Here is a 57,671-nt window from a genome sequence, read left to right as displayed (position 1 = left end):
TCCCTGTGGGAGCGGGCTTGCCCGCGAACACCGGCAAAGCCGGTGCCATCCACCGCGTTGCCTGCTTCGCGGGCACGCCCGCTCCCACAATGTTTGCGCAAGTCTGCAGGCTAGCGGGCTTTCTTCTCGAGAATTCTCGCCCCGGTGCCTTCCTTCGCCAGCACATCCTCGGGGTTGCGCAGTGGGCAATCTTCCAGTGACAGGCAGCCGCAGCCAATGCAGTTGTCCAGGCTGTCGCGCAGCGCCTCCAGCGTGCGGATGCGGGCGTTCAGGTCTTCGCGCCAGGCCGTGGACATCTCGCCCCATTGCGCCGCGGTCAGCTTGCTGTTTGGCGCATAACGGCTGAAGGCCTGCTTGATTTCCTCCAGCGGAATACCGGTGCGTTGTGCCACCTTGATGATCGCCAGCGTACGCAGCACCAGCGAGGGAAAACGGCGCTGGTTGCCGGCTGTGCGGACACTGGCGATCAGCCCCTTGGACTCGTAGAAGTGCAGCGCAGACACTGCCACGCCGCTGCGTTTGGCCACTTCGCCTACCGTGAGCATCCGCGTGTTGTCCGCTGCCATGCCTGTTGACCTCAAGTTAAGTTGAGCTCTTATAGTCCTGCCCGATCTTCCCCGCAACCGCTTTCCTGATGATCGGAGCACTGGATGAACAAAAGGACGTTACTGGCCTGCGCCGGCGCTGTGGCAGGTGTGCTGGCCACTGCCTATGCGCTGGTAGGTAGTGGTTCGGCGCCACCCGCCACGGCGGCGTGGCCTGCAACCAAGGTGGCGCTGGCCACCGCCGAACAGGTGCAGGTGGCGCGGCAGAACTTTGCCTCGGGGGAGCTTGAGGCTGTCAACCAGGTGCAGGTGGCGGCGGAGGTGGCAGGGCGCATTACCGGCATCGCATTCGAGTCGGGGCAGGCGGTAACGGCCGGGCAGGTGCTGGTGCAACTCAATGACGCGCCGGAGCAGGCCCAGCGCGTGCAGTTGCGGGCCAAGCTGCGTAACGCCGAGGTGGTGTTGCAGCGCAGCCGCAAACTGCTGGCAATGCATGCCGTTTCGCAGGAACTGTTCGACAACGCGGCCACCTCCGTGGATGTGGCCCGTGGCGAGTTGCAGCACGTCGAGGCGCTGATTGCGCAGAAGGCCATCCGTGCGCCGTTTGCCGGCAAGCTTGGCATCCGTCGGGTACATCAGGGCCAGTACCTGGGCGCTGGCGAGACCATCGTCAGCCTGGCAGACACCCGCCAGTTGCACGTCAACTTTTCCCTGGGCGAGCAGGCCGCCCCCGACGTGCATGTCGGGCAGGTGCTGGCACTGGGTGTGGATGCCGTGCGCAGCCAAGGTTTCCAGGCCCAGGTAGTGGCGGTCGACCCGGTTATCAGCAAGGCGCGCCTGGTGCAGGTGCAGGCAGCGCTGCCGAACCCGAACGGGCAGTTGCAGCCGGGCATGTACGCCAGCGTGCGCCTGGATGCTGCGCAGCCGTCGACCGTGCTGGCCGTGCCGGAAACCGCAATCACCTACACCGCCTATGGGCAGACGGTGTTCGTTGCGACCCAGGATGCGCAACATGGCACCCGGGTCGGCCGAGTGCGGGTTACCACCGGTGAGCGCTGGCAGGGGCGAGTGGAGGTGACCTCCGGGTTGGCGCCAGGTGACCGGGTGGTGGTGTCCGGCCAGCTCAAGCTGAGCGATGGCATGCCGGTGGAGCCGGTGGCGCAGGACAGCCTGCAGGCCAACCTGGGAGGGCGGCAGCCGTGAAGTTTACCGACCTCTTCGTGCGCCGCCCGGTGCTGGCACTGGTGGTCAGCAGCCTGATCATCCTGTTGGGGCTGTTTGCCATGGGCAAGCTGCCGATCCGCCAGTACCCGTTGCTGGAAAGCTCCACCATCACCATCAGCACCGAGTACCCCGGCGCCTCCGCCGAGCTGATGCAAGGCTTTGTGACCCAGCCGATTACCCAGGCGGTGTCGTCGGTGGAGGGCATCGACTACCTGTCTTCGTCGTCGCAGCAGGGGCGCAGCCTGATCACCCTGCGCATGGTGCTGAACCGCGATTCGACCCAGGCGTTGGCCGAGACCATGGCCAAGGTCAACCAGGTGCGCTATCGCCTGCCGGAAAAGGCCTACGACCCAGTGGTGGAACTGTCGGCAGGTGACTCCACGGCTGTGGCCTACGTGGGTTTTGCCAGCGATACCCTGTCGATACCCGAGCTGAGCGATTACCTGTCGCGGGTGGTGGAGCCGCAGTTCTCCGGCATCGATGGCGTAGCCAAGGTGCAGTCGTTTGGCGGGCAGCGCCTGGCGATGCGCCTGTGGCTGGACAACGAGCGCATGGCCGGGCGCGGGGTGACGGCAGCCGACGTGGCGCAGGCGGTGCGTGCCAACAACTACCAGGCAACACCGGGCCAGGTGCGTGGGCAGTATGTGCTGGCCGATATCCAGGTGGACACCGACCTTACCCGGGTCGAGGACTTTCGCGAGCTGATCATCCGTAACGCGGGCACCGACCTGGTGCGCCTGCGCGATGTCGGCACCGTCGAGCTGAGTGCGGCGGCCACCCAGACCAGTGCCACCATGGACGGCAAGCCGGCCGTGCACCTTGGCTTGTTCCCCACGCCGGCCGGCAACCCGCTGGTGATTGTCGAGGGTATTCGCCAACTGCTGCCGCAGATTCAGCAGACCCTGCCACCGGGTGTGCATGTGGCGTTGGCCTACGAGACCGCACGGTTCATCGACGCCTCCATCCACGAGGTGCTGCGCACCCTGGTAGAAGCGATGCTGATCGTGGTGCTGGTGATCTGGCTGTGCCTGGGCTCGCTGCGCAGTGTGTTGATTGCAGTGGTGGCCATCCCGTTGTCGATGCTCGGCGCCGCAGGCTTGATGCTGTTGTTCGGCTTCAGCCTCAACCTGCTGACCTTGCTGGCGATGGTGTTGGCTATCGGCCTGGTGGTAGACGATGCCATCGTGGTGGTGGAGAACGTGCACCGCCATATCGAAGAGGGCAAGTCGCCGGTTGCTGCGGCACTGGCCGGGGCGAGGGAAATTGCCGGGCCGGTGATTGCCATGACCCTCACCCTGGCGGCGGTGTATGCGCCGATCGGGCTGATGGGCGGGCTGACCGGGACACTGTTCCGCGAATTCGCCCTGACCCTTGCGGGGGCGGTAATCGTGTCTGGCGTGGTGGCGCTTACCTTGTCGCCGGTGATGTGCTCGCTGTTGCTGCAACCCGGTCAGCAGCACGGCGCAATGGCCAACCTGGCGGACCGTGTGTTCGCGGCGCTGACCGGGGCTTACGGGCGGGTGTTGGCCTACACCCTGTCTCATCGCTGGATCAGTGGCGGCGTGGCACTGCTTGTGTGCCTGAGCCTGCCCTGGCTGTACCTGCTGCCACAGCGCGAACTGGCACCCCCCGAGGACCAGGCGGCGGTGCTCACGGCCATCAAGTCGCCGCAGCATGCCAGCCTGGACTATGCGGAACGCTTTGCGCTGAAGCTCGACCAGGTGATGAAGTCCATTGCCGAAACCACCGACACCTGGATCATCAACGGCACCGACGGCCCGGCCGCCAGCTTCGGCGGTATCAACCTCAGTGCCTGGCAGGCCCGCGAGCGCTCGGCTGCGCAGGTGCAGGCGCAACTTCAGCAGGCGGTAGCGGACATCGAAGGCAGCAGTATTTTTGCCTTCCAGGTGGCCTCGCTGCCGGGCTCCAGCGGTGGTTTGCCGGTGCAGATGGTGCTGCGCAGTGCCCAGGATTACCCTGGGCTCTACCAGACCATGGAAGTGCTCAAGCAGCGTGTCCGCGACAGTGGCCTGTTCGCCGTGGTGGACAGTGACCTGGACTACAACAACCCGGTGGTGAAGGTGCGCATCGACCGGGCCAAGGCAGCCAGCCTGGGCATCAGCATGCAGGCCATTGGCGAGTCGCTGGGCGTGCTGGTGGGCGAGCAGTACCTTAATCGCTTCGCCCTGTTCGGGCGTTCCTACGACGTTATCCCGCAGAGCATTCAGGACCAGCGCCTGACGCCGGCAGCGCTGAACCGCCAGTATGTGCGCGCCGAGGACGACAGCCTGGTGCCGCTGGCCACGGTGGTGCACCTGGACCTCGAGGTTGCGCCCAATCGCCTGCTGCAATTTGATCAGCAGAATGCCAGTACCTTGCAGGCGATCCCGGCGCCGGGTGTGTCGATGGGCAATGCCGTGGCATTTCTCGAGCAACTGGCCAGTGAGTTGCCACCTGGCTTCAGCCACGACTGGCAATCGGAATCACGCCAGTACGTGCAGGAAGGTTTTGCCCTGATGTGGGCGTTTCTTGCCGCACTGGTGGTGATTTACCTGGTGCTGGCGGCGCAGTACGAAAGCCTGGTGGACCCGCTGATCATCCTGGTGACCGTGCCGCTGTCTATCTGTGGTGCGCTACTGCCGCTGGCACTGGGCTGGGCCACGCTGAACATCTACACGCAGATCGGCCTGGTGACATTGATCGGGCTGATCAGCAAGCACGGCATCCTGATGGTGGAGTTCGCCAACGAGATCCAGGTACGCGACAACCTGAACCGCGCCGAGGCTATCGTGCGCGCTGCGCAGATACGTTTGCGGCCGGTGCTGATGACCACGGCGGCGATGACTTTCGGCGTGCTGCCGCTGCTGTTCGCCAGCGGTGCCGGGGCTAACAGCCGTTTCGGGTTGGGGGTGGTGATTGTGTGCGGGATGTTGGTGGGGACGTTGTTTACCCTGTTTGTGCTGCCTACGGTGTATGGGTGGCTGGCGCGGGATCACAGGGTGGTGACGGTGCGCAGCAAGCAATTGATCGAGGCCGAACAGCAATTGCGGTTGCAGTAGGCGCAGCAGGTTGGCGCAAGACCTGAATGCAAGTACAAGTCCCTGTGGGAGCGGGCTTGCCCGCGAACACCGGCGAAGCCGGTGCCATACACCGCGTTGCATTTTTCGCGGGCGAGCCCGCTCCCACAGGGGGCGTGGGTCAGGCGGGCGAGCGATCCCGGCGCATCTGGGTCACCAGGGTAAAGCGGTCATCCGGGTGCACCGTTTCGGAAACGGCCATCAAATCACCATTCTCCTCGCGGTAATGGCGGATGATCTTCAACCCCGGTGAGCCCGCTTCGGCCTTCAGCGCGCGGGCCATTTCCGCAGTCAGCAGCACTGCACGCACCTGCTGATCGACCACCGCGATCGCCCGGCCATAGTGCTGCTCGATCAAGCCTGCGATCAGTTGGTCGGGGTGCTCGCGCGCCCGTTCGATCACCTCGGCATAGTCGCGCTGTGCGTACACATCGGTCCAGCACAGTGGCGCCGCATTGTGCGCGCGATCAACGCGAATGCTCGACACGCAGAAGTAATGCTCCCCCGGTACCAGCCCCAACCGCGCCGCCTCGCTCAGGTCGGCGACAAAGTGGCGCACGTCCTGGATTTCCCGCTGCTGGGTTTCGGCCAGGTGGGCAAGGTCGGCCACGCTGGCCAGCGACTGCGAATAACCGCCGCGCGGGCTGCTGGCCTCGACCCGGGTACCCACACGCTTGCGCCGCGATACCAGCCCCTGATTGAGCAACTGGTCGATCGCCGCGCGCACCGTGTGCCGGCTGACACTGTACAGGTCGCACAGCTCGAACTCGGTCGGCAGCAGGCTGCCAACCGGGTAACGGCCGCTGGCGATGCCTTCCATCAAGTCCTTTGCCACGGTGGTGTAGCGGGTCGGGTTCATACCTTTGGTCTGTCTCGCAAATTTCATCGGTTGACAGTGTAACAGCGACAGGGCAAGAATTATGTACGGACATAAATAATATGTCCGGTCAAAAAATAACATTTCAGGATCCCTGCCCATGTCCACCACCGTTTTCGATTCCACCCTGTTCCGCGACATGTTCGGCACCGCCGAAATGCGTGCGGTGTTCTCCGACAAATCGCTGATCGAGCGTTACATCGAAGTGGAAGTGGCCTTGGCCAAGGCCGAAGCCCGCTGCGGCGTGATCCCTGCCGAAGCCGCCGTGCAAATTGCCAAGCTGTCGCGTTACGAGGCGCTGGACCTGGCGCTGATGCAGCACGAGACGGAAATCGTCGGTTACCCGATCCTGCCTCTGGTCGAGCAGCTGTCAAAGCTGTGTGGCGAAGCTGGCCGCTATGTGCACTGGGGGGCGACTACCCAGGACATCATGGACACCGCCGTGGTATTGCAGGTGCGCGCTGCATTGGGCATCGTCGAGCGGGACATCCAGGCCGTGCGTGGCCTGCTGGCCGAACTGGCGCTGCGCTACCGCGATACGCCGATGGCTGGCCGCACCCACCTGCAGCACGCGCTGCCGATCACCTTCGGCTACAAGTGCGCGGTGTGGCTGAGCATGTTCGACCGCCATGCCGAGCGCCTGGTGGAGCTGCGCCCGCGAGTGGAAGTGGGGCAGTTCGCCGGTGCTGCCGGTACCCTGGCCTCGCTGGGCGACAAGGGCCTGGAAGTGCAAGCCGCGCTGATGGCCGAACTGGGCTTGGGCGTACCGCAAGCCACCTGGCACGTGGCCCGTGACGGCCTGGCCGAAACCCTGAACTTCCTCGGCCTGGTCAGCGCCTCGTTGGGCAAGGTGGCGTTGGACATCATGATGATGATGACCAGCGAGCTGGGCGAAGCCTACGAGCCGTTCGTCAAGGGCCGTGGCGCCAGCAGCACCATGCCGCAGAAGCGCAACCCGATTTCCTGCGAGCTGATGTACGCCGCCGCCAAGGGCGTGCGCCAGCAGGCCGGGCTGATGCTCGACGCCATGATCCAGGACTTCGAGCGCTCCACCGGCCCGTGGCAGGCCGAATGGATTGCCATTCCTGAAGCCTTCGCCCTGACCGGCGCCTCGCTGGCCCAGGCGCGCTTCATGCTGGCTGGCCTGGACGTGCGCACCGAGCGCATGCGCAAGAACCTCGACATGACCCAGGGCCTGATCGTCGCCGAAGCCGTGATGATGGGACTGGCCCCGGCGCTGGGCCGCCAGGTGGCGCACGATGTGGTGTATGCCGCCTGCCGCATGGCCAACGACCAGGGCATCAGCCTGCTCGAGGCGCTCAAGGACCAAGGCCAAGCCTGCGCCCACGTCGAACTGGCCACGCTGGAAAAGCTGTGCGACCCGACCAACTACCTGGGGCTGGCCCCTCAGATGGTCGACCAGGCGCTGGCTCGCCCGGGTGCCGTCGCCCGCTGATCCGCCCGGGGCCCGGTCACGATCGGGCTCCGCCCTCTGCTTTTTGACAAGAACAATGAGAATACAGCCATGTCTTCCACTGCTAAAAAGCCGCTGTACAAGGACCTGACCTTTCAGGTCATTGCCGCGATGCTGCTGGGTATCGCCTTCGGTTTCCTCGCCCCCGAACTTGCTGCCAAGTTCAAGGTCCTCGGCGACATCTTTCTCAAGCTGATCAAGACCGCCGTTGCCCCGCTGGTGTTCTTCACCGTGGTGCACGGCATCGCCTCGGCTGGCGACATCAAACGGGTCGGCAAGGTGGGCTGGCGTGCACTGGTGTACTTCGAGCTGCTGTCGACCTTCGCCCTGGCGCTGGGCCTGCTGTGGGGCAACCTGATCAGCATCGGTTCGGGCATGCACGGCGCTCACGCCAGCAGCGCCGCATCGGCGGCTGCCAGTGCTGCCGTTGCCAAAGGCCATGCACCGGCCTCGACCATGGACTTCATCTACAACATCTTCCCCGACAACTTCGTCGGTGCGTTTGCCGGTGGGCAACTGTTGCAGGTGTTGGTGATCGCCGTGTTGTTCGGCTTTGCCTTGCTGGCGCTGAAGCACGAGCGCCGGGCGGTGGTTGAAGATGGCCTGAACCGTGTGTCGGAATGCTTCTTCGAGTTCATCAACCTGATCATGAAGTTCGCCCCGCTGGGTGCATTCGGTTCGGTGGCCTACGCGGTGGGCAGCAATGGTTCGGCGGTGCTGATGTCGCTGGCCAACCTGGTGCTCATGTTCTATGTGGCGGTGGCCTTCTTCCTGTTCGTGGTGCTGGGTGCTGTGTGCCGGTTGTCGGGGTTCAGCCTGTGGCGCTTCCTGAAGTACATAAAGGACGAGATTTTCATCGTGCTGGGCACCGCTTCGTCCGAGAGCGCACTGCCGCGTTTGCTGCAAAAGCTCGAACGCTTCGGCTGCTCGAAGCAGAGCGTGGGCCTGGTGCTCCCGACCGGTTATGCCTTCAACCTGGATGGCACCTCGATCTACATGTCGATGTGCGTACTGTTCATTGCCAACGCCTACGGTGTGCCGCTGGGGTGGGAGCAGCAGTTGGGCATCCTGGCGATCATGCTGGTGACCTCCAAGGGCGCGGCGGCGGTGTCGGGCGGCAGCTTCGTGGTATTTGCCGCCACGGTGACTGCCATTGGTGTGCTGCCGGTGGAAGGGCTGGCGCTGCTGTTTGGCGTGTACCGCTTCATGTCGATGGCCATGGCTACCTGCAATACCATCGGTAATAGCGTGGCGACGGTGGTGGTTGCCAAGTGGGCGGGGGAGTTTACCGAGCAGAGTGCGCGTGAAGAGTATTCGCGGGTGCTGGGCCGTGCGCCTGGGGCAGCGCTTTGAGCCCTTGGGGCCGCTTTGCGGCCCATCGCCGGCAAGCCAGCTCCCACAGTGACCGCGCAAAGCTTGAGGTCTACACCGTACCTGTGGGAGCCCGGCTTGCCGGCGATGGGCTGCGCAGCAGCCCCAAGGGCTGCCACGGTGGTTTGACTGGCTGGCCGCATAAACCTGTAGTTTCGGTATCAAGTCTGCTGCCGGGTCCGAAGCAGCAATGCTGCGACCGCACACCCGATAAGCGCCAGGCACGCCAGGTAAAACGCATCGCTGTAGGCCATCAGATATGCCTCTCGCCGAATCGTCCCCGCCAAGCCCTCCAGCATCTGTTGCTGGTGCGGCAACCAGCTCTGCACTGTCTGGCTGAGCCGTTCCTGCACACCAGGCTCGAATACCGTCACCTGCTCATGAATGCGCTCACTGTGAAAGCGCTCACGGGTCGCCACCAGTTGCGTCAACCCGGCCGTGCCAATGGCACCGCCCAGGTTACGCAGCATGGAGAACACTGCCGAAGCCGAGCCAGCTTCGCGTTTGTCCAGCCCGGCCACCGCCAGCACCGACAGCGCCACCATGATGAACGGCTGGCCAATGCCACGCACCACCGTGGACGGGATGATCACGTTGTCGGCACTGTCAGCGCTAAGGCTCGCACCCAGCCAGCAACCCAGCGCCATGATCAGGAAGCCGCTGGCAACCATGAACTTGGCACTGGTCCAGCCCATCAGGCGTGGCATCAGTGGCGCCAGCAGCAGCTGCACAACGCCATAGGCAATCAACGACACCCCCACGTCGTGCGCGCTGAAACCCTGCAGTTGCGACAGGTAGTTGGGCACCAGGAACACCAGGCCGAACGTGGCCGCGCCGAAGACGAACATCGCCACGCTGGCGACGCCGAAGTTGTAGCGCCCGAGCAAACGCAGGTTGATGAACGCGCGCGGGCCATACAGCTGAGTCTTCACGAACACCACCAAGGCGATGCCGGCAACCACGCTCATGCCGACGATGAACGGCGAGCCGAACCAGTCCAGCCGGCCACCTTCTTCCAGCACGATCTGCAGGCCACCCAGGCCCACCACCATGGCCGCGATACCCAGCCAGTCACCCTTGCGCAACAGCTCCAGTTTCATCGGCCTGGCCTCGATCGACCAGGCGATGGCGACCAGCAGTGCAATGCCGGGGAACAGTTGCAGGTAGAAGATCCAGCGCCATGAATAAGCATCGGTCAGCCAGCCGCCAATCGAGGGCCCGGCCGCCTGCGCCACGCTGTTGGCCAGGCTGAACAGCGCCATGCCCATGGCCATCTTGCTGGCTGGCAGCTCGGTGATGATCAGCTGGAATGACAGCGGGATCAGCACCGCGCCCGCTGCGCCCTGGATAACCCGGATGGCGATCATCGCCTCCAGGCTCGGGGCCCAGGAACAGGCCACCGAGGCCAGCAGGAAAATCAGCGAACCGGTCCACATCACCCGGCGCAGCGAGAACACTTCCACCAGCCAGGCAGTCAGTGGAATCATCACGATTTCCGCCACCAGGTAGGCGGTGGAAATCCACGAGCCTTCTTCAAAGCTGGCGCCCAGCGAGCCGCGGATTTCCGGCAGGGCAGCGCTGGTGACGTGCACGTTCATGCCGGCCATGAAACAGCCGAACAGGCCACCCAGCACCGCCACCCAGGCGCGCAGTGGTACCGGTTGTTCAGTGGGCATCGGCAACCTCGGCAGGGCGGGTGTCGACGGTGGTTACCACCGACATGCCGGGCAGCACGTGCGGGCCATCCAGCGGTTTGTCGAGCAGGATGCGCACCGGGAAGCGCTGGACGATCTTGGTGAAGTTGCCGGTGGCGTTGTCGGATGGCAGCAGTGCAAAGACATTGCCCGAAGCCGGCGAAAAGCTGGCTACCCGGCCATGCAGCGGTTGACCGGCGAAGGTGTCGACACGGATTTCTACCGGTTGCCCCGGCTGCATGTGGGCCAGCTGGGTTTCCTTGTAGTTGGCCACCACGTAGGCCTGCTGCACAGGCACCACCGCCAGCAGCGGCTGGCCAGGCACAACGTACTGGCCGGCGCGCACACGGCGCTGGCCGACCACGCCGTCGAGGGGGGCGCGGATCACGGTATCGTGTTGATCCTGCCCGGCCAGTACCTGGCGTGCCTGTGCGTGGGCCAAGGCCGCTTCCTGTTGCTTCAGTTCGGCGTCAGCCTGAGTGGCTTGAGCGTTGGCCATGGCCAGTTGCGAGCGCTGTTCGCGCAAGGCAGCCTGGGTACCTTGCACGGCAGCCTCAGCCTGGGATGCAGCGGCACTGGCGCTTTCCAGGCGCTGGACTGTTGCGCCATCGTCACGCACCAGGGCGCGGTAGCGTTGCATGTCCAGCACGCTGCGCTGGCGTTCGGCAATGGCACTGTGCAGCGCTGCCTGTGCCTGGACGATGGCTTGTTTGCGCTGGTTGATGCGTTCGGCCGCCACCTGCTGGCTGGCCTGGGCGGCGGCCAGTGCTGCCCGGGCTTCGGCCACGCGGGCCTGGGCCTGGTCGAGCCGCGCCTGGTAGTCGCGGTCTTGCAGGCGCACCAGCACATCGCCGGCGGTTACCGGTTGGTCGTCATCGACCTCTACCTTCGCCACGTAGCCAGCCACGCGTGGGCTCAAGGCCACCCAGTCGGCGCGGATGTAGGCGTCCTCGGTGGATTCCAGGTAGCGGCCGGTGGTGAGCCAGTAGCTGGTGAAGGCCAGCAAGGTGATGGCGGCGGCGCTGGCGCCGGTGATGCAGGCCAGGCGGCGACGGGATCTGGCCCTGGCCTGCTGTGCGGTTTCGGCTGGGGCGGTTTGTTCTACGGCGACGTTCATGTCCGATTTCCATACTTGATTTTTGGGGCTGCTGCGCAGCCTTCGCGGGCAAGCCCGCTCCCACAGAGATGGCGTTGTCTTCAGGCGTTGCGCAGTTTTTGTGGGAGCGGGCTTGCCCGCGAAGGGCCGCAGAGCGGCCCCGTTTGTAGTGACCTGGAGCTACCAACGCCCACCCAGCGCGCGGAACAGGTTGACCTGCGCCTGTGCCAGCCGCCCTCGGGCTTCTACATGGCTGGCCCGCAGGCGAATCAGTTCGCGCTCGCTGTCGAGCAAGGCCAGCCCGTCAACCGTGCCGGCGCGATAATTGCCCTGGGCCAGCGCATACCCCTGCTGGCTGTGTGCCAGGGCCGCGTCCAGCGCCCGCAGACGCTGCCGTTCGCCGTCGTAACGTGCCAGCGCCTGGCGCACGTCCGTCAGTGCGCTCAGTGCCACGCCGTGGTAATGGGCCACCTGCGCCTGCTGCAACGCCTTGGCTTTAGCAACCCGAGCGCGGTTGGCCTTGACGTTGGGGAACTCCCAGCGGATCAGCGGGCCGATGCCGAACACCACCGCATTGCTGTCGACCAGGTTGGCAAGGTGATGGTCCGAGGACGTCAGCGAAGCGCCGAAGCTGACCTTCGGGTACAGGTCTGCCTGGACGATGTCGATTTCCAGCGTGGCGGCCTGCAGTTCACGCTCGGCCTGGCGCACATCCGGGCGGCGTTCAAGCAACTGCCAGCCGTCGCCAGCCGGCAAGGGTGCCGACAGTGCAGGGATCGACGCGCAGGTGTTCGCCTCGGCCACAGCGGCCTGACCGCTGAGCATGCCCAGTTCGTACAGCGCCATTTGCCGTCGGGCTTCCAGCATCGGTAACCGTGCCCGCACCTGTTCCCGCAACCCGAGCAGGCGTTCGCTGTCCAGGGCGGTGGCAACGCCGGCCTGGCGCTGGCGTGTGCTGAGTTGCACGCTGTGATCGAGCGATTGCAGTGACTGGCGTGCCGCATCCAGGCGGGCGGTGTAGACACACTGGTCGATATAGGCACGGCTGGTTTGCGCCACCACGTGCAGGCGCACCAGATCCCGTGCGGCCTGGGTGGCATCAGCCTGTACCCGGGCACGCTCGATGGCGGCACGCACCTGGCCCCAGATATCTACCTGGTAGGCCAATTCGATACCGGGGTTGAATTGCCACTGGGACGGCGCATGGCTGTCGGTGGCTTCAGCCAGGGTCTGGTCATCGGCGCTTTTGCCGTAGGTAGCGGCAAACCCCATTGAAGTGGACGGCCAGCGCCTGGCATCGAACTCGCCGATGCCAGCGAGCATGGCCTGCACATTCGCACCGGCCTGCGCCAGGTCCTGGTTGTGTGCCAGGGCTTGTTGCACCCAGCGGTTGAGCTGTGGGTCCTGGAACAGTGCCCACCAGCGTTCGACAAGCGGTTGCTTGCTGGTGCCGGCCGGCAAGCTGGCTAGCGGGTCTGCCTGTAGTGCGGCGGGTGGCTCGATTGGCGCAGGTTGCCGGGCGCAAGCTGTGAGCAGGCTCAGGATGCCGATGGCGGCACCAAGCCGGGCAGGGAAGGGGAATGATTGCAGTAAAGGCATCACGCACGTCGCTTGAAGTGGAGTGATGCGAGGTTAACGAGGGCGAGGCGGGCCTCGCTGCCGCAAGCGGGACAACCCTGCGCGCAATCGGGACAAGCTGAGCTTCAGTATCCGCGGGCGGCGATTTCCTGCCAGTCGCTGGGGGCGTAGCCGAGTATGCGTTTGAACATGGCAGCAAAGGCGCTGGCGCTCTGGTAGCCATGCTCCAGTGCGACGTTCAGGATCGGTTGGCCCTGTGCCAGGCATTGCTGGCTGAGCATCACCCGGGCCCGGGCGCGCCATTCACCATACGACATGCCCACCTCGCGCTGAAACAGCCGCGCCACACTGCGGGCACTCATGTTCAACTGCGCGCCGCATTGTTCCAGGGTCAGGTCCTGGGCCGGGGCCTGCAGGAAGCGCTCGCACCAGGCCCGCAGCCGCGCCTGTTGCGGCAACGGCACAAAGGCATCGATGCGCCTGGCGGTGGCCAGTTCGCACTGGATCAGCGCCCGCACGTGCTGGCCGTCACGCAGGTCAAACAAGCGGGAGGCAGCCAGGATCAGTTCGTGCAGCAGGCCGGACACCACGATCACCTGGCAGCGCTCGACGCGTGCCTCAAGCAGCAAGGTACGCATGCACACCGCGCCCTCCATGCGGATGGCATGGTTGACCCCGGCGGGCATCCACAAGGCATGCCCGCCGGGGATCACCCAGCTACCGCCCTCGCTGCTGACCCGCATCACGCCGCTGGCGGCGTAGATCAGCTGGTCTTCGGCGTGGCAGTGGCTGGCGACCTCATCGCCGTGCCGGTAGTCCATTTCCAGTGCTTGCATGCAGGGCATCCTCGGTATTGGATCCGATTATACGGTGGTTGAGTGATGCCCAGTTGCGAAGGGTTGCACGATAATGGCTTTGGGTGGCTTTTTTTGGCTTGATGTAAGCTTGTAAAGACCAAAAATTGTTATTGCTCAGGATTTAATGAGCTTTAGTGCCGATATTTATTTAGATCCAGATGTCATTGACCGCAGTGCGCTCGCCCCCTTCATGGCCCGTATTCAGAACACCTCGCGGCTCGATCATCATCAGTTTCGCCTCGCCCTGGGCTGCCGTCCGATGCTCGATGCCACGGGGCACCACGTACAGCTCCCCCGGATGCACATGCACGCAGCCATCCGGCAGGTCGATGCGCAGGGTGCCTTCGAGCACCAGAAAGGCTTCGTCGGTTTCCGGGTGTGCGTGCCAGATGAATTCGCCTTCGATGCGCACGACCTTGAACTGGTAGTCGTTCATTTCGGCAACCACCCTTGGGCTCCATTGCTGTTCAATCAGCGACGCCTTGTGTGCCAGGTTCACGGGGGTGGTGGGGTGGGGGTGACGGGACTCAGGCATGACAATTTCCTCGGTGAGTGGAGTGGTCAGCCTATCCTCCTCGGCAAGCCTGGTTCTTGTACGATCCTGCAAGTCAGCGTTCGGACGTGTGGGGGGATCTCAGCGGGCAGCGCGCAAACGCTCCAGCCATCGTAAGGGCGGTACACCATAGCAGCGGCTGAAATGCCGGTTCATATGGCTCTGGTCGTGGAAGCCCGCGGCCAGCGCGGCATCCACCAGGCTGAACCCGTCGAGGATCAGGCTGCGGAACCGGTCCAGGCGTCGCAGGGTGACAAAGCGATAGGGACTGGTGCCGTAGAGGGTGCGAAAGTCCCGCGACAGGCTCCAGCGCTCGCGGCCGCTGGCCTGTTCCAGCATGTCCAGCGTTATGTTGGTATGCAGGTGCTCCATGATGAATGCCCGGGCGCGCTCGGCGGCGTGGTAATCCAGGCGTTTGCGCCCACGGGGCTTGCCGGCGACTGCTTGCAGGGCCATGGCCAGGTCGTACAGGGCGTCCTGCTCCTCCAGCGGCTCCAGCGAATGCTCTACAGCCTGCACAAAGGCTTCGCTGGCGTGGTACAGGCGCGGGTCGCTGGACAGGCCGCCGGCAACGAAGGGCAGGGGTTGGCCACCCAGCACGTTCTGGATCAGTGCCGGGTCGACGTAGGCCATGCGGTAGCGAAACCCTGCCTCGGTACCGGCCATGCCGTCATGCAGTTCGTCAGGGTGCAGTACCAAGGTATTGCCAGGCACGCCGTGGCGTAGCGCCCCCTTGTAATGGAAGCTTTGAACGCCCGCGAGGGTGCGGCCGATGGAGTAGGTGTCGTGCCGGTGCGGGTCATAGCCGTGGCTGCCGAACCAGGCTTCGATGCGCTCGATCCCGCCCGGCTGGGCGCTGCGAATGACCCAGTCGGACGGTGGCTTGGGGGAGGTTTTGCGGTCCATCGCGGTATGTATTCCTGATCACGCCTTGGTGGGCAAGCTCATGTGCAGTAACGGGAATGGCCGGCCTTCGCCATCCAGTGGTGAGCGGCCTGTCTGGATGAAACCGTAATGCTGGTAGAAGCCCACAGCTTGCGGGTTTTGCTCGTTGACGTCGACGCTCATTGCAGTGCGCGATTGGTGGCCGAAGTCCAGCAGCGCGCGGCCGATGCCTTGCCCATGAAGGTCGGGGTCGACGAAGAGCATTTCCACATGATGTTCGTTGAAGCCGATGAAGCCCTGCGGCTGGTCATCCGTGTCGACTGCTACCCACAACTCGACGGCCGGGAAGTAGATATCGCGCAGTTGTGGCAGCAACGCGTCGATGTCGGCGGGTTGCAGAAAGTGGTGCGTCGCGCGCACGGCGCGCAGCCAGATGTCGAGCAGCTGCGGGTGGTCGGCAGCGATGCCTTGGCGAATGATCATGAGGTCATCCTGAATGTATTGATGGCGGGTGGGCGCGCCAGTGAGTGGCGGCCATGCAAGGGTCGGCATCATGAATGACCGCTTCGCGAATCAACGCCTGGGCGGTGCACGGCAGGGAGGCCGGAAGGGAAGAGGCGGGAAGAGTACCCGGATTGTGTTGTGTGGGGCAACGCAGCCTGAGTCTGGCTTTGGAAAATAGGTTGCCAGTACCGGCCCCTTCGCGGGTGAACCCGCTCCCACAGGTACAGCGCTGCCCTCAAACTGGGCGCGGTGCCTGTGGGAGCGGGTTCACCCGCGAAAGGGCCGACGCCAACGGTACAAGCCCGCACCTTTGACGCGACCAGGATTACTGCCAATGCTGCAACCGTACCCGCAAAACAAGCATGGTCCCGGGAGCGCCAATGAACCGAAACGAACTGCGCAAAGCCGATATCAACCTGATGGTGGTGTTCGAAGCCCTCATGCAAGAGCGCAATCTCACCCGTGCGGCAGAAAAACTGTTCATCGCCCAACCCACGGTCAGCGCCGCACTGGCCAGGTTGCGGGCGATGTTCAACGACCCGTTGCTGATCCGCGTGGGCAACCGCATGCAACCTTCGGCCAGGGCAGAAGAGGTGATCAAGCACCTCACCCCGGCGCTGGATGCGATGTCCATTGCCCTCAGCCTGTCCCACGATTTTGACCCGGCCACCAGCAACATGACGTTCCGTATCGGTTTGTCCGACGACGTGGAGTCGGGCTTGCTGCCGCCACTGCTGCGGGCCCTGCGCGTAGAGGCGCCGAATGTGGTGGTGGTTGTGCAGCATGTGGATTACTGGCGCATTCCAGACTTGCTGGCAGCGGGCGATGTAACGGTGGGCATCAGCCAGACCAAGGGGCTGCCGGCCAACGCCAAACGCAAGGTGCTGCGTACCCTGCAGGGCAGGGTAGTACGGGCCGACAAGTCAGCAACGCCCTTGACGCTGGATGAGTTCTGCTCCCGCCCGCACGTTCAGGTATCGCCTACTGCCAATACGCAGGGCGTGGTCGATGAGTGGCTGAAAGAGGTCGGCCGCGAACGCAAGGTGGTGCTGTCGGTGCCGCAGTTCAGTTCGTTGCCCGCGATTCTGGCAGGTACCGACCTGCTCGCCTGCTGCCCGGATTACGCCGCGCAAGGCATGGAGCGCTGGGGCAACCTGCAGGCCGAGACGCTGCCATTCGAGGCGCCTGCGCTGGAACTGGCCATGGTCTGGTTGAGTACCACCGACAGCGACCCTGCCGAACGCTGGTTGCGTAGCCGCCTGGAGCAGTACATGGGCGGGGAGCGCGAAGTGGCTGTCGGGCTCTAGCTGCGACTGCCTGCAGGATCAGGCAAGCATTGCACGGGATCACGCTACTGCTCGGCGCATGTCGACCGGGAGAATGGTCCTCACCACATGCAGGAGGGTCGAAACATGCTCGTCAATGCTTACGGCGCACACGCTGGTAACCAGCCTTTGCAACCACTGCGCATCACTCGCCGCGCGCCAGGCGCTCACGATGTCCAGATCGATATCGCGTTCTGCGGCATCTGCCATTCCGACCTGCACCAGGTGCGCTCGGAGTGGGAAGGCACTCAGTACCCGTGTGTGCCCGGCCATGAAATCGTCGGTCGGGTGACGGCGGTAGGGGCGCACGTTGCCACCTTCAAACCGGGCGACCTGGTCGGTATCGGTTGTATCGTCGACAGTTGCAAGCACTGCGCCGACTGCGACGAGGGCCTGGAAAACTACTGCGACGGCATGGTCGGTACTTACAACTTCCCGACCGCCGACGCCCCTGGCTGGACGCAGGGTGGCTATTCACAGGCAATCGTCGTGCATGAGCGCTATGTGCTGCGCATCCGCCATCCGGAGGCACAACTGGCTGCTGTTGCCCCGTTGCTGTGTGCGGGCATTACCACTTATTCACCGCTGCGCCACTGGCAGGCCGGCCCGGGCAAGAAAGTGGGCGTGGTCGGCATTGGTGGCCTGGGCCACATGGGCATCAAGCTGGCGCACGCCATGGGCGCGCATGTGGTGGCGTTCACAACGTCGCCGGGCAAGCGCGACGCGGCGCTGCAACTGGGGGCCGATGAAGTGGTGGTATCGCGCAACCCGCAAGAAATGGCCGCTCACCTCAAAAGCTTCGATTTCATCCTGAACACCGTCGCTGCGCCCCATGACCTGGATGCCTTCATGGTGTTGCTCAAGCGTGATGGTGCCATGACGCTTGTCGGCGCACCGGCCACACCGCACGCCGCGCCCAACGTATTCAACCTGATCATGAAGCGCCGCACGCTGGCCGGCTCGATGATTGGCGGCATCGCGCAAACCCAGGAGATGCTCGACTTCTGTGCCGAGCACGGCATCGTTGCCGATATCGAGCTGATACAGGCCGGGGAAATCAACGAGGCCTACGAGCGCATGCTACGGGGGGAGGTGAAGTACCGCTTCGTGATCGACAACGCCAGCCTGGATGCACCACGGTAAGGTGGAACAGCCGTTGGCCCTTGCGCGGTTCAGCAAGGTCCTGGCCTTGCGTGAGCGCTTGCGTCATCACCTGGTGCATCAGTGGGTGCGCGGGTTGCTCTGGAGCTTGTCGCACAAATAGTCCAAGGCCCGCTGAAAGACCGGGTGGCAATCGCTGTGGGGCAGGTTGTCGAGGGTGGCCCAGAAGAATGTGAACAGGTGGCCATGATCATCCTGGGTCTGGTGGGACCACTGCTCGGGCAGGGCATCCTCCACCTGGCACAGGTGAAACGACCACACCTGGCCAAGATGCTCTGCATCCCAGCAGCCCAGGTCTTGAACAACCTGGGCGTTGGCGATGCCGGACTCTTCACTCAGTTCACGCAGGGCGGCCGTGGCGGGTGTTTCACCCTTTTCGATGGTGCCTTTCACCAGTTGCACACCGGCCAGCGGGTGGCGGAACAGCAGGATTTTTCGAGGCAGCGTGGATGAAAGGACTACGGGGCAGGCCTTGTTGGAGCGCATGGGTGATTTCCATATCAGCTAATAGATTCCTGTGGGAGCGGGCGCGCCCGCGAAACATGCGACGCAGTGGATGGCACCGGCTCTGCCGGTGTTCGCGGGCTTGCCCGCTCCCACAGAGATTGCACGAGCTTGAAGATTTTGAATAAGGCAGTTGCTCCCACAGGGACAGCGGTGCGCTCACGGGCTTTGCTTTCTGCGCGACAGCGGGGACTACAAGATTTTTTGATCTCCTGCCGGGAATGCCCTGCGCAACAAGGCAATGGCCTCATCCACCGAGCACCCTTGTACCGCTGGCGGCTCAGGGCGCTCACAAAACTCGCGCCAGATGAACAGCGTCAATTCGGCACCATCAGTCTGCGGCTGCGCGACTTCCGTCCAGCCGAACGCTTGCAGCACCCGGTATCGCTCATCTGCCCAGAACAGCGCTTCGACCCAAGGGTAGACAGGGATGAAATGAAAGTGAATGGCGTACCCCGCGTCGTGGCCGTACCGGCCAATGTACAAACGCGCCGGTTGCAATTGCGCCTCCATCACCTGCTGCGTATGCGCCATGAGGATACCCAGTTCGGCCTGGGCCTCCGTAGGCAGGGCTGCCAGTGAGTTGACCGGTGCGCGTGCGCTGAGCATCAGGTAACCGGGCAGCGCGCTGTTCATGCGGTGGTTCAGCACCCAGTGTCGGGTCTGGTGGATGATGAAGCGGGGAGGGATCTCTGTCTTCGCCTGCATTCGCGCCTTCCTATGGCAAAGCGGGCAGGTTACCCCAGGGCCGGTAACCTGTCGCGATGCCATGAGGCGTTTACTGAGGCACGCTGCGCTTGCGCGTTTTATTCGTTGGGCGCTTGCCAGTTTTGAGTTGCCATCGGTCGGCGTTGGCGAGCAGGCGCTCTTGAACGGCTGGCGGGTAGTCGCTCAGGGTTGTTACCGGTGGCACGGGTTTGCCAGGCATGCCGGCCTCGCGGATCACCTTTGGCCAGCGTGGCCGCCAGCACAGCAGCAGGCTGAGCCAGTGGCCGGTACCGACGATGACGAAGGCGGGCCAGACCATGAGCAGGACGACCTTGAACAGCCAGCTGCTTTTGCGGAAGAAGCGGCCAAGGCCCTCAAACTGGGCGCTGAAGGCCTGGACGGGTGAGGGTAGCTGGGTGCTCAGGCGAGGGCGGGGGACTGCGTGTGGGCCTTCTTCCATGTAGCGGCGGATGAACTCCCATTCATCACGGAGTTCGCTGCCGCCTTGGCCTTGTTTGCCGAGTAGGGCCATTTCCATGTGCGGCAGGCCCGTGCGGCTGGGGTGCCAGACAAGGCCGAGTCGCATACCGAGGCTAAGAGAGTCATCCTCTGGGTTGATGGCTGTGCTTCCGGTTGTTTTCCATGGGAAAGTTACGATGCCGCCACAGTAGCTGGGTCGGTGGAGGTGGACCTGTTGAGTTTTTCGATTGAAGCGAATGAGTAGGTGACGGCTTGTCAGCATTTCCAGCCGGCTGAGCTTTATCCCGTACTTTGAATAGAAATACATTGCTGACCCTGAAGCCAGGGCCAGTGCAATAGCCAATATGACTGTCAAAAACGAGCTGGACTCTGGCTGGGTGAAGTCAAGCCAAATAGATCCGCCGGATATGATAGTGCCGAATGCTATGCCGGGGAGCACTCCACCTAGCGTGACTAATGTAATGAGGCCGCGTTTCTCTTCCGACCCGCCACAGCGCATATCCATGAATGTTTCATTGAATGCATAAACAGGGCCGCGTACGAGAGGGCTTTCGCTGACGCAATGGAAGTGTATTTCTTCGTCCAGGTCAGCCTCATGAAAGTCATTCCTTGTGCGCTTCTCTGCGGGCGTCATCTCGGCTTCATACGCTTTCCGAGCAGTCTCTGACTCAGTTGCCATTTGCCAGAAACCCCATTCAATCAGATACATTATAGAACCTCCCTGAAAGCTGAATGCAGGGCGCTCAGCTCATCGTGCTCCAGGTAAGGCTTGGAGTTTTTTTCGATCCGAAAGCTGCAGCGTTTGCACCATTTTTCTAAGGCATCATCTTCAAAAAAATAAATTATGAGTGTGAGTGCGAGACCCACCCAAAAGGCGCCGAGTACCAAGCGCGCAAGTAGCAGGCGAGCTGCTTGTGCTCCCAGTTTTTTTGCAAGCTCTCCCATGGAGGTGGTCAGCATCTTCACAATTTTGCTTTTAGCACTGTGAGAAAGATGATCAAACAAGGGTTTTGCTAACGCAATTGCTGTTCCTACTTCTGCCAGGGAGAGTGTGATGGTTGCCAGTGCGCGCGTTGCGTATGCTAATGCCAGCGTTCTGCTTTTGTTCGTGCCCTGTCCGGTAGGTTCGTGTTGGCGGTATTTAAAGTTTCCGGCTGCGTCGGCAAAGTCCCACCACGCTAATACCAGTCCCCCAGTGCCAGCCAGACCAGCCCCCCACAACCTCAACCTTCCCAATGTCGCTGCTGCCCCTTTCCCGGTCACACTCTTCGCGCCATATCGGGTTGCTACCTGATCCACATAGCTGGCTCCGACTTCAAAGCCCGCCGCAGCCGTGGTCATCGCGGCTGCCAAGAGTTCGGTCTTCACCCGCGTATCACTGTCAGGAAGCTCGCGGGCCTTGAACGCCATCAGCATGCCTTCCAGCAGGCAGACCAGACCGGCGGCACGCACTTTGTAGAAGTCACTCTTCTTACCGTCTGCCTGCATCAAGCCTTCAGCCCAGGCCTGATCCAGATAGCGTGCAACCTGGCCACCGCTGCGTTGTGGATCAATGGCGTGCCCGCTACGCGCAGCTTCGCCCAGACGAATGTCGATCGCAGTCTCATGCACCGACGCAAACAACGTCAGCCGCAGGCCATGGTGCAGCGCCCGGTCGGCACTGTTGGGTGCTCCGGTACGCAGTACCTGTCGCCCAAGCGCCACATACCACGCATGCAGGCCGATACTGGCGGTGTTGTTACGCTTTTGCAGTTCCTCGTACAGCGAGTTGATACGCCCGAAGGCATTTGCGGCGATGTGCGCTTGCCGGGCGAGCGCTTCGCGCAGCATGAAGGATGATTCTGCGGGTGGTTCGGCCTTGGCGGCCTCAATCAGCGCCGCAAGCTCTTCCTGGATATCGTCCTGGTTGTAGCTGATGCCGCGTAGCGCCAGGTTGCCCCGGTCGGCCACGTCACTGCGCCACCAGTGGTCCAGCACTTTCGTGCCCCAGTCACTCAACTCCATGCCGATCACGCACTGGCCGGTCTGCTCGGCAAAGGCCAGGCCGCTGATCAGGTCGGCGTTGTCGTAGCGGTCCAGCGCTTGCAGCAAGCGTTCGCTGATCACCCAGCGGGCATGGTCCTTGGCGCGGTCTTCGGCGGCTTGCTGAGCGTGTTGCATGGCCTGCTCGAAACCGTCGAGCTGATCGTGCATGGCCTGGCGGTCGACCAGGTGGCCGTACTTCTGGTCGAACTTCTTGCTGAACTCCCCGGCCTCTTGCCGGACTTGTACCTTGACGCGGACGTCGCGCTCGAACTGCGCCAGGTGGGGCTTCATGCGTTCGTCGTGTGCATCAGCCTGTTGCCTGGCCCGTTCGGAAAACGCGTAGATTTCCGCATGTACGTAAGGTTGGTTGCGTACGTTTTCAGCCATGACTTCGCGCTTGACGATCTGCTCGGCCATCATCTGCGGGTAGAGCTTCTCGATCTCCAGAAACGACTGCGCGACCAGCAGTTTGCGCTCGTTGTCCACGCCGGGTTCCACGGTGCGTTCCAGCCACAGGGTCTTCACATCATCGACCGCGGCATTGCGCCAGGCATTGAGCTCCTGGGTAATGCCGATGGCGTCTTCGATCACGATGGCGGCGCCACGGGGTTTGGTCTGGTTTAGCAGCGGTGCCAGGGCTTGCCGCGAGGCGTGGGGCGAGACGATCTGGTCGTTGTTGAAGGGTTGCAGGTCCAGCAGCGCTTGCAGATCGGCATCGTTCTCGGCCTTGAAGTCGGCTACCCAACTCAGTTGATCGTGCTTGAGGACGTGGGGCTGCGGCGGGGCCTCGGAAGGCTGGATGAAACGGGCGATATCGATGGCGGGCAGGCTGTTGCGGTACTCGTCCTCAAGCAGGCGGTAGTTGTCGAGCATCCGCGGGGTGAGCGGAGAAGGGCTGAACAGCGGTCGCAGTTCCTGGATATCGTCGAGGTCGTAGAGGGTGATGGTCCAGCCGAAGCTGCGGATGATGTCGTCCAGGTTGCCGGCGAGGGGGGCGGGCTCCCAGGGCGCGTCGGCGCTGATGTATTGCAGCGAGCCGTTGGGTGCGACGCGGTACTGGCTGTGCCACTCGTAGGCCGCTGCGCTGTGGCGCTTGATCAGCAGGTAGAGAAAGCCTTCGCGCAGCGGGCGGATGGCGTAGCTGGAGTGGGTCATCTCGCCGACGTCCTGGAAGGGGCTGAGATAGCCCGGCAGTTTGGGCAGGCGAGCGCGTTGCGCCGGGTTGCCGCCGACGGCGGCGTAGCGCAGGGGCAGCAACTCGAAGCGGCGGGTGCAGTCGGCGACGGGGCTGTTGCGCAGGGCGGGGCGGTAGCCGGTGGTGATGCGCCGGCACAGTTCGAGGGTTTCGTTCAGTGAGTCCATGGGTGTGCTCCAGCGAGCAGGGATGATCATCAAATGCATGCAACGCGCTGCATTCGACCCGAATCCGGACCCTAGCGAGGAATCACTTCTTGCAGGAGCTTTGCGCTTCCGATACATACGTAGGAAGTTTCTGAAAACGCAGCAGCATTGACTTCGTTGGGTGTTTTCACCGGCTGTCACGTCAACGAAGCGGTTTTCGTTACGCCACGGCAAGGCAGTTTGAGAGCCCACCTGATTGGTTTTTATTGGCGGCGTGGTCGCGAAAGGGCCGTCAGGCGGCCCAAACGCATTCGGGGCAATTACTTCAGAACGCCCCTTGCAACGTCACCATGAAGTTACGCGGTTCGCCATAGAAGTTGCCCCACGCCGGCGCGCCGATGGTGGCGTAGTACTTCTTGTCGAACAGGTTGTTGCCATTGAGGGCCACGGTCCAGTTCTGGTCCAGGCGGTACTGCACGCGGCCGTTCCACACGGTATAGCCGGCCTGCTCGACACGGGTACCGCGGGTAGTGCGGAAGTTTTCGCTCTGGCTGTTCAGGCCGGCGCCAAGCGTCCAGCGTTCAAGTGCGCCGCCCAGTTGGTAGTCACCCCACACCTTGAGCATGTGCCGCGGGATGAAGCTGGAGGTAAAGGTCAGCTCGGTCGGGTCGGTGTCTTCGATGGTTTTCAGGTATTTGGTCTGGGTGTAGGTGTAGCCCGCCAGCAGTTGCAGCCGCTCGATGGGCGAGCCGCTGATTTCGGCTTCGAAACCCTGCGCGCGGACCTTGCCGCTGTCGGTGTAGCAATAGCCGTCGCCTGACGGGCAGGTTTCGATGTAATCGGTTTCTGCGCGGTGATTCTCGATCGTGCGGAACAGGTTGAACGACGTATTCAATGCACCCTCAAGCAGTTCGCCCTTGATGCCGATCTCGTAGTTGGCACCGGTCCTGGGCTGAAGGGGCTGCCTCTGGGCGTTCACTTTGTCGCTCTGCGGTTGGAAAATGTCGGCGTAGCTGGCGTAGGCGGTCCACTGGTCATTCAGGTCGTACAGCACGGCGGCGAACGGTGTGACCTGGCCGTTTTCCTGGCTGCGGTTGTTTACCCAGTATTCATAGCGCTGGGTGTAGGAGTCGCTCTTGTTACGGTACCAGCTCACCCGTGCACCCAGCACCAGGGTCAGTGGTTCTGCCAGTTTCAGGCGCAGGTTGGCGTAGGTGCCGTACTGGGTGGTGGTGGAGTCGGTTGGAATGCTACCGCCACGCAGGGGGCTGACCAGGTAATCAGCCTTCGCCGGGTGAGGGAAGTCTGCCGAGGGGTCGAGCGGATTCTGGCTGCCGCTCAGCGCCATCAGTGCAAAGTAGTCATGGGTTTTCTGGCGGCTGGCGTTGGCACCGATGATCAGTTCGTGCTGCAAGCCGAAGGCTTCGAACTTGCCGTCGACGTAGCTATCGAAGCCGTAGTCGTCCTGGTCGTAGTCGAAGCGCCCGGCATAGCGGCCCATGCTGGCGCTGGTGGCGCCGACCGGTACCGAACCTTCGGAGTAACCGTATTCGATGTTCTGATTGTTGTGGGTGTAGACCGAGGCAAAATTCAGTGTCCAGTCTTCGTTGAAACGGTGCTTGAGATCGGCAAAGCCGGTAATGCGCTGGCTTTGCAGGTCGTTCCAGCTGGCACCCAGGCAAGTGGAGCGGGACAGCTTCAGGTCGCTGCCATCGGCGTAGCGGGGCAGGCCGTGGTAGCACGGCGTGGCATCCACATCCTCGTACGCCAGGCCAAAGCCCAGGGTCGTGTCGGCGCTGACGTCCCAGTCGATGGCACCGTACAGCACCTGGTCCTGGCGCTTGGCGGTGTCGTAGAAGTACTGGCGGTCTTGCAGTGCTGCCACGGCGCGGCCACGCACGGTGCCCGACTCGTTCAGCGGGCCGCCCACATCCACCTGGCCGCGGTAGTTGTCCCAGCTGCCGGCAGACAGGGTGACGATAGTAGCGGCCTTTTCCTGGCCACGCTTGCGTACGAAGTTGACCCCCCCGGCGGAGGAGCCAGAGCCCTTCATCATGCCGGCCGCCCCCTTGAGGATTTCGACGCGGTCATAGAAGGCCATGTCGCTGGAAAAGCTGTTGGCCTGCACGTAGTTGCCGCCCACGTCCAGGGGGACGCCGTCATACTGATACTGGCCGTCGAGGTTGAAGCCACGGGAGTAGAAGTACTTGCCGCCCATGGGTGAGTCGTAAATGGTGATGCCCGGGGTCTTGTCCAGCACCTGTTCAAGCGTGTTGAGGTTCTGGTCGTCGAGCATCTTGCGGGTCATGACGGTGACCGACTGCGGGGTTTCCTTCAGCGTGTGCACACCCTTGCCAATGGTCACGGCGCGGGCGGTGTAAGACTGCGTACCCTCGCTGGTCGCGTCCAGCCGGTTGGCGTCGATGTTCAGTGGCCCCAGTTCCATCGCTGTGCCGTTGCCTGAAGGCACCAGCACGTAACCGCCATTACCCTGGCGTTGTGCCTGCAAGCCGCTATTGCCCAGCAGGCGCACCAGCCCTTCCTCGACGCTGTAGCTGCCCTCCAGGCCTGCGCTGTTGAGGTTGCGGGTTTGCTGGGTGTCGAACGAAATGGTCACACCCGCCTGCACGCCAAACTGGGTGATGGCGTTGCCCAGCGGGCCAGCGGCGACGTGGTAGGCAGTCTGGCTCTGGGCCATGGCCTGGGCAGGCGTCAGCAGCAGGGCTGGCGCGCTGGCCAGGGATATGCCGAACAACACCAGGCGCACAGCCTGGCTCAGCTTGGTTGCAGGGGGGAGGTGCAGGTGGGGCATTACGTGATCCTTCCGAGTCATGGCAGAGAGCCGCTGTCGTCGCGGCTTGTGTCAGGGACGGACGAGAATCGAAATCAGCAAGATTTCACTGAAAGTTTTTTCACCTGTTGCTCAGGCAGGTTCCACGCTGACCCAGTAGCGGCTCATGTAGCGCACGTTCACGGGCAGGGTTTTCGGCAGGTTGGCCAAGGCGATGTCGGTGTCATCAATGCGGAATGCCCCGGAAATGCTCATGGCCCGGATCGACGGGGCACAACGCAACACGCCTGGCCGATAGCGCCCCAGCTCTTCGATGAAGTCGCCCAGGCGCCAGTCGTTCACGCTCAGCATGCCTTGTAGCCAGGCCGTGGAGTCGGCTGGCAGGGCATGGGCGACGGTGAAATCTTGCGGGTCAAAGCTCGCTTGCTGGCCGGCCTGCAACTGCAGCACGCGGTCCGGGTAGCGCTGTGGACGCAGCTCGACGCTGGCTTGCAGTACCCCCACGCGTGTCTGCTGCGCAAGCTTGCGGACGCTGAACTCGGTACTGCGTGCAAGCACGCTGCCGTCATCGGTGTGCACGATGAGCGGGCGCTGCTGAAGATCGCCGAGCGGGCGCACCAGGATTTCACCCTGGTACAGCCGGATCGTCCGCACTTTCGCATCAAAGCGCACATCCAGCGCGGTACCGACGTTCATTTCCAGTTGCGAGCCATCCTCCAGTTGCACGGCGCGCCGCTCGCCGGTACCGGTACGTTGTTGCGCCATCAGGGCGCGATAGGGCACCTGCCCGGCTGCCAGCCAGCCACCGCCGCCCATGGCCAGCAGCAGGCTCAACACTTTCAGCACATCGCGCCGCTGCGCCTGAGCCGCGCCCAGGCTGGACAGCGCTGCCTGTGGCGGCACCATGGCCCATTGTTGCTGGAGCTTTTCAACGCGGGCCCAGGCCGCGGCATGCTGTGGGCTGGCCTGCAACCATTGCTGCCAGGCGTGGGTACGGGCTGGGTTGCTGTCGCCATCGTTGAGCTGCACGTACCAAGTGGCAGCGGCTTCCAGCGTCTTGATGTCCATACCGTTCAGCCTTCGACAGCCAGCAGGCAGCGGGTCATGGCCTTGATCAGGTGGTTCTTCACCGTGGTGACCGACACGCCGAAGCGCTCGGCCGCGGCGCCGTAGGTCAGGCCTTCCAGCTGCACGGCAAGGAAGATGGCGCGGGTCTTGGTGCCGAGTTCGTCCAACAGGTTGTCCACGGCCACCAGCATTTCGATGATCGACAGGCGTATTTCCGGCGATACCTCCACCGGCTCCGGGCGCAGGGCCAGGGCTTGCAGGTAGGCCTGTTCGATGGTGCGGCGGCGAACCTTGTCGATCAACAGCGAGCGGGCGATGGCGCTGAGGTAGCTGCGTGGCTCGCGGATGGGCAGCTGGTTGCGCGCGGTCATCACCCGCAGGAAGGTGTCGTGTGCCAGGTCGGAGGCATCGGCGGCATTGCCCAGGCGGGCGCGCAGCCAGCCTTTCAGCCAGCTGTTGTTTTCGCTGTACAGCTGGTGCAGGGCCTGGGGATCGAGCGTCGACATGGCGTCAAGACCGCAATATTAATGGGAATTGATCGCATTTTCTCTACAAAGCCAGGCCGAATGCAAGGCTTGTGTGGGAGCGGGCATGCCCGCGAAGAAACCACCGCGGAGTGTGGCACCGGCTCTGCCGGTGTTCGCGGGCGCGCCCGCTCCCACAGGGGCTTGTGCGCGCCTTGAAAGATGAGTTTAGAAACCTGCCTCCAGGCCCAGCAGGTCCTGCACGGTCTGGCGCCGACGGATCATGCGCAGTGCGCCGTTCTCGATCAAAAACTCCGGCAGCAACGGCCGGCTGTTGTAGTTCGACGACATCGACGCGCCATAGGCCCCGGCATCGTGAATCACCAGCAAATCGCCCACCTGTGCCTGGGGCAGTTCTTGCGGGGTCAGCTCCTGGTCATCCTGGGTGAACACGTCACCCGATTCACACAATGGCCCGGCCACTACGGTCGGTTGCCGTGGGCGGTCCACCGGCTGGCCGTTGGCGTCGAGCAGGGTCATGCCGTGGTAGGCGCCGTACATGGCCGGGCGCATCAGGTCGTTGAAGCCGGCGTCGATCATGACGAAGGTATTGCGGCCCACCTGCTTCACAGCACGCACTTCGGCCACCAGGTAGCCCGATTCCGCGACCAGGAAGCGCCCGGGCTCGATTTCCATGCGCACCGGGTGGCCGAGCATCGCTTCGATTTCCTTGCGCGCCACAGCCCAGGTCTGGGCGTAACGTTGCAGGTCGACCGGCTTATCGGTGCTGCGGTACGGGGTGGACAGCCCGCCGCCGATGGAAAACACCTCGATATCCACGCCCAGGCGGCCGATCAGCTCGATCATCGAGCGGGCCACCTGCTCCAGGTGCTGGTAATCCACCCCGGAGCCGATGTGCATGTGCACGCCCACCAGGTGCAGGCCATGGGCCTTGATCACCGCCAGCGCTTCGTCCAGCTCTTCATGCCAGATGCCGTGCTTGCTGTTTTCGCCGCCGGTATTGGTCTTGCGGCTGTGGCCATGGCCGAAGCCCGGGTTGATGCGAATCCACACGCGGTGACCGGGCGAGCGTTCACCCAGTTGGCGCAGCATGTCGATGGAGCCGGCGTTGACTTCGATCTTTTCTGCCACCACCCGCTCCAGGGTTGGCCGGTCCAGCGCGTCGCAGGTCAATACCACGCCGGCCGGGTCGCCCTCGACGCTGGCACCTGCTGCAAAGGCCCGCTCCATCTCGCCCAGCGACACCGCGTCCAGCACCAGGCCGTGGGCGCGCATCAGGCGCAGCACATGCAGGTTGGGGTTGGCTTTCTGGGCGAAGCGCACGGTGTCGAACACCTTCAATTGCTCGACACGTTCGGCGATGGTGCTGGCGTCATACGCCCACAGCGGCGAGCCGTGCTGGCGTACAGCCTCGGCCAGGAGGGAGAAGGGTGCGGTCATGGTGGCACTACTCATTTAAAGAAGACCACGAGCATGCGCTAACGCAGGAATTCAGAAAAATAGCTATTTTTCTGTAAGTCATTCATATCTGATATACCCACAGTCGACTCATCAGGTGCCCCCGTGAAACTGTCCGTCCGCCATATCGAAGTGTTCCGCGCCATCATGGCCGCTGGCAGCGTCACCGGTGCGGCACGCCTGCTGTTCACCTCGCAGCCCACGGTCAGCCGTGAGCTGGCGCGGCTGGAACAGGTAACCGGGTTGAACCTGTTCGAGCGCGAGGGCGGGCGCCTGGTGGCGACAGCCCAGGCGCTGCTGTTGATCGAAGAGGTCGAGCGCGCCTACGTGGGGCTGGAGCGGATCGACCGCTTTGCCCAGGCCATTCGCAATTTCGAGCAGGGCCGGCTGGCAATCACCTGCCTGCCACTGTTTTCCCAGACCCTGCTGCCCAAGGCCTGCCAGCGCTTCCATCAACAGCACCGGGGCGTGAGCGTGAGCATCCTGGCACAGGAGTCGCCGTTGCTGGAGGAGTCACTGGTGGCCCAGCAGCATGACCTTGGCCTGACCGAGGTCGAACAGATACCGCGCGGCGCCTATGGCGAACTGTTGTTCAGCGCCAACATGGTGTGCGTGTTGCCCGAGCATCACCCGTTGCAGGCCAGGGCCGAACTGGAGCTGAGCGACTTTCACGAGGTGGACTTCATCAACCTGGCCAGCCTGGACACCTACCGCCAGCGCCTGGACCAGCACTTTCGCGCGGCGGGGGTGAACCGCCGCACGGTGATCGAAACCACCAGTGCCGCCTCGGTGTGCGCCATGGTCAGGCAAGGGTTGGGGGTGGCGATCATCAACCCGCTGAGCGGGCTGGAGGCGGCGCAGGGCGGGTTACCGATCCGCAGGTTGCGGGTGTCGGTGCCGTACCAGGTGATGCTGATCAGGCCGGATCACAGGCCTGCTTCGGCGGCAGTGGAGCCGTTTTGTGAGGCGCTGCGGGCGCAGGCTAAAGAGATGCAACAAGCGCTGGCCTGATCACTGTGGGAGCGGGCAAGCCCGCGAAGCAGGCGACGCGGTGGATGGCACCGGCTTTGCCGGTGTTCGCGGGCATGCCCGCTCCCACAGAGACCGCGCTGGTGTTCAGTCAATCACAGCTCGCAAACGAAGGTGCCAGTCCCGGCCAGGATGTTCTCCAGGGTTTCCTTCACTTCATCCAGGTCGCTCAGGTCGCTGGTCAGGTTGATCTCCAGCACCTCGTCGCCCTTCAGTGCATCGCGGTCGCCGGCCGCCACTTCGATCAGCAGGCGCTTGGCGCCCAGGGTCACTTTCAGGCCGTCCAGGGTCGATGGCTCGTCATCCAGGGTCAGGTCGACGGTGTCTTCGTCCGGGTAGCGGGTAAGCAGAAACATCTGACCCTTGTCGCTGTGGCAGCACAGGGTCGCCATGTTGTCTTCCTCGTCATCGCAAGGGGTGGCGAAGAGCAGGGCGGTGTTGATTTGCATAAGCAGGCTCGGATCAAAGGAAACGGAAGGGAATTCTGACAGTCTTGGCTACATGCATAAACGTAAAGTTACCGCCCCTTGACCGAAATTGTCGCAGCGCTGCAAGCCTTGATGACCGATCAGTCGTTAAGCTTCGCCCAGCCCTGGGCGTGCCTGCGCACGTTCAACGTCTGGTTTTTACCGTCCGCCTTGCCACGGGTTGGCTATCGTTGATCCGTACACGGCGCACGCAGCGACGCTTCAACTATTACAAAGCCCAAGCGGAGTACCACAGATGGCGTTCTTCACCGCAGCCAGCAAAGCCGACTTCCAGCATCAACTGCAAGCGGCCCTGGCGCAGCACATCAGCGAACAGTCCCTGCCACAAGTGACGCTGTTCGCCGAGCAGTTCTTCGGCATCATCTCTCTGGACGAACTCACCCAACGCAGGCTTTCCGACCTGGCCGGCTGCACCCTGTCAGCCTGGCGCATCATCGAGCGTTTCGACCCCGAATACCCGCAAGTGCGCGTGTACAACCCCGATTACGAACGCAATGGCTGGCAGTCGACCCACACGGTGGTCGAAGTGCTGCACCACGACCTGCCGTTCCTGGTCGACTCGGTGCGCACCGAGCTCAACCGCCGTGGCTACAGCATCCACACCCTGCAAACCACTGTGCTCAGCGTGCGCCGTGGCGCCAAGGGCGAGTTGCTGGAACTGCTGCCCAAGGGTACCCAGGGCGAGGGTGTGTGCCACGAGTCGCTGATGTACCTGGAGATCGACCGCTGCGCCAATGCCGCCGAGCTGACCGTGCTGGCCCGCGAGATCGAGCAGGTGCTGGCTGAGGTGCGGGTAGCCGTCGCCGACTTCGAACCGATGAAAGCCAAGCTGCGCGAAGTGGTGGCGCAGGTGGAACAGACCGCCTTCGGTCCTGCCCAGAACGAGAAGGGCGAGGTCAAGGCCTTCCTCGAATGGCTGCTGGACAACCACTTCACCTTCCTGGGCTATGAAGAGTTCACCGTCAAGGGCGACGCCGATGGCGGCCAGATGGTCTACGACGAGCAGTCGTTCCTTGGCCTGCCGCGCCGTCTGCGCGTGGGCCTTACGGCCGAAGAGCTGCGCATCGAAGACTATGCCGTGGCCTACCTCAACGAGCCGCTGCTGCTGTCGTTCGCCAAGGCCGCGCTGCCCAGCCGCGTGCACCGCCCGGCCTACCCGGACTACGTGTCGATCCGCCAGCTGGACGCCGACGGCAAGGTCATCAAGGAGCACCGCTTCATGGGCCTGTACACCTCGTCGGTGTATGGCGAAAGCGTGCATGCCATCCCCTATATCCGCGTGAAAGTGGCCGAAGTCGAGCGCCGCTCGGGCTTCGACCCCAAGGCTCACCTGGGCAAGGAACTGGCCCAGGTACTGGAGGTGCTGCCACGCGACGACCTGTTCCAGACGCCAATCGACGAGCTGTTCACCACCGTCATGGCCATCGTGCAGATCCAGGAGCGCAACAAGATTCGCGTGTTCCTGCGCAAGGACCCGTACGGCCGCTTCTGCTACTGCCTGGCCTACGTACCGCGGGAAATCTATTCCACCGAAGTGCGGCAGAAGATCCAGCAGGTACTGATGGAGCGCCTGAAGGCCAGCGACTGTGAGTTCTGGACATTCTTCTCCGAGTCGGTGCTGGCCCGTGTGCAACTGATTCTGCGGGTAGACCCGAAAAACCGCATCGACATCGACCCGCAGCAACTGGAGCGCGAAGTGGTCCAGGCCTGCCGCTCGTGGCATGACGACTACTCGGCGCTGGTGGTGGAGAACTTCGGCGAAGCCCAGGGCACCAACATCCTCGCCGACTTCCCCAAAGGCTTCCCGGCCGGCTACCGTGAGCGCTTCGCTGCGCACTCGGCAGTGGTCGACCTGCAACATGTGCTGAACCTGTCGGAAAGCAAGCCGCTGGCGATGAGCTTCTACCAGCCGCTGACCCAGGTGGGCGAGCGTATCCTGCACTGCAAGCTGTACCACGCCGACACCCCGCTGGCGCTGTCCGATGTGCTGCCGATCCTGGAAAACCTCGGCCTGCGCGTGCTTGGCGAGTTCCCCTACCGCCTGCGCCATGCCAGCGGCCGGGAGTACTGGATTCACGACTTCGCCTTTACCTACAGCGAAGGCCTGAGCCTGGATATCCAGCAGCTCAACGACACGTTGCAGGATGCCTTCATCCACATCGTGGGTGGCGATGCCGAGAACGACGCGTTCAACCGCCTGGTGCTCACCGCCGGCCTGCCATGGCGCGACGTGGCGCTGCTGCGCGCCTACGCCCGTTACCTGAAGCAGATCCGCCTGGGCTTCGACCTGGGTTACATCGCCAGCACCCTGAACAACCACACCGACATCGCCCGCGAGCTGACCCGGTTGTTCAAGACCCGCTTCTACCTGGCGCGCAAGCTCACCCAGGACGACCTGGATGACAAGCAGCTACGCCTGGAACAAGCGATCCTGACCGCATTGGACGACGTGCAGGTACTCAACGAAGACCGCATCCTGCGTCGCTACCTGGACCTGATCAAGGCCACCCTGCGTACCAACTTCTACCAGCCGGACGCCAACGGCCAGAACAAGTCGTACTTCAGCTTCAAGTTCAACCCCAAGCTGATCCCCGAACTGCCCAAACCGGTGCCCAAGTTCGAAATCTTTGTCTATTCGCCGCGCGTCGAGGGCGTTCACCTGCGCTTTGGCAACGTTGCCCGCGGCGGCCTGCGCTGGTCTGACCGTGAAGAAGACTTCCGCACCGAAGTGCTGGGCCTGGTAAAAGCCCAGCAGGTGAAGAACTCGGTCATCGTGCCGGTCGGTGCCAAGGGTGGTTTCCTGCCGCGCCGTCTGCCGCTGGGCGGCAGCCGTGACGAGATCGCCGCCGAAGGCGTGGCGTGCTACCGCATCTTCATTTCCGGCCTGCTCGACATCACCGACAACCTGAAGGACGGTGGCGTGGTGCCGCCGGCCAACGTGGTGCGTCATGACGATGACGACCCGTACCTGGTGGTGGCGGCCGACAAGGGCACCGCAACCTTCTCCGACATCGCCAACGGCATTGCCATCGATTACGGCTTCTGGCTGGGCGACGCCTTTGCCTCGGGCGGCTCGGCCGGCTACGACCACAAGAAGATGGGCATTACCGCACGCGGCGCCTGGGTGGGCGTGCAGCGTCACTTCCGCGAGCGCGGCATCAACGTGCAGGAAGACCCGATTACCGTCATCGGCGTGGGCGACATGGCTGGCGACGTGTTCGGCAACGGCCTGCTGATGTCCGACAAGCTGCAACTGGTGGCGGCGTTCAACCACCTGCACATCTTCATCGACCCCAACCCGGAGCCTGCGTCCAGCTTTGCCGAGCGCAAGCGCCTGTTCGACCTGCCGCGCTCGGCCTGGAGCGATTACGACACCAGCATCATGTCTGAAGGCGGCGGCATCTTCCCGCGCAGTGCCAAAAGCATCGCCATCAGCCCGCAGATGAAAGAACGCTTTGCCATCGAAGCCGACCGGCTAACCCCCACCGAGCTGCTCAACGCGCTGCTCAAGGCCCCGGTGGACCTGCTGTGGAATGGCGGCATCGGTACCTACGTGAAGGCCAGCACCGAAAGCCACGCGGATGTCGGCGACAAGGCCAACGATGCGCTGCGGGTAAACGGTAACGAACTGCGCTGCAAGGTGGTGGGCGAGGGCGGCAACCTGGGCATGACCCAGCTCGGTCGGGTCGAGTTCGGCCTGAACGGCGGCGCCACCAACACCGACTTCATCGACAACGCCGGCGGCGTGGACTGTTCCGACCACGAGGTCAACATCAAGATCCTGCTCAATGAAGTGGTGCAGGGTGGCGACATGACCGAGAAGCAGCGCAACCAGCTGCTGGGCAGCATGACCGACGAAGTCGGCAACCTGGTGCTGGGCAACAACTACAAGCAGACCCAGGCGCTGTCGCTGGCAGCCCGCCGCGCCCGCGAGCGGATCGCCGAGTACAAGCGCCTGATGGCCGACCTGGAAGCCCGTGGCAAGCTGGACCGCGCCATCGAGTTCCTGCCTTCCGAGGAGCAACTGGTGGAACGCCTGGCCGCCGGCCAGGGCCTGACCCGCGCCGAGCTGTCGGTGCTGATCTCGTACAGCAAGATCGACCTCAAGGAGCAACTGCTCAAGTCGCTGGTGCCGGACGACGACTACCTGACCCGCGACATGGAAACCGCGTTCCCGCCGTCGCTGGTCAGCAAGTTCGCCGAGGCCATGCGCCGTCACCGCCTGAAGCGCGAAATCGTCAGCACCCAGATCGCCAACGACCTGGTCAACAACATGGGCATCACCTTCGTCCAGCGCCTGAAGGAGTCGACTGGCATGAGCCCTGCCAACGTGGCCGGGGCCTATGTGATCGTGCGCGACATCTTCCACCTGCCGCACTGGTTCCGCCAGATCGAGGCCCTGGACTACCAGGTGCCGGCAGAAATCCAGCTGACCCTGATGGACGAGCTGATGCGCCTGGGCCGCCGTGCCACGCGCTGGTTCCTGCGTAGCCGCCGCAACGAGCAGGACGCCGGGCGTGACACCGCGCATTTCGGGCCGAAGATCGCCCAGCTGGGGCTCAAGCTCGATGAGCTGCTGGAAGGGCCGACCCGCGAACGCTGGATGGTGCGTTACCAGGGCTTTGTCGAGGCCGGCGTGCCGGAGTTGCTGGCGCGCATGGTGGCCGGTACCAGCCACCTGTACACCTTGCTGCCGATCATCGAAGCGGCCGACGTGACGGGTCATGACCCGGCGCAGGTGGCCAAGGCGTTCTTCGCCGTGGGCAGCTCGCTGGACCTGACCTGGTACTTGCAGGAAATCAGCAACCTGCCGGTGGAAAACAACTGGCAGGCGCTGGCCCGCGAAGCCTTCCGCGACGACATCGACCTGCAGCAGCGGGCAATCACCATCTCGGTATTGCAGATGGCCGATGCGCCTGAAGACATGGACGCCCGCGTGGCGCTGTGGGCCGAGCAGCATCGGGTGATGGTGGAACGCTGGCGCGCCATGCTGGACGACCTGCGCAATGCCACCGGGACCGACTATGCGATGTACGCGGTGGCCAATCGCGAGCTGGTCGACCTGGCCATGAGCGGGCAGGCGGCGGTGGTGCCGTCCTGAGGCCTTTAGTGAGGTAAAAGAAAGCCCCGGCAGCGATGCCGGGGCTTTTTTGTACTCCTGTGCTGGCCTCTTCGCGGGCATGCCCGCTCCCACAGGTCCTTCACCAACCTGAACCCTGCGCGATACCTGTGGGAGCGGGCGTGCCCGCGAAGAGGCCGGTGCAGGCTTACTTGAACCGCCGCTCCACGCCTTTCTCCACCAGGATCTTCGCCGAAATCTCCTCCACCGAAAAATGCGTGGAATTGATGTTGGGAATGTTTTCCCGGCGGAACAGGTTCTCCACCTCGCGCACTTCGAACTCGCACTGGGCAAAGCTGGAGTAGCGGCTGTTGGGCTTGCGCTCATGGCGGATGGCGGTGAGGCGGTCGGGGTCGATGGTCAGGCCGAACAGCTTGCTGTGGTGCTTTTTCAGCACAGCCGGCAGTTGCAGGCGCTCCATGTCGTCTTCGGTCAGCGGATAGTTGGCCGCGCGGATGCCGAACTGCATGGCCATGTACAGGCAGGTAGGGGTCTTGCCGCAGCGTGATACACCCACCAGGATCAAGTCGGCCTTGTCGTAGTAATGGGTGCGTGCGCCATCGTCGTTGTCCAGGGCGAAATTCACCGCCTCGATGCGTTCCATATAGTTGGAATTACCGCCAATCGAGTGCGATTTACCCACGGAATACGACGAATGGGCAGTCAATTCCTGCTCGAGCGGGGATAAAAACGAAGAAAAGATGTCGATCATGAAGCCATTCGACGTTGCCAGGATCTCGCGAATGTCCTGGTTGACGATGGTGTCGAAGATGATCGGGCGTACCCCGTCACGCTCGGCCGCAGCGTTGATTTGCAGGACCATGGTCCGCGCTTTGTCCGGCGAATCGATGTACGGGCGGGTGAATTTGTTGAACGGAATGCTCTCGAATTGCGCGAGCAAACTCTGGCCCAGGGTTTCGGCAGTGATACCGGTGCCGTCGGAGATGAAGAACGCGGTTCGTTTCATTTGCGATCTGGGCCTTAAGCTGATGAAGATTCTTGGATATGATAAGTTCGGTTTGCCGAATGCGGCTGTCGTCATTCTGCCACATTTGCAGAGCCTATTTTCCAGGTACAGGCCACAAACGCCCGGCCAAGTCACAGAAGACAGGCGGGCGCCTTTTTGAGCTTTTCCAACACAGTTAGTGGAGAGATCACCTTGGTAGAGTACGTAGTTTCCCTCGATAAGCTCGGCGTCCATGATGTGGAGCATGTGGGGGGCAAGAACGCATCCCTGGGCGAGATGATCAGTAACCTCGCAGGTGCCGGGGTGTCCGTGCCGGGCGGCTTTGCCACCACGGCGCAGGCGTACCGTGACTTCCTCGAGCAGAGTGGCCTGAACGACAAGATTCACGCCGCGCTCGACGCGCTGGACGTGGATGACATCAACGCCCTGACCAAGACCGGCGCGCAGATCCGCCAGTGGGTCATGGAAGCCGAATTCCCGGCACGTCTGGATTCGGAAATCCGAACCGCCTTCGCCGCCATGGCCGCCGGCAACGACAACATGGCCGTTGCCGTGCGTTCCTCGGCCACCGCCGAAGACCTGCCGGACGCCTCGTTCGCCGGCCAGCAGGAAACCTTCCTCAACATCCGCGGCGTTGACAACGTGATCCGCGCGGCCAAGGAAGTGTTCGCCTCGCTGTTCAATGACCGCGCCATCGCCTACCGCGTGCACCAGGGCTTCGACCACAAGCTGGTCGCCCTGTCTGCCGGTGTGCAGCGCATGGTCCGCTCCGAAACCGGCACCGCCGGCGTCATGTTCACCCTCGACACCGAGTCGGGCTTCCGCGACGTGGTGTTCATTACCGGCGCCTACGGCCTGGGCGAAACCGTGGTGCAGGGTGCGGTCAACCCTGATGAATTCTACGTGCACAAGAACACCCTGCAGGCCGGCCGCCCGGCCATCCTGCGCCGCAACCTGGGCAGCAAGGCCATCAAGATGGTCTACGGCGACGAAGCCAAGGCCGGCCGTTCGGTCAAGACCGTGGAAGTGGACCGTGCCGAGCGCGCGCGCTTCTGCCTGAGCGATGCCGAGGTCAGCGAGCTGGCCAAGCAGGCCATGATCATCGAGCAGCACTACCAGCGCCCGATGGACATCGAATGGGCCAAAGACGGCGACGACGGCCAGCTGTACATCGTCCAGGCCCGCCCTGAAACGGTGAAAAGCCGCTCCAGCGCCAATGTCATGGAACGCTACCTGCTGAAGGAAAAGGGCACCGTGCTGGTCGAAGGCCGTGCCATCGGCCAGCGCATCGGCGCCGGCAAGGTCCGCGTGATCAACGATGTGTCGGAAATGGACAAGGTCCAGCCAGGTGACGTACTGGTCTCCGACATGACCGACCCGGACTGGGAGCCGGTGATGAAGCGTGCCAGCGCCATCGTCACCAACCGCGGCGGGCGTACCTGCCACGCGGCGATCATCGCCCGTGAGCTGGGGATTCCGGCCGTGGTCGGTTGCGGCAACGCCACCCAGGTGCTCAAGGACGGCCAGGGCGTGACGGTTTCCTGTGCCGAAGGCGACACCGGTTTCATCTTCGAAGGTGAGCTGGGCTTCGACATCAAGCAGAACTCGGTCGATGCCATGCCGGAACTGCCGTTCAAGATCATGATGAACGTCGGCAACCCGGACCGCGCCTTCGACTTCGCCCAGCTGCCCAACGCCGGTGTCGGCCTGGCGCGCCTGGAGTTCATCATCAACCGCATGATCGGCGTGCACCCCAAGGCGCTGCTGAACTACGCAGGCCTGCCACCGGAGCTGAAAGAGAGCGTCGACAAGCGCATCGCCGGCTACAACGACCCGGTCGGCTTCTACGTCGAGAAACTGGTCGAAGGTATCAGCACCCTGGCGGCGGCCTTCTACCCGAAAAAGGTCATCGTGCGCCTGTCGGACTTCAAGTCCAACGAGTACGCCAACCTGATCGGCGGCAAGCTGTACGAGCCGGAAGAAGAAAACCCGATGCTGGGCTTCCGTGGTGCGTCGCGCTACATCAGCGAATCGTTCCGTGACTGCTTCGAGCTCGAATGCCGTGCGCTGAAGCGCGTGCGCAACGAGATGGGCCTGACCAACGTCGAGATCATGGTGCCGTTCGTGCGCACCCTGGGCGAAGCCAGCCAGGTCGTCGACCTGCTGGCCGAAAACGGCCTGGCCCGCGGCGACAACGGCCTGCGCGTGATCATGATGTGCGAGCTGCCGTCCAACGCCATTCTGGCCGAAGAGTTCCTGGAGTACTTCGACGGCTTCTCGATCGGCTCCAACGACCTGACCCAGCTGACCCTGGGCCTGGACCGTGACTCGGGTATCATTGCCCACCTGTTCGACGAGCGTAACCCTGCGGTGAAAAAGCTGCTGGCCAACGCCATTGCCGCGTGCAACAAGGCCGGCAAGTACATCGGCATTTGCGGCCAGGGCCCATCGGACCACCCGGACCTGGCCAAGTGGCTGATGGAGCAAGGTATCGAGAGCGTGTCGCTGAACCCGGACTCGGTACTCGAAACCTGGTTCTTCCTGGCCGAGGGCCAGGGCGCAGCCTGACGCAGTAAAACGCGGGGGTACGTCTGGCGCACCCCCGCCTGGTTTTTTCCAGGGCGTGTTCCAGTGATGGTTCCCGCCCTTTTTTGTGCACCAAGCAACCTTATGCAAAGCAGCAGCATTCTATTCCCCGTGGCCCTGCTCAGTGCCGAGCGCCGCGGTGACCTCAGCGAAGACGTGTACCGGATCAAGGCTGGCAACGGCCCTGACCCCAGCGTCGAGCTGGCCATCACCCGCCTGGGAATGGCCGACCAGGGCCGTGCCCATGGCGTGCCGGTCATTCTCCTGCATGGCAGTTTTTCCAACCGGCGTTTCTGGTATTCGCCCAAAGGGGTCGGCCTGGGTGCCTACCTCGCCCGTGCCGGTTTTGATGTATGGATCCCGGAAATGCGCGGCCACGGCCTGTCGCCGCGCAACCACGCCTGGCAGCACAACAGTGTGGCCGCGTATGCCCGTGATGACTTGCCGCTGATCGCTGCGTTCGTGCGCGAACAGTCGGGCCAGGTGCCGCACTGGATTGGCCATTCGTTGGGCGGCACCACGCTGGCGGCGGCGCTTGGGGGTGGTTATCTGGCTGTCGAGCAGGTGGCCAGCGTGGCGCTGTTCGGCACCCAGATCAGCCGCGTGTACTGGCCGTTGAAGGTACCCCCGCTGGTGTGGGGTGCAAAGCTGGTGCTCAAGCGCTGGGGGCAGATATCCGGGCCGCGCTTCAAGCGTGGCCCCGAGGATGAGCCGATTGGCCTGGCGCTGGAGAGCATGCGCTGGCATGGCTTGTTCGGGCGTTTTGGCGACAAGAAAAGCGACTGGTGGGCGGGGCTGGCGGAGGTGGATGTGCCACTGCTGGCGGTGGCCGGCGCGGGCGACTTCCAGGACCCGGTGTGGGCCTGCCGCAAGCTGTTCGAGCAGTTGGGCGGCGAACGCAAGCAGTTCCTGCGGCTGGGGCGTGAGGAAGGCTTCGATGCTTTCGGGCATGTCGACATGCTGGTGAGCAAGGCTGCGCAGGTGCAGGTGTGGCCGTTGGTGGAGCGCTGGCTGCGTGACCCGTTGCTGCCGGTGCATGAATCTACGGTGGCTGTAGAGCCTTTGCCAGCCAGCTGACTTTGTTTTGGCAGTACCGGCCCTTTCGCGGGCGCGCCCGCTCCCACAGGGATTTCATAGCACTCGAGTCTTGTGATATCCCTGTGGGAGCGGGCATGCCCGCGAAAGGGCCGGAACAGGCTATACACAAATGACTGCCCGGTCCCGGATGACTGCGACAGCCTCCAAGGTGTAGCCTTGGCCGATACCCGCTTTCGTTGTGACTGACAGGAGCTTCCCATGCAGCATTACGTAACGCCCGACCTGTGTGACGCCTACCCGGACCTGGTTCAGGTGCTGGAACCGATGTTCAGCAATTTCGGCGGCCGTGATTCGTTCGGCGGCCAGATCGTCACCATCAAGTGCTTCGAGGACAACTCGCGGGTCAAAGAGCAGGTCGAACTCGATGGCAAGGGCAAGGTGCTGGTGGTCGATGGCGGTGGTTCGCTACGCCGTGCGCTGCTGGGCGACATGCTTGCCGAAAAGGCTGCCAAAAACGGCTGGGAAGGCCTGGTGATCTACGGCTGCGTGCGTGATGTCGACGTACTGATCCAGACCGACGTCGGCGTGCAGGCCCTGGCCAGCCACCCGATGAAGACCGACAAGCGCGGCATCGGTGACCTCAACGTGGTGGTGGCCTTTGCCGGGGTGACCTTCCGCCCGGGTGAGTACGTGTATGCCGACAACAATGGCGTGCTGGTCTCGCCAAGCCCGCTGAAAATGCCGGAGTGATGCGCCGCACGCGCTGATGGAGCTTTGATGTTCGAGGAAGACAACGCGCAGTGGGGGCTGGTGCATGCCCTGGTGCTCGATGGTAAAGGCGGCGCACGCGCGATTGCCCGTACCGAACTGGACGACCTGCAACTGCAACCGCAGCAAAGCCTTTGGCTGCACTGGGACCGAAGCCATCCGCAAACCCGCACCTGGCTGCTGCGTGACAGTGGCCTGAGCGAGTTTGCCTGCGAGTTGCTGCTGGAAGAAAACACCCGGCCCCGCCTGTTGCCCATGGCAGACGAACAGCTGTTGCTGTTCCTGCGTGGGGTCAACCTCAACCCGGGCGCCGAGCCCGAGGACATGGTTTCGGTACGCATTTTCGCCGAGGCGCAACGGGTCATCTCGCTGCGCCTGCGGCCGTTGCGCGCCAGTGACGAGATTCTCCAGCAGTTGGAGCAGGGCAGGGGGCCTAAATCAGCCTCCGAGCTGTTGCTGCTGATGGGTGAACTGCTGACGGAAAAGGTTCAGGGCCTGGTCAGCGACCTGTCTGAACTGGTCGACCTGGAAGAAGAAAAGGTCGAATCCGACGAACGGTATACCCCGGAGCACGGCAGCCTGCAGCAGATCCGCCGTCGTGCCGCCGGCCTGCGCCGTTTCCTCGCCCCGCAGCGGGACATATACGCACAGCTGTCGCGCAGTAAATGGAGCTGGTTCGCCGATGCCGACGCTGATTACTGGAACGAGCTGAACAACAGCCTGATCCGCTACCTCGAAGAGCTGGAACTGACCCGCGAGCGGGCAGCACTGGTGCTGGAAAGCGAAGACCGCCGGCGTAGCGAGCGGATGAACCGTACCATGTACCGCTTTGGCATCATCACCTGCATCTTTCTGCCCATGAGCTTCGTCACCGGGCTGCTGGGCATCAATGTCGGCGGTATTCCAGGGGCGGAAAACCCCTTGGGCTTCCTGTTCGCCTGCATCGTCGTGCTGGGGCTGGCGGTGGGGCAGTGGTGGTTGTTCCGCCGGTTGCGGTGGGTATAGGGATGTATTGCCTGCACGGGCCTCTTCGCGGGCTTGCCCGCTCCCACAGGTACGCTACAGCTTTCAGGGTGTGTGCAATTACTGTGGGAGCGGGCAAGCCCGCGAAGAATCCAGCGCGCATTCATTTTGAAACACTCGTCCCAACAGGATGTGTGACCCATCGCCCGGCCATCTCGTCTCTTGCTGACACTGCGCGAGGTGCCCATGCACGATCCGTTTGAAGAATCCCTGCGCGACCTGCTCAAGGCATCACCCTCCGGCAATGACCGGGACGACCGGGATGATGCTGCCTGCCTGGGTCGCGTGCTGAAAACCGCCAACCGTCAGGTGGGTGCGGGTGATCTGTTCAGCCTGCTTGGCCGCTGGAGCCAGGCGCTGCTGATCGCCGTCAACAATGGCTCGGCGCATGTCGCGCCGGTGCGTCGACACTCTTCCCGCAACGCTGCCAGTGGCAGCAAAGCAGATAAGGCCGATTGATTATGGAACTCGATCTCTGGACCCAGAGCCTGGTCACCGCGATGACCGCGCTCTGGACCAAGGTAGCGAACTTCATCCCCAACCTGTTCGGCGCGCTGGTCGTGGTGCTGCTCGGTTTCGTGGTGGCCAAGCTGCTCGATACGCTGCTGTCCAAGGTGCTGGCCAAGTTTGGCCTGGACCGCCTGATGGCCGGAACAGGTCTGACCAAGATGCTTGGCCGGGTCGGTATCCAGGTGCCGATCTCGACCTTGATCGGCAAGATTGTCTACTGGTTCGTGCTCCTCATCTTCCTTGTCTCGGCCGCTGAGTCGCTGGGCCTGGAGCGGGTGTCGGCAACCCTCGACATGCTCGCCCTCTACCTGCCGAAGGTGTTTGGCGCGGCCCTGGTGCTGCTGGCCGGTGTGCTGCTGGCACAGGTGGCCAACGGCCTTGTGCGTGGCGCCGCCGAAGGCATCGGGCTGGAGTATTCGGCAGGCCTGGGGCGGATTACCCAAGGGCTGGTGATCATCATCAGCATTTCGGTGGCCATCAGCCAGCTCGAGGTGAAAACCGACCTGCTGAACCACGTGATCGTCATCGGGCTGATTACCGTTGGTCTGGCTGTTGCCCTGGCCATGGGCCTTGGCAGCCGTGAAATTGCCGGGCAGATCCTGGCCGGCATTTACGTGCGCGAGCTTTACCAGGTGGGCCAGCAGGTGCGGATTGGAGAGGTCGAAGGCCAAATCGAAGAAATCGGTACGGTCAAGACAACGCTGCTGACCGATGATGGCGAACTGGTGTCGCTGTCCAATCGCGAACTGCTTGAGCAGCGCGTCAATAGCCGCTAACCGCACAAAAGCTGTTAATGTATGCCGCCGCGAAATTCGACCCACGGGGTCGCGCGGCGACATTGACCTGACTGTCGGCCAGATCCGTTTTGAATAAAGTTCATTCGCCGCCCATGCGTTATGACCCCCGCGAGCTCACCGACGAAGAGTTGGTGGCGCGTTCGCATGAAGAGCTGTACCACGTTACCCGCGCCTATGAGGAGCTCATGCGGCGCTACCAGCGGACCCTGTTCAACGTCTGTGCGCGTTATCTGGGGAACGACCGGGACGCGGACGATGTCTGTCAGGAAGTGATGCTGAAAGTGCTGTACGGCCTGAAGAACTTCGAGGGCAAATCCAAGTTCAAGACCTGGCTCTACAGCATCACCTACAACGAGTGCATTACCCAGTACCGCAAGGAGCGCCGTAAACGCCGGTTGATGGATGCCTTGAGTCTGGACCCTGTTGAAGAGGCGTCCGAAGACAAGACACCGAAGCCGGAAGAAAAAGGCGGGCTGGACAAATGGCTGGTGCATGTGAACCCGATAGACCGGGAAATCCTGGTGCTGCGTTTTGTCGCAGAGCTGGAGTTCCAGGAAATTGCCGACATCATGCACATGGGCCTGAGCGCAACGAAAATGCGCTACAAGCGTGCGCTAGACAAGCTTCGTGAGAAATTTGCCGGCCTTGATGAAACTTAGTGGCGAGCAAATATCTCTAACGAATCGGCGAGTTCTGCTAGACTTGCCGTCGAGTTGTCCCCCGTGTTTGTGGTGGGACTGCTTAACTATCACCAGATGGGGATTTAACGGATGAAATTGAAAAACACCTTGGGCTTGGCCATTGGTTCGCTCGTAGCCGCCACTTCGATTGGCGCTATGGCACAAGGTCAAGGCGCCGTCGAGACCGAAGTTTTCTACAAGAAAGAATTCTTCGACAGCCAGCGCGACTTCAAGAACGACGGCAACCTGTTCGGCGGTTCGATCGGTTACTTCCTGACCGACGACGTTGAACTGCGTCTGGGCTACGACGAAGTGCACAACGCTCGTGGCGACGACGGCAAGAACATCAAGGGCTCTAACACCGCCCTGGACGCCGTTTACCACTTCAACAACCCGTACGACGCTATCCGTCCGTACGTTTCCGCTGGTTTCTCGCACCAGTCGCTGGGCCAGACCGGCCGTGGCGGTCGTGACCACTCCACCTTCGCCAACATTGGCGCTGGCGCCAAGTGGTACATCACCGACATGTTCTACGCCCGTGCCGGCGTTGAAGCTCAGTACAACATCGACCAGGGCGACACCGAGTGGGCCCCAAGCGTTGGTGTTGGCCTGAACTTCGGCGGTAGCCCGAAGCAAGCCGAAGCCGCTCCAGCTCCAGTTGCTGAAGTCTGCTCCGACTCCGACAACGACGGCGTATGCGACAACGTCGACAAGTGCCCAGACACCCCGGCCAACGTTACCGTTGACGCCGACGGCTGCCCGGCTGTTGCCGAAGTCGTTCGCGTTGAGCTGGACGTCAAGTTCGACTTCGACAAGTCGGTCGTCAAGCCAAACAGCTACGGCGACATCAAGAACCTGGCTGACTTCATGAAGCAGTACCCACAAACCACCACCGTGGTTGAAGGTCACACTGACTCCGTGGGTCCAGACGCATACAACCAGAAGCTGTCCGAGCGTCGTGCCAATGCCGTCAAGCAAGTGCTGACCAACCAGTACGGCGTAGAATCCAGCCGTGTTGAATCGGTTGGCTACGGCGAAACCCGTCCGGTTGCCGACAACGCCACCGAAGAAGGCCGTGCTGTCAACCGTCGCGTTGAAGCTCAGGTTGAAGCTCAGTCCAAGTAATTGGCCTGATGTTTCATGAAAAACCCGGCCTCGGCCGGGTTTTTCTTTGCCTGAATTTTGTGTTGCCTGCGCCGGCCCTTTCGCGGGTAAACCCGCTCCCACAGAGATTGCACAGGTGCTGAATCTGGTGAAGTACCTGTGGGAGCGGGTTTACCCGCGAAAGGGCCGGCGCAGGCATTCATCAGGTGTTTCTCATTGGCAAGGTGTGCTCAGCCCTTGAACAGGCTGAGCAAGAGCATCAGGTTGATCAGCAACGACAGCAGGGCCAGGGTACGCCACACCTTCAGCGGCTCGCGCTCCAGCAAGGGGCGGGGCCGGCTGGGCAGTTCCTGGCGGTCGCCGCGTTCAAGCAGCAGTAGCCAGTGCTCCGCGGTTTCGAAGCGTTGCGCCGGGTCGACGGCCACCGCTTGCTGCAGGTTGTGCTGCAGCCACTCCGGCAGGTCGGGGCGGTAGCGGGCGGCGTTGACCGGCTGGCCGAAGCGCGGGCGTTGGAAGGCTTCCACCTCGCCATACGGGTAGTGCCCGGTCAGCAAGTGGTACAGCGTCACGCCCACGGCGTACAGGTCCTGGCGCGGGCTGGGCGGCTGGCCATCGAACGCTTCCGGGGCGATGTACGAGGGCGTGCCGGGCACCTCGTGCAGCGGGTCTTCGCAAAGGCCGGGGCAGTAAGCCAGGCCGAAATCCAGCAGGCGCAGTTGGCCATCGCTGCCAAGGTGCAGGTTTTCTGGCTTGATATCGCGGTGCAGCAGGTTGCGCCGGTGCAGCACGCCGACCGCCTGCAGCAGCTGCCGTGCCATTTCCAGCCATTGCGGCAGGGGTAACGGGCCCTGTTCGGCCAGCAGCGCCGCAAGGTTCTGGCCGGTGTATTCGCGCATCACGTAGTACAAGTGTTGCCGCTGGCTGGCCGCATGCAGCTCGGGGAAGTGCCGGCCTGCAACCCGGCGCAGGAACCACTCTTCGAGCAACAGCGCTTGCGCAGCCCCGGGTGCTTGCCCGCGTTCGGCAGGCAAGGTCTTGAGCAGCCAGGGTTGGCCCTGGCTGTCGCGCACCCGGTACAGCAGTGACTGGCGACTTTGTGAAAGCAGGCTTTCGGCTCGCCAGCCATCAATCAGTTGCCCTTCGCGCAGCGCCCCGGGCACCGGCCACTGCTGCAATTGCGCCAGGGTATCGCCCAGGTTGGTGGTGCCCAGCTGTTCGACTTGCACCAGTAAGGCACTGGCGTTGTCCTGGCTACCATTGAGGTGCGCGCTGGCAACCAGGGTGTCGACGGCCTGTTGCAAGTCGGTATGCTCGCGCAGCACTGCCTGGATGTGCTGGTCGCCCAGGCTGGCCCAGACACCGTCGCTGAGCAGCAGGTAGCACTCGCCCGGCTTCAGTTCGCCTTCCAGGTAATCCACCAGCAGGTGCTGGTCCAGGCCCAACGCGCGTTTCAGCACATGCTGCATGCCCGGTTGATCCCATACATGGTCTTCACTCAGGCACTGCAGCTGGCCGGTGTGCCAGCGGTACACACGGCAGTCACCGACATGGGCCAAGGTGAAGCGCCTGCCCCGCAGCACCAGTGCGCTGAGGGTGGTCAGCAACGGCTGGCCGCTGCCCTGGGCGCGCAGCCAGCGGTTCTGTGCCAACAGCAGGCGGTCGAGGGCCTGGGCCACGCTCCAGGTGGCGGGGGTAGCGTAGTAGTCCAGGGCCAGTGCCTGCAAGCTTGCCCGTGCGGCCAGGCCACCATCGGCGCATTGGCTGACGCCGTCGGCAAGAGCGAACAGGTAGCCCTTGCTGGCGGCGAGCTCCGGTGCCGGGGTAACCAGGCGCAGGGCATCCTGGTTTTCCTCGCGTGGCCCGGTGGCGCTGGCCTGGGCAAAGCTCAGTTGCAGGCTCATGGGTGCCTCAGACCCGTGCAGCGGTAACCGCTGCCGAGCCCCAGGTAGTGCGCCAGCGCTGCTTCACACCATGCAGGCCGAACCAGGCCAGCAGGCCCAGGCTGGCGAACAACCACAGCCCCAGCTGGTAGTCACCGGTGTGCTGCTTGATGGTGCCAAGCCCGGCCGCCAGCAGGAAGCCACCGATGCCGCCGGCCATGCCGATAAGGCCGGTCATCACGCCGATCTCCCGGCGGAAGCGTTGTGGTACCAGTTGGAATACCGCGCCATTGCCGGCGCCCAGCCCCAGCATGGCACTGACGAACAGCGCCAGAGCAGCAGCGGCAGATGGCAGGTTGAAGCCCACCGCAGCGATGCAGATGGCGGCGACGCTGTACATGCCCAGCAGGGTGCGGATGCCGCCGAAGCGGTCGGCCAGGGCGCCACCGATCGGGCGCATCAGGCTGCCGGCGAACACGCAGGCGGCTGTGTAGTAGCCGGCGGTGACCGGGTTCAGGCCGTATTGGTCGCTGAAGTAGCCGGGCAGGGCGCTGGCCAGGCCGATGAAGCCGCCGAAGGTGACGCTGTAGAAGAACATGAACCACCAGCTGTCGCGGTCACCGAGGGCCTTGAGGTAGTCGGCCATGGCTTTCGCTTTCGGGCGCTGCGGGGCATTGCGCGCCAGCAGGGCGAATACCACCAGTGCAAGTGACAGCGGAATCAGCGCAAAGCCGAACACGTTGTTCCAGCCAAAGCCCGCGGCCAGTGCCGGGGCCAGCAGGGCGGCGAACACGGTGCCGGAATTGCCGGCACCGGCGATGCCCATGGCCTTGCCCTGGTGCTGCGGCGGGTACCACTGCGAAGCCAGCGGCAGCGATACCGCAAACGAAGCACCGGCAAAGCCGAGGAACACACCCAGCAGCAGCGCCTGTTCATAGCTGTGCACGCCCAGGTGCCAGGCCGCGGCCAGGGCGACAATCACGATGACCTGGCCAATCAGGCCAGCGGCCTTGGGTGACAGGCGGTCGACCAGCACGCCCATGGCAAAGCGCAGGATCGCCCCGGCCAGGATCGGCATGGCCACCATCAGGCCCCGTTGTTGTGCACTCAGTTGCAGGTCGGCGGCAATCTGCACCGCCAGCGGGCCCAGCAGGTACCAGACCATGAAGCTGAGGTCGAAGTACAGGAACGCAGCGAACAGCGTGGGCACATGCCCGGACTTCCAGAAGCTGGTACTCATCGAACACCTCACTCGGCAAAGCAACGGAACGAAAAAGACGCCGCTACCCGCTCCACGGTCATGGAGGGGAGAGCGACGTCTTTGTCGGGATTTAAGTGGGGCAACCGCCGTTGGCTACCGGTGATGTATGTTCAGCAAGAGATGGGCCAACTGTTGGCTGGGTTTGTCTTAAGTTCTTCAGCGCCTGTCAGATCGAGCGCCGCCCGCGCGGCGCTTCGCGGGGCAAGCCCGCTCCCACATTTGTTGCAACGTGGCCATGCCTGTGGGAGAGGCGTTGCTCGCCTTGGTGCATGACTGAAGATATATGAGGCGCCAGTAGCGCTACCCTCTAAACCCAGTCAGCCGAACAAGGCAGGCGACCATGGCCTGTCAGGTTCGGCACGTTGCAACAAATGTGGGAGCGGGCTTGCCCCGCGAAGCGCCGCGCGGGCGGCGCTCGTTTTCACAGGCACGGAAAGTGTCAAGCCGTCCGCCATCAGCCGAGCATCTCGTGCATGGCAATGATCTGCTCGGCCACCTGGATCAGTTTCTGCTGCCGGCTCATGGCCTGGCGGCGCATCAGGGTGTAGGCCTGTTCCTCGTTGCAGTCCTTCATCTTCATCAGCAAGCCCTTGGCCTGTTCAATACGCTTGCGCTCCGCCAACTGCTGGTCGCGCGCAAGTAGTTGCGCCTTCAGTGCCTGGTCACTTTCGAAGCGGGCCATGGCCACATCCAGAATCGGCTGCAGCCGGGCGGCATGGATGCCTTCGACGATATAGGCACTTACACCCGCCTGGATCGCCTGGCGCATCACCCCGGGGTCGTGTTCGTCGGTGAACAGCACGATCGGCCGCGGCTGGTCACGGCTGACCAGTACTACCTGCTCCATCACATCGCGGTCTGGTGAGTCGGTGTCGATCAGCACCACGTCCGGGTGCACCGTTTCGACGCAGGCCGGTAGGTCGATGGTCAGGCCTGGGGCTTCGGTGACCTCGAAGCCGGCTTCGATCAAGGCAGCCTTCAGGCGGCCGAGTTTGTTCTGGGTGTCGTCGATCAGCAGGATGCGCAACATGACCGTCCCCCTCACGCGCCGACACGGGCATCGGGCAGGTCGCCCAGTGCATGCAGGCTGAAACTGCGGGCATAGCTGTAGGGGTCGCTGCCGTCCCAGCGGGTGCCGTCGATCAGCAGGCTGCTGCGCATCGGCAGTGCAGGGCACGCAACGCCAAGGCTCTGCGCCGCTTCGCTGTACAACGCCAGCTGTTGTACCTGGCGGGCAACGCCAAGGTAGTCCGGGTCTTCGCGCAACAGGCCCCAGCGGCGGAACTGGGTCATGAACCACATGGCGTCGGACAGGTAGGGCAGGTTGGCCCGGCCGTGGTCGAACAGGCGCAAGGCATGCGGGTCTTGCCAGTGGTTGCTCAGTCCATCCTGGTAGTTGCCGACCAGGCGTGGCTCGATGCTCTGCAGCGGCGTATCCAGGTAGGCGCTGCCGCTGAGCAGCTGCGCGGTGCTGCGGCGGTTTTCCGGGTTCTGCTCGATGAACCGGCTGGCGGCGAGGATTGCCTTGATCAGGGCGCGGGCGCTGTTGGGGTATTGCTCGGCGAAGGCTCGGGCACAGGCCAGGACCTTTTCCGGGTGGTCCGGCCAGATCGACTGGCTGGTGGCCAGGGTGAAGCCTTGGCCATTGGCCACGGCATCGGCAGCCCACGGCTCACCTACGCAAAAGCCGTCGATACGGCCGGCCTGGACATGCGCGGCCATCTGGGCCGGCGGTACCACCACGCTGTCCACGTCGCGCAGCGGGTGGATGCCCTGGCTGGCAAGCCAGTAATACAGCCACATCGCGTGGGTGCCGGTTGGAAAGGTCTGGGCGAAGGTCAGGCGTGCGCCGCGCTGGTGCACCATCCGCGCCAACGCTTCAGGGTTGGTCACGCCTTTGCGCTGCAAGGCTGGGGAAAGGTTGATGGCCTGGGCGTTCTGGTTCAGCCCCATGAGCACCGCCATGTCGCTGGCCGGTACGCCACCGATGCCCAGGTGCACGGCGTACACCAGGCCATACAGGCAGTGCGCGGCATCCAGCTCGCCGCTGACCAGCTTGTCGCGCAGCCCGGCCCACGAGCCTTGGCGCTTGAGGTTGAGGCTAAGGCCGTGTTGCTGGGCGAAGCCCTGGGTGGCGGCGACCACCACCGAAGCGCAGTCGGTCAGGGCCATGTAGCCGATGTTCAGGCTTGGCTTTTCTGGCGCGTCGCTGCCATTGACCCAGGCCAGGGGCGTTGCTCGGTGTACGGTATTCACAAGGTTCCTCGCCGGTACTGATAAGGCTGTGAGCCAAACCGGTGCAACCGATGTGCCAGGGCAGCAGTGGTCCCATGATTTGCTGTCCTGCCAGCGCCACGGTGGCTATAATCGCCCCCTCACTCACCCCGAGCCTTGCCCGCCCATGTATACCCTGGCCCGCCAGCTGCTGTTCAAGCTTTCTCCGGAAACCTCCCATGACCTGTCCCTGGACCTGATCGGTGCCGGTGGCCGCCTTGGCCTAAACGGCATGCTGTGCAAGCAGCCGGCGGCATTGCCGGTTTCGGTCATGGGCTTGAACTTCGCCAACCCGGTAGGCCTGGCCGCTGGCCTGGACAAGAACGGCGCGGCCATCGACGGCTTCGCCCAGCTGGGTTTCGGTTTCGTCGAGATCGGCACCGTCACCCCGCGCCCACAGCCGGGTAACCCCAAGCCACGGCTGTTCCGCCTGCCGGAGGCCACGGCCATCATCAACCGCATGGGCTTCAACAACCTGGGCGTCGATCACCTGCTCGGCCGTGTGCGTGCTGCGCGCTACAACGGCGTGCTGGGCATCAACATCGGCAAGAACTTCGACACCCCGGTCGAGCGCGCCGTCGATGATTACCTGATCTGCCTGGACAAGGTCTACACCGCCGCCAGCTACATCACCGTCAACGTCAGCTCGCCGAATACCCCCGGCCTGCGCAGCCTGCAGTTTGGCGACTCGCTCAAGCAGTTGCTCGACGCCCTGGCCGTGCGCCGTGAGCAGTTGGCAAGCACCCATGGCAAGCGCGTACCGCTGGCGATCAAGATCGCCCCGGACATGAGCGATGAAGAAACCGCCCTGGTAGCCGCTGCGTTGATGGAGTCGGGCATGGATGCGGTCATCGCTACCAACACCACACTGGGCCGTGAAGGTGTCGAAGGGCTGCCGTATGGCGGTGAGGCGGGCGGGCTGTCGGGTGCGCCGGTGCTGGAGAAGAGCACCCACATCGTCAAGGTGCTGGCGAGTGAGCTGGGTGGCAAGTTGCCGATCATTGCCGCCGGTGGCATTACCGAAGGCCGCCATGCTGCCGAAAAGATCGCTGCCGGGGCGAGCCTGGTACAGATCTATTCGGGCTTCATCTACAAGGGGCCGGCGTTGATCCGCGAAGCGGTAGACGCTATCGCCGCAATGCCACGGGTATAATCGGCAGGCAAAAAAAGGGCCCCATCAAGGGGCCCCTGGGCCTTCGCCCGCCGCCCGGATGGGGCGTGCATGGTAAATCGAATTCAGTGTCCTCGATCAGCCAACGGCGTGATTTTCGTTGAGTCTATGGATGCCAGCGGTGCCAGTCATTCCGTCCCAGTTATCACCGCGACCTTCGCGCCAGCCGTTGATCCAGGCTTGGCGAACAGAAGGGAGATTGAACGGGCAAAGTTCGCGGGATTTGCCGGTGACCCCGTATTGGTAGCCACGTGAATATGCTCTTTCCAACGGATCACGCTTAAGTCTTCTCATAGGGTGTTGCCCTCACTTGTTGACTGTAATGTCCCGTCGGCCTCTCCGAGGCCGGGCAGAGTCTTTCTGCCGGTTTGCGCCCGCTGCCGGCGTAGCGGGCTGAAAGTGCCGCCTCGTTGCGAAGCGGCCTGAGACCAGTTCTAACGAATGCAAGTCACGCTGTGAATGATCGATTTGTCATAAGCACGTAACCTTTCCTAGGGTGAGGGGATAAGTAAATAAATGCGACTCAACCTTGTTTGAAGTTTGGCCCGCTATGACCGGGGTTTGCTGATCATTGACGTCATTTCGCCAGCGTTGCTCGCGGATGACAGAAATAAGTTGAAATGCGACGAAGGGTCACACCGCCCCGGGCATCGCCAGAATTTTTCGTACTGCCTGATGATCTAAGCTGTCTTTGCCACCTGGCCAGGCATGGATCGGTCAGGCGGCCTGGCTTTTCGCGGCACGCTCATGTGCTTCGAATGGCCACCTGCATGCCTGCTGGAAAGGCATGCGGGCAAACATCGCGGGGTGATGCGTCGCCTCGTCAGTCAAATAGCCAAAGGCTCTGGAATACTCATGTCGGACCGTTTCGAACTCTACCTCACCTGCCCCAAAGGCCTTGAAGGCCTGCTTGCCGAAGAGGCCAAGGGCCTTGGCCTTGAGGAAGTGCGTGAGCACACCTCGGCCCTTCGCGGCGTCGCCGACATGGAAACCGCCTACCGCCTGTGCGTATGGTCGCGCTTGGCCAACCGGGTGCTGCTGGTGCTCAAGCGTTTCTCCATGAAGAACGCTGACGACCTCTACGACGGTGTGAACGCAGTCGATTGGGCCGACCACCTGGCCGCCGATGGCACCCTGGCGGTGGAGTTCAGTGGCCATGGCTCGGGTATCGACAACACCCACTTCGGTGCGCTGAAGGTCAAGGATGCGATCGTCGACAAGCTGCGCAACCGCGAAGGCCTGCGCCCGTCGGTGGAAAAAATCGACCCTGACGTGCGTGTGCACCTGCGCCTGGACCGTGGCGAGGCCATTCTTTCGCTCGATCTTTCCGGGCATAGCCTGCACCAGCGTGGCTACCGCCTGCAGCAAGGTGCTGCGCCCCTGAAGGAAAACCTGGCAGCAGCGGTGCTGATCCGCTCGGGCTGGCCGCGCATTGCTGCCGAAGGCGGGGCACTGGCCGACCCGATGTGCGGTGTTGGTACCTTCCTGGTCGAGGCCGCAATGATCGCTGCCGATATTGCGCCCAACCTCAAGCGTGAGCGTTGGGGGTTCACTGCCTGGCTCGGCCATGTGCCGGCGCTGTGGCGCAAGGTGCACGACGAGGCGCAGGCGCGGGCACAGGCCGGCCTGGCCAAGCCACCGCTGTGGATCCGCGGCTACGAGGCCGACCCACGGCTGATCCAGCCGGGCCGCAACAACGTCGAGCGTGCCGGCCTGAGCGAGTGGGTGAAGATCTACCAGGGTGAAGTCAGCACCTTCGAGCCTCGCCCGGACCAGAACCAGAAAGGCCTGGTCATCAGTAACCCGCCCTACGGCGAGCGCCTGGGTGACGAAGCCAGCCTGTTGTACCTCTACCAGAACCTCGGCGAGCGCCTGCGTCAGGCCTGCATGGGCTGGGAGGCAGCGGTGTTCACCGGCGCGCCGCAGCTGGGCAAGCGCATGGGCATCCGTAGCCACAAGCAGTACGCGTTCTGGAACGGCGCCTTGCCGTGCAAGCTGCTGTTGTTCAAGGTGCAGCCTGACCAGTTCGTCACTGGCGAGCGCCGCGAAGCGCAAGCCGACAACGCCGAAGTCCGCGAGCAGGCGCCTGTAGCCATTGAACAGGCGCGCCTGTCGGAAGGGGCGCAGATGTTTGCCAACCGCCTGCAGAAAAACCTCAAGCAACTGGGCAAGTGGGCCCGCCGCGAGCACGTTGATTGCTATCGTCTGTACGACGCTGACATGCCCGAGTATGCGTTGGCGGTTGACCTGTACCACGATTGGGTGCACGTGCAGGAGTACGCCGCGCCACGTTCGATCGACCCGGACAAGGCCCAATCGCGCCTGCTCGATGCGCTGGCAGCCATCCCTCAGGCACTGGGCATTTCGCCGCAGCGCGTGGTGCTCAAGCGCCGCGAGCGCCAGAGCGGCACGCGCCAGTACGAGCGCCAGGCTACCGAGGGCCGTTTCCAGGAGGTGAACGAAGGTGGCGTCAAGCTGCTGGTCAACCTTACCGACTACCTCGATACCGGGCTGTTCCTCGACCATCGCCCGATGCGCATGCGTATCCAGCGCGAGGCTGCCGGCAAACGCTTCCTCAACCTGTTCTGCTACACCGCCACGGCCTCGGTGCATGCGGCCAAGGGTGGTGCGCGCAGCACTACCAGTGTCGACCTGTCGAAAACCTACCTGGACTGGGCGCGGCGTAACCTGGCACTCAATGGCTTCTCCGAGCGCAATCGCCTGGAGCAGGGCGATGTGATGGCCTGGCTGGAAGGCAACCGCGACAGCTATGACCTGATCTTCATCGACCCGCCAACCTTCTCCAACTCCAAGCGCATGGAAGGCGTGTTCGACGTGCAGCGTGACCACGTACAGTTGCTGGACCTGGCCATGGCCCGCCTGGCGCCAGGTGGTGTGCTGTACTTCTCCAACAACTTCCGCAAGTTCCAGCTGGATGAGCACCTGGCAGCGCGTTATGCGGTGGAGGAAATCACTGCCCAGACGTTGGACCCGGACTTTGCCCGTAACAATCGCATCCACCGGGCCTGGCGCCTGCAGCTGCGTTGAGCCGACGAGGTACGTTGCGCGGCTGATGGCCAATAGCTATAAATGAGGACAGGGCAAGATAATCCGCAGGACGCTGACGTGACGAGATGGGTGTATGTCAAAGTGTGGCGTGCGTGCGCGGTTACTTGGCCTGTGCACAGAGGCGGTGTCCGCCTGGGCGGTGGCGCTGGTGGCTTTGGTGGCGGGCGGCTTGTTGACGGCCGCCCTGGCCCTTGCCGCGCAGACGTTGTACAAGCAGCAATTGCGCCAGCGTTTCGAGTTACTGGCCGGCGAACGTTTCAGCCGTATTGCCGAGCGCTTTGATGAACAGCAGCAGCGCCTGGACGGGCTGCGGCGGTTCTTCAGCTTTTCCAACGAAGTGACCCCGAACGAGTTTGACGGTTACGCCCGGCCCTTGCTGCAACGCACCCTGGCCTACGCTTGGGCGCCGCGTGTCGAAGCCGCGCAACGCGCCGAATTCGAGCGGCATGCCCGTGAGCATTCCGGCGCGGGCTATGTGATCCGTGACCAGGATGCACAAGGCCAGTGGCGCTCGGCGCCGCTGCGCGACCATTACTTCCCTGTGTTGTATACCCAATCCGGTGAAATGCCGGGGCTGCCCTATGGGCTGGACCTCGCCGGCCATGGTGAGCCCCAGGCCGCCCTGGCACGGGCACTCGGGCCTGGCAGCATGGCGGTGTCCGAACCCTTGCCGCTGTACGACATTCCTTCGTATGCGCGTGGTCTGCTGCTGGTGGCGCCCGTGTTTGCCGATGCCAACCCGCATGGCGCAGCGGCGGGCTATGTCGTGGCCTTGTTGAGCATGCGCGAAATGGTCAGCGACGGGCGACCCGTGGCGGCGGATGACAACCTGGTGGTGCGGATTGTCGACCCATCCGGGTCGCAAGGGCCGCAAGTGCTGTTCGACTCGCAAAACCAGGTCGCCCCCTTGTCGCTGGCCAGCAACCAACTGTTGCACCTGGCTGACCACCACTTCCAGTTGAGCATCCTGCCGAGCCTGGCCTTCGTGCAGGCCAACCGCTCTTCGGCAGTACTGGCAGTCGGCCTGTTGGGCGGCTTGCTCAGCCTGCTGCTCAGTGCCTTGCTCTACAACGTGTTCAGCCAGCGCCAGCGCGCGCTGGCCCTGGTCGAGCAGCGTACCGCCGAGTTGCGGGTCAGCGAGCAGTCGCTGCGCGGCACCCACAACCAGCTGCGCAGCGTACTGGATGCCGCGACCCAGGTTGCCATCATCGCCACCAACCTCAAGGGCGTGGTCAGCACCTTCAATGCCGGCGCCGAGCGCATGCTCGGTTACCCGGCCAGCGAGGCCATCGACCGGCTGCGCCTGGAAGACCTGGTGCTGCCCGAGGAACTGAGCCTGCGCGCCCACGCACTGAGCCTGCGTTACGGTCGCCCGATTGCCGGTGGCCAGGCCATGTTCGCCGAAACCGTGCAGGAGCATGGCGCGGAGCCGGGGGAGTGGACCTTGTTGCGTGCCGATGGTAGCCAGTTGGTCGCCAACATGCTGGTCACTGCCATGCTCGACGAACAGGGCTTGTGGGTCGGTTACCTGGCGATTTGCATCGATGTCACCGAGCGGCGGCGGGTGCACGAGGCGCTGGCTGCGCGCGACCGGCTGCTGGAAAAGCTCAGTGCCGAGGTGCCCGGTGGTATCTACCAGTACCGCCTGGATGGCAATGGCCATTCGTGCTTCCCGTATGCCAGCAAAGGCCTGTACGACATCTACGAAGTCGACCTGCTGCAGCTGCGCGAAGATGCCACGCTGGTGTTCGAGCGTATCCACCCCGATGACCTGGACCGCGTACGCCGGTCGGTGCGTTACTCGGCCGAGCACCTGGCACCCTGGCGTGAGGAATACCGGGTGTGCCTGCCACGTGCTGGCCTGCGCTGGGTGCGGGGCGAAGCGACGCCGGAGGTGGGGGAGCAGGGCTGTACCTTGTGGCATGGCTACCTGACAGATATCTCCGACCTCAAGGGCGTGGAGGAGGAGTTGCGGGCGCTGTCGGTGACCGACGCGCTGACCGGTATCCATAACCGTCGCTATTTCCAGGATCGGCTCAAGGCCGAACTGGAGCGGGCCCAGCGCGACGGCATGGCGTTGGCCGTGATCATGCTCGATATTGATCACTTCAAAAGTATCAATGACCGCTTTGGCCATGCCGTGGGCGACCGGGTACTGCGCAGCCTGTGCCAGCGTATTGGTCAGCGCTTGCGGCGTACCGATGTGTTCTGCAGGCTGGGCGGGGAGGAGTTCATGGTGCTGTGCCCGGGCAGCGATGCCGAGCAGGCACGGTTGCTGGCGCTGGAACTGTGGCAAGGGGTGCGCAATGTGCCGGTGGACGGCGTGGGCAGGGTGACTGCGAGCTTTGGTGTGGCGGGGTGGCGGCCAGGTGAGGGGGCCGATGCCCTGCTGTTAAGAGCGGATGCGGGGGTGTATGCAGCCAAACAGGCCGGGCGCGACCGGGTGGAAGGGGAGTCGGCCTGACAGTAGCCAATTGTCGGTGCCGGCCCTTTCGCGGCTAAAGCCGCTCCCACAGGATCATCACAATACTTCAGGCATGTGCAGTACCTGTGGGAGCAACGGTCTTGTTCAAGCTCTGAAAGCTTGCGCAATCCCTGTGGGAGCGGGCATGAACTGGCCTAATGATTTTGGACACCTTCATCGGGCGCTATGATGGCGCCCAATTGGAGGCAAAATCAGTGCGTAAATCTTACTCAAGAGAATACAAAGTCCAAGCCGCTGAAATGGTGTTGGACGGCGGCCAGTCAGTTCCTGAAGTCTGTGCGGCCCTCGGGCTGGGGCCTACGGCCCTTCGTCGTTGGGTTGAGCAGGTGCGTGAAGAGAGA

General features: G+C 63.2%; 45 protein-coding genes. 21 read left to right on the top strand and 24 right to left on the bottom strand.

Features of this window, described 5'->3' with window-relative positions; genetic code table 11:
* Positions 1 to 110: 110 nt before the first annotated feature.
* Positions 111 to 566 (bottom strand): redox-sensitive transcriptional activator SoxR, encoded by a 456-nt coding sequence (soxR, locus tag ACIQUI_RS18435; RefSeq protein WP_391134583.1) that lies wholly within the window; start codon positions 564 to 566, stop codon positions 111 to 113.
* An 84-nt stretch (positions 567 to 650) separates the two neighbouring features.
* Between soxR and ACIQUI_RS18430 the strand changes: the two genes are divergently transcribed.
* Both ACIQUI_RS18430 and ACIQUI_RS18425 read left to right on the top strand, forming a co-directional pair.
* Positions 651 to 1,748, top strand: coding sequence for an efflux RND transporter periplasmic adaptor subunit (locus ACIQUI_RS18430; RefSeq protein WP_403201255.1), 1,098 nt, complete (start codon positions 651 to 653; stop codon positions 1,746 to 1,748).
* Positions 1,745 to 4,828: a MexW/MexI family multidrug efflux RND transporter permease subunit gene (locus ACIQUI_RS18425; protein ID WP_403201252.1), complete on the top strand. Its 3,084-nt coding sequence runs from the start codon at positions 1,745 to 1,747 to the stop codon at positions 4,826 to 4,828. Before ACIQUI_RS18430 ends, ACIQUI_RS18425 begins: the two co-directional genes overlap by 4 nt.
* 139 nt (positions 4,829 to 4,967) lie before the next feature.
* Here the strand turns inward: ACIQUI_RS18425 and ACIQUI_RS18420 are convergent, their stop codons facing one another.
* Positions 4,968 to 5,705 carry a GntR family transcriptional regulator gene (locus tag ACIQUI_RS18420; protein ID WP_403201250.1) on the bottom strand — a complete coding sequence of 246 codons (738 nt, stop codon included), beginning with the start codon at positions 5,703 to 5,705 and terminating at the stop codon, positions 4,968 to 4,970.
* A 118-nt stretch (positions 5,706 to 5,823) separates the two neighbouring features.
* On the opposite strand from ACIQUI_RS18420, the gene ACIQUI_RS18415 reads away from it, so the two are divergent.
* Positions 5,824 to 7,179: an adenylosuccinate lyase family protein gene (locus ACIQUI_RS18415; protein ID WP_403201247.1), complete on the top strand. Its 1,356-nt coding sequence runs from the start codon at positions 5,824 to 5,826 to the stop codon at positions 7,177 to 7,179.
* Between the two features lie 69 nt (positions 7,180 to 7,248).
* On the top strand, positions 7,249 to 8,550 hold the full coding sequence (locus ACIQUI_RS18410; RefSeq protein WP_403201244.1) for a cation:dicarboxylate symporter family transporter: 1,302 nt from the start codon (positions 7,249 to 7,251) through the stop codon (positions 8,548 to 8,550).
* A 179-nt stretch (positions 8,551 to 8,729) separates the two neighbouring features.
* Here ACIQUI_RS18410 and ACIQUI_RS18405 read toward each other — a convergent pair whose 3' ends face one another.
* From ACIQUI_RS18405 to ACIQUI_RS18375, 7 genes are all read right to left on the bottom strand, one after another.
* A complete protein-coding gene (locus tag ACIQUI_RS18405; protein WP_403201242.1) occupies positions 8,730 to 10,244 on the bottom strand; it encodes an MDR family MFS transporter in 1,515 nt (504 codons plus the stop codon).
* A complete protein-coding gene (locus ACIQUI_RS18400; RefSeq protein WP_403201239.1) occupies positions 10,234 to 11,379 on the bottom strand; it encodes an HlyD family secretion protein in 1,146 nt (381 codons plus the stop codon). Before ACIQUI_RS18400 ends, ACIQUI_RS18405 begins: the two co-directional genes overlap by 11 nt.
* Before the next feature lie 159 nt (positions 11,380 to 11,538).
* Complete coding sequence (locus ACIQUI_RS18395; RefSeq protein ID WP_403201237.1) at positions 11,539 to 12,957, bottom strand: efflux transporter outer membrane subunit; 1,419 nt, start codon at positions 12,955 to 12,957, stop codon at positions 11,539 to 11,541.
* Positions 12,958 to 13,061: 104 nt separating this feature from the next.
* Complete coding sequence (locus tag ACIQUI_RS18390) at positions 13,062 to 13,772, bottom strand: AraC family transcriptional regulator (protein WP_403201235.1); 711 nt, start codon at positions 13,770 to 13,772, stop codon at positions 13,062 to 13,064.
* 169 nt (positions 13,773 to 13,941) lie between these two features.
* Positions 13,942 to 14,328 carry a cupin domain-containing protein gene (locus ACIQUI_RS18385; protein ID WP_403201232.1) on the bottom strand — a complete coding sequence of 129 codons (387 nt, stop codon included), beginning with the start codon at positions 14,326 to 14,328 and terminating at the stop codon, positions 13,942 to 13,944.
* A 99-nt stretch (positions 14,329 to 14,427) separates the two neighbouring features.
* Positions 14,428 to 15,252 (bottom strand): AraC family transcriptional regulator, encoded by an 825-nt coding sequence (locus tag ACIQUI_RS18380; protein ID WP_403201229.1) that lies wholly within the window; start codon positions 15,250 to 15,252, stop codon positions 14,428 to 14,430.
* Between the two features lie 18 nt (positions 15,253 to 15,270).
* Positions 15,271 to 15,714: an acetyltransferase gene (locus tag ACIQUI_RS18375; RefSeq protein WP_403201226.1), complete on the bottom strand. Its 444-nt coding sequence runs from the start codon at positions 15,712 to 15,714 to the stop codon at positions 15,271 to 15,273.
* A 401-nt stretch (positions 15,715 to 16,115) separates the two neighbouring features.
* Between ACIQUI_RS18375 and ACIQUI_RS18370 the strand changes: the two genes are divergently transcribed.
* Complete coding sequence (locus ACIQUI_RS18370; protein WP_403201223.1) at positions 16,116 to 17,042, top strand: LysR substrate-binding domain-containing protein; 927 nt, start codon at positions 16,116 to 16,118, stop codon at positions 17,040 to 17,042.
* A 105-nt stretch (positions 17,043 to 17,147) separates the two neighbouring features.
* Positions 17,148 to 18,203, top strand: coding sequence for an NAD(P)-dependent alcohol dehydrogenase (locus ACIQUI_RS18365; protein WP_403201221.1), 1,056 nt, complete (start codon positions 17,148 to 17,150; stop codon positions 18,201 to 18,203).
* Positions 18,204 to 18,281: 78 nt separating this feature from the next.
* Here the strand turns inward: ACIQUI_RS18365 and ACIQUI_RS18360 are convergent, their stop codons facing one another.
* The 8 genes from ACIQUI_RS18360 to lysA all read right to left on the bottom strand — a co-directional run bounded on the left by ACIQUI_RS18360 (position 18,282) and on the right by lysA (position 29,063).
* A complete protein-coding gene (locus tag ACIQUI_RS18360) occupies positions 18,282 to 18,707 on the bottom strand; it encodes an NUDIX domain-containing protein (protein ID WP_403201218.1) in 426 nt (141 codons plus the stop codon).
* Positions 18,708 to 18,917: 210 nt separating this feature from the next.
* On the bottom strand, positions 18,918 to 19,433 hold the full coding sequence (locus tag ACIQUI_RS18355; protein ID WP_403201215.1) for an HIT family protein: 516 nt from the start codon (positions 19,431 to 19,433) through the stop codon (positions 18,918 to 18,920).
* Positions 19,434 to 19,503: 70 nt separating this feature from the next.
* Entirely contained in the window at positions 19,504 to 20,622 is a 1,119-nt protein-coding gene (locus tag ACIQUI_RS18350; RefSeq protein WP_403201212.1) for a DUF6708 domain-containing protein, read from the bottom strand.
* Positions 20,622 to 23,300 carry a T6SS effector BTH_I2691 family protein gene (locus tag ACIQUI_RS18345; protein ID WP_403201371.1) on the bottom strand — a complete coding sequence of 893 codons (2,679 nt, stop codon included), beginning with the start codon at positions 23,298 to 23,300 and terminating at the stop codon, positions 20,622 to 20,624. Before ACIQUI_RS18345 ends, ACIQUI_RS18350 begins: the two co-directional genes overlap by 1 nt.
* A 304-nt stretch (positions 23,301 to 23,604) precedes the next feature.
* Positions 23,605 to 26,091 carry a TonB-dependent siderophore receptor gene (locus ACIQUI_RS18340; protein ID WP_403201209.1) on the bottom strand — a complete coding sequence of 829 codons (2,487 nt, stop codon included), beginning with the start codon at positions 26,089 to 26,091 and terminating at the stop codon, positions 23,605 to 23,607.
* 111 nt (positions 26,092 to 26,202) lie between these two features.
* The gene (locus tag ACIQUI_RS18335; RefSeq protein WP_403201206.1) at positions 26,203 to 27,138 is read right to left on the bottom strand and encodes a FecR domain-containing protein; all 936 of its coding nucleotides are present in this window, start codon (positions 27,136 to 27,138) and stop codon (positions 26,203 to 26,205) included.
* Between the two features lie 5 nt (positions 27,139 to 27,143).
* A complete protein-coding gene (locus ACIQUI_RS18330) occupies positions 27,144 to 27,644 on the bottom strand; it encodes a sigma-70 family RNA polymerase sigma factor (RefSeq protein ID WP_391136273.1) in 501 nt (166 codons plus the stop codon).
* A 186-nt stretch (positions 27,645 to 27,830) separates the two neighbouring features.
* Positions 27,831 to 29,063 (bottom strand): diaminopimelate decarboxylase, encoded by a 1,233-nt coding sequence (lysA, locus tag ACIQUI_RS18325; RefSeq protein ID WP_403201203.1) that lies wholly within the window; start codon positions 29,061 to 29,063, stop codon positions 27,831 to 27,833.
* Between the two features lie 123 nt (positions 29,064 to 29,186).
* Here lysA and ACIQUI_RS18320 point away from each other — a divergent pair, with 123 nt between their 5' ends.
* A complete protein-coding gene (locus ACIQUI_RS18320; protein ID WP_403201202.1) occupies positions 29,187 to 30,092 on the top strand; it encodes a LysR family transcriptional regulator in 906 nt (301 codons plus the stop codon).
* 113 nt (positions 30,093 to 30,205) lie between these two features.
* Here ACIQUI_RS18320 and ACIQUI_RS18315 read toward each other — a convergent pair whose 3' ends face one another.
* On the bottom strand, positions 30,206 to 30,559 hold the full coding sequence (locus ACIQUI_RS18315) for a hypothetical protein (protein WP_403201200.1): 354 nt from the start codon (positions 30,557 to 30,559) through the stop codon (positions 30,206 to 30,208).
* A gap of 78 nt (positions 30,560 to 30,637) precedes the next feature.
* Between ACIQUI_RS18315 and ACIQUI_RS18310 the strand changes: the two genes are divergently transcribed.
* Positions 30,638 to 30,772 carry a hypothetical protein gene (locus ACIQUI_RS18310; RefSeq protein WP_391136284.1) on the top strand — a complete coding sequence of 45 codons (135 nt, stop codon included), beginning with the start codon at positions 30,638 to 30,640 and terminating at the stop codon, positions 30,770 to 30,772.
* 61 nt (positions 30,773 to 30,833) lie between these two features.
* Positions 30,834 to 35,699: an NAD-glutamate dehydrogenase gene (locus ACIQUI_RS18305; protein ID WP_403201197.1), complete on the top strand. Its 4,866-nt coding sequence runs from the start codon at positions 30,834 to 30,836 to the stop codon at positions 35,697 to 35,699.
* Between the two features lie 166 nt (positions 35,700 to 35,865).
* Here the strand turns inward: ACIQUI_RS18305 and ACIQUI_RS18300 are convergent, their stop codons facing one another.
* Positions 35,866 to 36,684 (bottom strand): pyruvate, water dikinase regulatory protein, encoded by an 819-nt coding sequence (locus ACIQUI_RS18300; RefSeq protein WP_403201195.1) that lies wholly within the window; start codon positions 36,682 to 36,684, stop codon positions 35,866 to 35,868.
* Positions 36,685 to 36,876: 192 nt separating this feature from the next.
* On the opposite strand from ACIQUI_RS18300, the gene ppsA reads away from it, so the two are divergent.
* From ppsA to ACIQUI_RS18260, 8 genes are all read left to right on the top strand, one after another.
* Complete coding sequence (gene ppsA, locus ACIQUI_RS18295; RefSeq protein WP_403201192.1) at positions 36,877 to 39,252, top strand: phosphoenolpyruvate synthase; 2,376 nt, start codon at positions 36,877 to 36,879, stop codon at positions 39,250 to 39,252.
* A 102-nt stretch (positions 39,253 to 39,354) separates the two neighbouring features.
* The gene (locus ACIQUI_RS18290; protein WP_403201189.1) at positions 39,355 to 40,347 is read left to right on the top strand and encodes an alpha/beta fold hydrolase; all 993 of its coding nucleotides are present in this window, start codon (positions 39,355 to 39,357) and stop codon (positions 40,345 to 40,347) included.
* Positions 40,348 to 40,566: 219 nt separating this feature from the next.
* Positions 40,567 to 41,058, top strand: a complete 492-nt coding sequence (rraA, locus tag ACIQUI_RS18285) for a ribonuclease E activity regulator RraA (RefSeq protein ID WP_403201186.1) — start codon at positions 40,567 to 40,569, stop codon at positions 41,056 to 41,058.
* A 27-nt stretch (positions 41,059 to 41,085) separates the two neighbouring features.
* The gene (locus ACIQUI_RS18280; protein ID WP_403201183.1) at positions 41,086 to 42,081 is read left to right on the top strand and encodes a zinc transporter ZntB; all 996 of its coding nucleotides are present in this window, start codon (positions 41,086 to 41,088) and stop codon (positions 42,079 to 42,081) included.
* 204 nt (positions 42,082 to 42,285) lie between these two features.
* Positions 42,286 to 42,558 carry a hypothetical protein gene (locus ACIQUI_RS18275; RefSeq protein ID WP_051098885.1) on the top strand — a complete coding sequence of 91 codons (273 nt, stop codon included), beginning with the start codon at positions 42,286 to 42,288 and terminating at the stop codon, positions 42,556 to 42,558.
* A 2-nt stretch (positions 42,559 to 42,560) separates the two neighbouring features.
* On the top strand, positions 42,561 to 43,385 hold the full coding sequence (locus ACIQUI_RS18270; protein WP_403201180.1) for a mechanosensitive ion channel domain-containing protein: 825 nt from the start codon (positions 42,561 to 42,563) through the stop codon (positions 43,383 to 43,385).
* A gap of 113 nt (positions 43,386 to 43,498) precedes the next feature.
* Positions 43,499 to 44,065 carry an RNA polymerase sigma factor SigX gene (gene sigX, locus ACIQUI_RS18265; RefSeq protein WP_346643868.1) on the top strand — a complete coding sequence of 189 codons (567 nt, stop codon included), beginning with the start codon at positions 43,499 to 43,501 and terminating at the stop codon, positions 44,063 to 44,065.
* Positions 44,066 to 44,176: 111 nt separating this feature from the next.
* Complete coding sequence (locus ACIQUI_RS18260) at positions 44,177 to 45,211, top strand: OmpA family protein (protein ID WP_403201178.1); 1,035 nt, start codon at positions 44,177 to 44,179, stop codon at positions 45,209 to 45,211.
* Between the two features lie 209 nt (positions 45,212 to 45,420).
* Here the strand turns inward: ACIQUI_RS18260 and ACIQUI_RS18255 are convergent, their stop codons facing one another.
* From ACIQUI_RS18255 to ACIQUI_RS18240, 4 genes are all read right to left on the bottom strand, one after another.
* Complete coding sequence (locus ACIQUI_RS18255) at positions 45,421 to 47,091, bottom strand: protein kinase (RefSeq protein WP_403201175.1); 1,671 nt, start codon at positions 47,089 to 47,091, stop codon at positions 45,421 to 45,423.
* A 7-nt stretch (positions 47,092 to 47,098) separates the two neighbouring features.
* Entirely contained in the window at positions 47,099 to 48,310 is a 1,212-nt protein-coding gene (locus ACIQUI_RS18250) for a nitrate/nitrite transporter (RefSeq protein WP_403201173.1), read from the bottom strand.
* 475 nt (positions 48,311 to 48,785) lie between these two features.
* The gene (locus ACIQUI_RS18245) at positions 48,786 to 49,361 is read right to left on the bottom strand and encodes an ANTAR domain-containing response regulator (protein ID WP_403201170.1); all 576 of its coding nucleotides are present in this window, start codon (positions 49,359 to 49,361) and stop codon (positions 48,786 to 48,788) included.
* 11 nt (positions 49,362 to 49,372) lie between these two features.
* Positions 49,373 to 50,587, bottom strand: a complete 1,215-nt coding sequence (locus ACIQUI_RS18240; RefSeq protein ID WP_403201168.1) for a CmpA/NrtA family ABC transporter substrate-binding protein — start codon at positions 50,585 to 50,587, stop codon at positions 49,373 to 49,375.
* A gap of 145 nt (positions 50,588 to 50,732) precedes the next feature.
* Here ACIQUI_RS18240 and ACIQUI_RS18235 point away from each other — a divergent pair, with 145 nt between their 5' ends.
* Entirely contained in the window at positions 50,733 to 51,758 is a 1,026-nt protein-coding gene (locus ACIQUI_RS18235) for a quinone-dependent dihydroorotate dehydrogenase (protein ID WP_403201368.1), read from the top strand.
* Positions 51,759 to 51,854: 96 nt separating this feature from the next.
* Here the strand turns inward: ACIQUI_RS18235 and rmf are convergent, their stop codons facing one another.
* Positions 51,855 to 52,070 carry a ribosome modulation factor gene (rmf, locus tag ACIQUI_RS18230; RefSeq protein ID WP_003248687.1) on the bottom strand — a complete coding sequence of 72 codons (216 nt, stop codon included), beginning with the start codon at positions 52,068 to 52,070 and terminating at the stop codon, positions 51,855 to 51,857.
* Between the two features lie 561 nt (positions 52,071 to 52,631).
* On the opposite strand from rmf, the gene rlmKL reads away from it, so the two are divergent.
* From rlmKL to ACIQUI_RS18215, 3 genes are all read left to right on the top strand, one after another.
* Positions 52,632 to 54,824 (top strand): bifunctional 23S rRNA (guanine(2069)-N(7))-methyltransferase RlmK/23S rRNA (guanine(2445)-N(2))-methyltransferase RlmL, encoded by a 2,193-nt coding sequence (gene rlmKL, locus ACIQUI_RS18225; RefSeq protein WP_403201166.1) that lies wholly within the window; start codon positions 52,632 to 52,634, stop codon positions 54,822 to 54,824.
* Positions 54,825 to 54,918: 94 nt separating this feature from the next.
* Entirely contained in the window at positions 54,919 to 57,309 is a 2,391-nt protein-coding gene (locus ACIQUI_RS18220; protein ID WP_403201164.1) for a diguanylate cyclase, read from the top strand.
* A gap of 158 nt (positions 57,310 to 57,467) precedes the next feature.
* The coding region (locus tag ACIQUI_RS18215) for a transposase (protein WP_403201161.1) at positions 57,468 to 57,671 on the top strand (204 nt) is incomplete at its 3' end.

This window comes from Pseudomonas sp. NPDC090592 (assembly GCF_044769185.1).
Classification (GTDB): Bacteria; Pseudomonadota; Gammaproteobacteria; order Pseudomonadales; family Pseudomonadaceae; genus Aquipseudomonas.
Note: the sequence above shows the minus strand (reverse complement) of the source record. Positions and strands in the feature narration are given on the sequence as shown.

Excerpts from the sequence above, each read along its gene's own strand:
- ACIQUI_RS18305 (WP_403201197.1), top strand. The coding sequence starts at position 30,834 with ATGGCGTTCTTCACCGCAGCCAGCAAAGCCGACTTCCAGCATCAACTG.
- ACIQUI_RS18400 (WP_403201239.1), bottom strand. The coding sequence starts at position 11,379 with ATGAACGTCGCCGTAGAACAAACCGCCCCAGCCGAAACCGCACAGCAG.
- ACIQUI_RS18375 (WP_403201226.1), bottom strand. The coding sequence starts at position 15,714 with ATGATCATTCGCCAAGGCATCGCTGCCGACCACCCGCAGCTGCTCGAC.
- ACIQUI_RS18360 (WP_403201218.1), bottom strand. The coding sequence starts at position 18,707 with ATGCGCTCCAACAAGGCCTGCCCCGTAGTCCTTTCATCCACGCTGCCT.
- ACIQUI_RS18235 (WP_403201368.1), top strand. The coding sequence starts at position 50,733 with ATGTATACCCTGGCCCGCCAGCTGCTGTTCAAGCTTTCTCCGGAAACC.
- ACIQUI_RS18420 (WP_403201250.1), bottom strand. The coding sequence starts at position 5,705 with ATGAACCCGACCCGCTACACCACCGTGGCAAAGGACTTGATGGAAGGC.
- soxR (WP_391134583.1), bottom strand. The coding sequence starts at position 566 with ATGGCAGCGGACAACACGCGGATGCTCACGGTAGGCGAAGTGGCCAAA.
- ACIQUI_RS18410 (WP_403201244.1), top strand. The coding sequence starts at position 7,249 with ATGTCTTCCACTGCTAAAAAGCCGCTGTACAAGGACCTGACCTTTCAG.
- rlmKL (WP_403201166.1), top strand. The coding sequence starts at position 52,632 with ATGTCGGACCGTTTCGAACTCTACCTCACCTGCCCCAAAGGCCTTGAA.
- ACIQUI_RS18280 (WP_403201183.1), top strand. The coding sequence starts at position 41,086 with ATGTTCGAGGAAGACAACGCGCAGTGGGGGCTGGTGCATGCCCTGGTG.
- ACIQUI_RS18345 (WP_403201371.1), bottom strand. The coding sequence starts at position 23,300 with ATGGACTCACTGAACGAAACCCTCGAACTGTGCCGGCGCATCACCACC.
- ACIQUI_RS18300 (WP_403201195.1), bottom strand. The coding sequence starts at position 36,684 with ATGAAACGAACCGCGTTCTTCATCTCCGACGGCACCGGTATCACTGCC.
- ACIQUI_RS18270 (WP_403201180.1), top strand. The coding sequence starts at position 42,561 with ATGGAACTCGATCTCTGGACCCAGAGCCTGGTCACCGCGATGACCGCG.
- ACIQUI_RS18350 (WP_403201212.1), bottom strand. The coding sequence starts at position 20,622 with ATGTATCTGATTGAATGGGGTTTCTGGCAAATGGCAACTGAGTCAGAG.
- ACIQUI_RS18380 (WP_403201229.1), bottom strand. The coding sequence starts at position 15,252 with ATGGACCGCAAAACCTCCCCCAAGCCACCGTCCGACTGGGTCATTCGC.
- ACIQUI_RS18330 (WP_391136273.1), bottom strand. The coding sequence starts at position 27,644 with ATGTCGACGCTCGATCCCCAGGCCCTGCACCAGCTGTACAGCGAAAAC.
- ACIQUI_RS18335 (WP_403201206.1), bottom strand. The coding sequence starts at position 27,138 with ATGGACATCAAGACGCTGGAAGCCGCTGCCACTTGGTACGTGCAGCTC.
- ACIQUI_RS18340 (WP_403201209.1), bottom strand. The coding sequence starts at position 26,091 with ATGCCCCACCTGCACCTCCCCCCTGCAACCAAGCTGAGCCAGGCTGTG.
- ACIQUI_RS18245 (WP_403201170.1), bottom strand. The coding sequence starts at position 49,361 with ATGTTGCGCATCCTGCTGATCGACGACACCCAGAACAAACTCGGCCGC.
- ACIQUI_RS18405 (WP_403201242.1), bottom strand. The coding sequence starts at position 10,244 with ATGCCCACTGAACAACCGGTACCACTGCGCGCCTGGGTGGCGGTGCTG.
- ACIQUI_RS18275 (WP_051098885.1), top strand. The coding sequence starts at position 42,286 with ATGCACGATCCGTTTGAAGAATCCCTGCGCGACCTGCTCAAGGCATCA.
- ACIQUI_RS18415 (WP_403201247.1), top strand. The coding sequence starts at position 5,824 with ATGTCCACCACCGTTTTCGATTCCACCCTGTTCCGCGACATGTTCGGC.
- ACIQUI_RS18395 (WP_403201237.1), bottom strand. The coding sequence starts at position 12,957 with ATGCCTTTACTGCAATCATTCCCCTTCCCTGCCCGGCTTGGTGCCGCC.
- ACIQUI_RS18365 (WP_403201221.1), top strand. The coding sequence starts at position 17,148 with ATGCTCGTCAATGCTTACGGCGCACACGCTGGTAACCAGCCTTTGCAA.
- ACIQUI_RS18430 (WP_403201255.1), top strand. The coding sequence starts at position 651 with ATGAACAAAAGGACGTTACTGGCCTGCGCCGGCGCTGTGGCAGGTGTG.
- sigX (WP_346643868.1), top strand. The coding sequence starts at position 43,499 with ATGCGTTATGACCCCCGCGAGCTCACCGACGAAGAGTTGGTGGCGCGT.
- ACIQUI_RS18220 (WP_403201164.1), top strand. The coding sequence starts at position 54,919 with ATGTCAAAGTGTGGCGTGCGTGCGCGGTTACTTGGCCTGTGCACAGAG.
- ACIQUI_RS18370 (WP_403201223.1), top strand. The coding sequence starts at position 16,116 with ATGAACCGAAACGAACTGCGCAAAGCCGATATCAACCTGATGGTGGTG.
- lysA (WP_403201203.1), bottom strand. The coding sequence starts at position 29,063 with ATGACCGCACCCTTCTCCCTCCTGGCCGAGGCTGTACGCCAGCACGGC.
- ACIQUI_RS18315 (WP_403201200.1), bottom strand. The coding sequence starts at position 30,559 with ATGCAAATCAACACCGCCCTGCTCTTCGCCACCCCTTGCGATGACGAG.
- rmf (WP_003248687.1), bottom strand. The coding sequence starts at position 52,070 with ATGAGAAGACTTAAGCGTGATCCGTTGGAAAGAGCATATTCACGTGGC.
- ACIQUI_RS18250 (WP_403201173.1), bottom strand. The coding sequence starts at position 48,310 with ATGAGTACCAGCTTCTGGAAGTCCGGGCATGTGCCCACGCTGTTCGCT.
- ACIQUI_RS18390 (WP_403201235.1), bottom strand. The coding sequence starts at position 13,772 with ATGCAAGCACTGGAAATGGACTACCGGCACGGCGATGAGGTCGCCAGC.
- ACIQUI_RS18385 (WP_403201232.1), bottom strand. The coding sequence starts at position 14,328 with ATGCCTGAGTCCCGTCACCCCCACCCCACCACCCCCGTGAACCTGGCA.
- rraA (WP_403201186.1), top strand. The coding sequence starts at position 40,567 with ATGCAGCATTACGTAACGCCCGACCTGTGTGACGCCTACCCGGACCTG.
- ACIQUI_RS18355 (WP_403201215.1), bottom strand. The coding sequence starts at position 19,433 with ATGCAGGCGAAGACAGAGATCCCTCCCCGCTTCATCATCCACCAGACC.
- ACIQUI_RS18290 (WP_403201189.1), top strand. The coding sequence starts at position 39,355 with ATGCAAAGCAGCAGCATTCTATTCCCCGTGGCCCTGCTCAGTGCCGAG.
- ACIQUI_RS18260 (WP_403201178.1), top strand. The coding sequence starts at position 44,177 with ATGAAATTGAAAAACACCTTGGGCTTGGCCATTGGTTCGCTCGTAGCC.
- ACIQUI_RS18255 (WP_403201175.1), bottom strand. The coding sequence starts at position 47,091 with ATGAGCCTGCAACTGAGCTTTGCCCAGGCCAGCGCCACCGGGCCACGC.